53 protein-coding genes and 3 tRNA genes (1 of these 56 cut by a window edge) are annotated in these 56,068 nt (G+C 74.3%); 29 read left to right on the top strand and 27 right to left on the bottom strand.

Annotated features, from left to right (window positions below; all coding sequences use genetic code 11):
- From paaD to idi, 3 genes are all read left to right on the top strand, one after another.
- On the top strand, positions 1-170 hold the 3' portion of the coding sequence (gene paaD / locus AC0IVP_RS11520; protein WP_471756687.1) for a 1,2-phenylacetyl-CoA epoxidase subunit PaaD. 367 nt of this gene lie to the left of the window's left edge; the window shows 170 of its 537 coding nt (coding positions 368-537); its start codon lies beyond the left edge, outside the window; it ends in the stop codon at positions 168-170.
- Positions 170-1,258 carry a 1,2-phenylacetyl-CoA epoxidase subunit PaaE gene (gene paaE / locus AC0IVP_RS11515; protein WP_471756685.1) on the top strand — a complete coding sequence of 363 codons (1,089 nt, stop codon included), beginning with the start codon at positions 170-172 and terminating at the stop codon, positions 1,256-1,258. The genes paaD and paaE overlap by 1 nt, the downstream gene beginning before the upstream one ends.
- A gap of 79 nt (positions 1,259-1,337) precedes the next feature.
- Positions 1,338-1,874, top strand: coding sequence for an isopentenyl-diphosphate Delta-isomerase (idi, locus tag AC0IVP_RS11510; RefSeq protein WP_471756683.1), 537 nt, complete (start codon positions 1,338-1,340; stop codon positions 1,872-1,874).
- Positions 1,875-1,878: 4 nt separating this feature from the next.
- On the opposite strand, the gene AC0IVP_RS11505 is transcribed toward idi, so the two are convergent.
- Positions 1,879-2,844: an ATP-binding protein gene (locus AC0IVP_RS11505; RefSeq protein WP_471756681.1), complete on the bottom strand. Its 966-nt coding sequence runs from the start codon at positions 2,842-2,844 to the stop codon at positions 1,879-1,881.
- A gap of 126 nt (positions 2,845-2,970) precedes the next feature.
- Here AC0IVP_RS11505 and AC0IVP_RS11500 point away from each other — a divergent pair, with 126 nt between their 5' ends.
- The 4 genes from AC0IVP_RS11500 to AC0IVP_RS11485 are packed head-to-tail and all read left to right on the top strand — an operon-like array spanning position 2,971 to position 5,926.
- The gene (locus AC0IVP_RS11500) at positions 2,971-4,074 is read left to right on the top strand and encodes a methylenetetrahydrofolate reductase (protein WP_471756679.1); all 1,104 of its coding nucleotides are present in this window, start codon (positions 2,971-2,973) and stop codon (positions 4,072-4,074) included.
- Entirely contained in the window at positions 4,071-4,439 is a 369-nt protein-coding gene (locus AC0IVP_RS11495) for a hypothetical protein (RefSeq protein WP_471756677.1), read from the top strand. Before AC0IVP_RS11500 ends, AC0IVP_RS11495 begins: the two co-directional genes overlap by 4 nt.
- 9 nt (positions 4,440-4,448) lie before the next feature.
- Positions 4,449-4,838, top strand: a complete 390-nt coding sequence (locus AC0IVP_RS11490) for a hypothetical protein (RefSeq protein WP_471756675.1) — start codon at positions 4,449-4,451, stop codon at positions 4,836-4,838.
- Between the two features lie 41 nt (positions 4,839-4,879).
- Positions 4,880-5,926 (top strand): FAD-dependent oxidoreductase, encoded by a 1,047-nt coding sequence (locus AC0IVP_RS11485; RefSeq protein ID WP_471756673.1) that lies wholly within the window; start codon positions 4,880-4,882, stop codon positions 5,924-5,926.
- Positions 5,927-5,936: 10 nt separating this feature from the next.
- On the opposite strand, the gene AC0IVP_RS11480 is transcribed toward AC0IVP_RS11485, so the two are convergent.
- The 3 genes from AC0IVP_RS11480 to AC0IVP_RS11470 are packed head-to-tail and all read right to left on the bottom strand — an operon-like array spanning position 5,937 to position 10,149.
- Positions 5,937-8,345, bottom strand: a complete 2,409-nt coding sequence (locus tag AC0IVP_RS11480; protein WP_471756671.1) for a SpoIIE family protein phosphatase — start codon at positions 8,343-8,345, stop codon at positions 5,937-5,939.
- Positions 8,342-8,980, bottom strand: a complete 639-nt coding sequence (locus AC0IVP_RS11475; RefSeq protein WP_471756669.1) for a biliverdin-producing heme oxygenase — start codon at positions 8,978-8,980, stop codon at positions 8,342-8,344. Before AC0IVP_RS11475 ends, AC0IVP_RS11480 begins: the two co-directional genes overlap by 4 nt.
- Before the next feature lie 29 nt (positions 8,981-9,009).
- The gene (locus AC0IVP_RS11470) at positions 9,010-10,149 is read right to left on the bottom strand and encodes a PucR family transcriptional regulator (RefSeq protein ID WP_471756667.1); all 1,140 of its coding nucleotides are present in this window, start codon (positions 10,147-10,149) and stop codon (positions 9,010-9,012) included.
- 100 nt (positions 10,150-10,249) lie between these two features.
- Between AC0IVP_RS11470 and AC0IVP_RS11465 the strand changes: the two genes are divergently transcribed.
- Both AC0IVP_RS11465 and pruA read left to right on the top strand, forming a co-directional pair.
- On the top strand, positions 10,250-11,176 hold the full coding sequence (locus AC0IVP_RS11465) for a proline dehydrogenase family protein (protein WP_056297237.1): 927 nt from the start codon (positions 10,250-10,252) through the stop codon (positions 11,174-11,176).
- An 83-nt stretch (positions 11,177-11,259) separates the two neighbouring features.
- Complete coding sequence (gene pruA / locus AC0IVP_RS11460) at positions 11,260-12,885, top strand: L-glutamate gamma-semialdehyde dehydrogenase (protein ID WP_471756665.1); 1,626 nt, start codon at positions 11,260-11,262, stop codon at positions 12,883-12,885.
- A 16-nt stretch (positions 12,886-12,901) separates the two neighbouring features.
- Here pruA and AC0IVP_RS11455 read toward each other — a convergent pair whose 3' ends face one another.
- Positions 12,902-13,450, bottom strand: a complete 549-nt coding sequence (locus tag AC0IVP_RS11455; RefSeq protein WP_056297242.1) for a gluconokinase — start codon at positions 13,448-13,450, stop codon at positions 12,902-12,904.
- A gap of 65 nt (positions 13,451-13,515) precedes the next feature.
- On the opposite strand from AC0IVP_RS11455, the gene AC0IVP_RS11450 reads away from it, so the two are divergent.
- Positions 13,516-14,673 carry an MFS transporter gene (locus AC0IVP_RS11450; RefSeq protein WP_056298174.1) on the top strand — a complete coding sequence of 386 codons (1,158 nt, stop codon included), beginning with the start codon at positions 13,516-13,518 and terminating at the stop codon, positions 14,671-14,673.
- A gap of 18 nt (positions 14,674-14,691) precedes the next feature.
- On the opposite strand, the gene AC0IVP_RS11445 is transcribed toward AC0IVP_RS11450, so the two are convergent.
- Positions 14,692-15,039 (bottom strand): hypothetical protein, encoded by a 348-nt coding sequence (locus tag AC0IVP_RS11445; RefSeq protein WP_471756663.1) that lies wholly within the window; start codon positions 15,037-15,039, stop codon positions 14,692-14,694.
- Between the two features lie 67 nt (positions 15,040-15,106).
- Positions 15,107-15,179, bottom strand: a tRNA-Lys gene (locus tag AC0IVP_RS11440).
- Between the two features lie 187 nt (positions 15,180-15,366).
- On the opposite strand from AC0IVP_RS11440, the gene AC0IVP_RS11435 reads away from it, so the two are divergent.
- Positions 15,367-16,620, top strand: a complete 1,254-nt coding sequence (locus tag AC0IVP_RS11435) for a L,D-transpeptidase (RefSeq protein ID WP_471756661.1) — start codon at positions 15,367-15,369, stop codon at positions 16,618-16,620.
- 56 nt (positions 16,621-16,676) lie between these two features.
- On the opposite strand, the gene AC0IVP_RS11430 is transcribed toward AC0IVP_RS11435, so the two are convergent.
- Positions 16,677-16,752 (bottom strand) — tRNA-His (locus AC0IVP_RS11430).
- 43 nt (positions 16,753-16,795) lie between these two features.
- A complete protein-coding gene (orn, locus tag AC0IVP_RS11425; protein WP_082557070.1) occupies positions 16,796-17,464 on the bottom strand; it encodes an oligoribonuclease in 669 nt (222 codons plus the stop codon).
- A 144-nt stretch (positions 17,465-17,608) separates the two neighbouring features.
- Between orn and AC0IVP_RS11420 the strand changes: the two genes are divergently transcribed.
- The 3 genes from AC0IVP_RS11420 (at position 17,609) to budC (ending at position 21,757) form a co-directional block, all read left to right on the top strand.
- Positions 17,609-18,820, top strand: a complete 1,212-nt coding sequence (locus AC0IVP_RS11420; RefSeq protein ID WP_471756659.1) for a hypothetical protein — start codon at positions 17,609-17,611, stop codon at positions 18,818-18,820.
- A 134-nt stretch (positions 18,821-18,954) separates the two neighbouring features.
- Positions 18,955-20,916 carry a hypothetical protein gene (locus tag AC0IVP_RS11415; RefSeq protein WP_471756657.1) on the top strand — a complete coding sequence of 654 codons (1,962 nt, stop codon included), beginning with the start codon at positions 18,955-18,957 and terminating at the stop codon, positions 20,914-20,916.
- Positions 20,917-20,983: 67 nt separating this feature from the next.
- Positions 20,984-21,757, top strand: a complete 774-nt coding sequence (gene budC / locus AC0IVP_RS11410) for a meso-2,3-butanediol dehydrogenase (protein WP_471756655.1) — start codon at positions 20,984-20,986, stop codon at positions 21,755-21,757.
- Between the two features lie 6 nt (positions 21,758-21,763).
- Here budC and AC0IVP_RS11405 read toward each other — a convergent pair whose 3' ends face one another.
- The gene (locus AC0IVP_RS11405; protein ID WP_056297261.1) at positions 21,764-22,363 is read right to left on the bottom strand and encodes an SACE_7040 family transcriptional regulator; all 600 of its coding nucleotides are present in this window, start codon (positions 22,361-22,363) and stop codon (positions 21,764-21,766) included.
- Positions 22,364-22,431: 68 nt separating this feature from the next.
- Between AC0IVP_RS11405 and AC0IVP_RS11400 the strand changes: the two genes are divergently transcribed.
- Positions 22,432-24,045, top strand: a complete 1,614-nt coding sequence (locus AC0IVP_RS11400) for a carboxyl transferase domain-containing protein (protein WP_471756653.1) — start codon at positions 22,432-22,434, stop codon at positions 24,043-24,045.
- A gap of 1 nt (position 24,046) precedes the next feature.
- On the opposite strand, the gene AC0IVP_RS11395 is transcribed toward AC0IVP_RS11400, so the two are convergent.
- Positions 24,047-24,574 carry a ferritin gene (locus AC0IVP_RS11395; RefSeq protein WP_056297267.1) on the bottom strand — a complete coding sequence of 176 codons (528 nt, stop codon included), beginning with the start codon at positions 24,572-24,574 and terminating at the stop codon, positions 24,047-24,049.
- A gap of 98 nt (positions 24,575-24,672) precedes the next feature.
- On the opposite strand from AC0IVP_RS11395, the gene AC0IVP_RS11390 reads away from it, so the two are divergent.
- From AC0IVP_RS11390 to AC0IVP_RS11380, 3 genes are read left to right on the top strand one after another with little or no spacing between them, the layout of a single operon-like run.
- Entirely contained in the window at positions 24,673-24,849 is a 177-nt protein-coding gene (locus tag AC0IVP_RS11390; protein WP_157519462.1) for a hypothetical protein, read from the top strand.
- Between the two features lie 39 nt (positions 24,850-24,888).
- A complete protein-coding gene (locus AC0IVP_RS11385; protein WP_471756651.1) occupies positions 24,889-26,895 on the top strand; it encodes an acetyl/propionyl/methylcrotonyl-CoA carboxylase subunit alpha in 2,007 nt (668 codons plus the stop codon).
- A 1-nt stretch (position 26,896) separates the two neighbouring features.
- Positions 26,897-28,057, top strand: coding sequence for an acyl-CoA dehydrogenase family protein (locus AC0IVP_RS11380; RefSeq protein WP_471756649.1), 1,161 nt, complete (start codon positions 26,897-26,899; stop codon positions 28,055-28,057).
- Between the two features lie 160 nt (positions 28,058-28,217).
- Here the strand turns inward: AC0IVP_RS11380 and AC0IVP_RS11375 are convergent, their stop codons facing one another.
- From AC0IVP_RS11375 to AC0IVP_RS11350, 6 genes are all read right to left on the bottom strand, one after another.
- Positions 28,218-29,228, bottom strand: a complete 1,011-nt coding sequence (locus AC0IVP_RS11375; RefSeq protein ID WP_471756647.1) for an NADPH:quinone reductase — start codon at positions 29,226-29,228, stop codon at positions 28,218-28,220.
- A 9-nt stretch (positions 29,229-29,237) separates the two neighbouring features.
- The gene (locus tag AC0IVP_RS11370; RefSeq protein ID WP_471756645.1) at positions 29,238-30,938 is read right to left on the bottom strand and encodes a DUF885 domain-containing protein; all 1,701 of its coding nucleotides are present in this window, start codon (positions 30,936-30,938) and stop codon (positions 29,238-29,240) included.
- 121 nt (positions 30,939-31,059) lie between these two features.
- Positions 31,060-32,541: a glycosyltransferase family 2 protein gene (locus AC0IVP_RS11365; RefSeq protein WP_471756643.1), complete on the bottom strand. Its 1,482-nt coding sequence runs from the start codon at positions 32,539-32,541 to the stop codon at positions 31,060-31,062.
- Positions 32,538-33,272 carry a hypothetical protein gene (locus AC0IVP_RS11360; RefSeq protein ID WP_471756641.1) on the bottom strand — a complete coding sequence of 245 codons (735 nt, stop codon included), beginning with the start codon at positions 33,270-33,272 and terminating at the stop codon, positions 32,538-32,540. The genes AC0IVP_RS11365 and AC0IVP_RS11360 overlap by 4 nt, the downstream gene beginning before the upstream one ends.
- Positions 33,273-33,628: 356 nt before the next feature.
- Positions 33,629-36,241, bottom strand: a complete 2,613-nt coding sequence (locus tag AC0IVP_RS11355; RefSeq protein ID WP_471756639.1) for a bifunctional FO biosynthesis protein CofGH — start codon at positions 36,239-36,241, stop codon at positions 33,629-33,631.
- Positions 36,242-36,318: 77 nt separating this feature from the next.
- Positions 36,319-36,831, bottom strand: a complete 513-nt coding sequence (locus tag AC0IVP_RS11350; protein WP_471756637.1) for a flavin reductase family protein — start codon at positions 36,829-36,831, stop codon at positions 36,319-36,321.
- Positions 36,832-36,864: 33 nt separating this feature from the next.
- Here AC0IVP_RS11350 and AC0IVP_RS11345 point away from each other — a divergent pair, with 33 nt between their 5' ends.
- Together AC0IVP_RS11345 and AC0IVP_RS11340 are read left to right on the top strand one after the other, a co-directional pair.
- Entirely contained in the window at positions 36,865-38,298 is a 1,434-nt protein-coding gene (locus AC0IVP_RS11345) for a dihydrolipoyl dehydrogenase family protein (RefSeq protein ID WP_471756635.1), read from the top strand.
- A 58-nt stretch (positions 38,299-38,356) separates the two neighbouring features.
- On the top strand, positions 38,357-39,229 hold the full coding sequence (locus tag AC0IVP_RS11340) for an NAD(+)/NADH kinase (RefSeq protein ID WP_200939013.1): 873 nt from the start codon (positions 38,357-38,359) through the stop codon (positions 39,227-39,229).
- Positions 39,230-39,232: 3 nt separating this feature from the next.
- Here the strand turns inward: AC0IVP_RS11340 and AC0IVP_RS11335 are convergent, their stop codons facing one another.
- Positions 39,233-40,018, bottom strand: a complete 786-nt coding sequence (locus AC0IVP_RS11335) for a transglutaminase-like domain-containing protein (protein ID WP_471756633.1) — start codon at positions 40,016-40,018, stop codon at positions 39,233-39,235.
- Positions 40,019-40,106: 88 nt separating this feature from the next.
- Between AC0IVP_RS11335 and AC0IVP_RS11330 the strand changes: the two genes are divergently transcribed.
- Entirely contained in the window at positions 40,107-40,883 is a 777-nt protein-coding gene (locus tag AC0IVP_RS11330; RefSeq protein ID WP_471756631.1) for an SGNH/GDSL hydrolase family protein, read from the top strand.
- Positions 40,884-40,898: 15 nt separating this feature from the next.
- Here AC0IVP_RS11330 and AC0IVP_RS11325 read toward each other — a convergent pair whose 3' ends face one another.
- Positions 40,899-42,671 carry a putative bifunctional diguanylate cyclase/phosphodiesterase gene (locus tag AC0IVP_RS11325; protein ID WP_082557071.1) on the bottom strand — a complete coding sequence of 591 codons (1,773 nt, stop codon included), beginning with the start codon at positions 42,669-42,671 and terminating at the stop codon, positions 40,899-40,901.
- A 212-nt stretch (positions 42,672-42,883) separates the two neighbouring features.
- On the opposite strand from AC0IVP_RS11325, the gene AC0IVP_RS11320 reads away from it, so the two are divergent.
- Together AC0IVP_RS11320 and AC0IVP_RS11315 are read left to right on the top strand one after the other, a co-directional pair.
- Positions 42,884-43,966 carry an alkene reductase gene (locus AC0IVP_RS11320; RefSeq protein ID WP_471756629.1) on the top strand — a complete coding sequence of 361 codons (1,083 nt, stop codon included), beginning with the start codon at positions 42,884-42,886 and terminating at the stop codon, positions 43,964-43,966.
- 117 nt (positions 43,967-44,083) lie between these two features.
- Positions 44,084-45,103, top strand: a complete 1,020-nt coding sequence (locus tag AC0IVP_RS11315) for an LLM class flavin-dependent oxidoreductase (protein ID WP_471756627.1) — start codon at positions 44,084-44,086, stop codon at positions 45,101-45,103.
- 1,154 nt (positions 45,104-46,257) lie between these two features.
- Here the strand turns inward: AC0IVP_RS11315 and AC0IVP_RS11310 are convergent.
- Positions 46,258-47,496 (bottom strand): peptidoglycan DD-metalloendopeptidase family protein, encoded by a 1,239-nt coding sequence (locus AC0IVP_RS11310; protein WP_471756625.1) that lies wholly within the window; start codon positions 47,494-47,496, stop codon positions 46,258-46,260.
- 473 nt (positions 47,497-47,969) lie between these two features.
- Between AC0IVP_RS11310 and AC0IVP_RS11305 the strand changes: the two genes are divergently transcribed.
- The 3 genes from AC0IVP_RS11305 to AC0IVP_RS11295 all read left to right on the top strand — a co-directional run bounded on the left by AC0IVP_RS11305 (position 47,970) and on the right by AC0IVP_RS11295 (position 49,330).
- On the top strand, positions 47,970-48,254 hold the full coding sequence (locus tag AC0IVP_RS11305; protein ID WP_471756623.1) for a hypothetical protein: 285 nt from the start codon (positions 47,970-47,972) through the stop codon (positions 48,252-48,254).
- A complete protein-coding gene (locus AC0IVP_RS11300; RefSeq protein WP_471756621.1) occupies positions 48,251-48,928 on the top strand; it encodes a hypothetical protein in 678 nt (225 codons plus the stop codon). Before AC0IVP_RS11305 ends, AC0IVP_RS11300 begins: the two co-directional genes overlap by 4 nt.
- Before the next feature lie 114 nt (positions 48,929-49,042).
- Positions 49,043-49,330: a hypothetical protein gene (locus tag AC0IVP_RS11295; RefSeq protein WP_471756619.1), complete on the top strand. Its 288-nt coding sequence runs from the start codon at positions 49,043-49,045 to the stop codon at positions 49,328-49,330.
- Positions 49,331-49,408: 78 nt separating this feature from the next.
- Here AC0IVP_RS11295 and AC0IVP_RS11290 read toward each other — a convergent pair whose 3' ends face one another.
- Entirely contained in the window at positions 49,409-49,558 is a 150-nt protein-coding gene (locus AC0IVP_RS11290) for a hypothetical protein (RefSeq protein WP_471756617.1), read from the bottom strand.
- A gap of 145 nt (positions 49,559-49,703) precedes the next feature.
- Positions 49,704-49,776, bottom strand: a tRNA-Arg gene (locus tag AC0IVP_RS11285).
- A gap of 177 nt (positions 49,777-49,953) precedes the next feature.
- Between AC0IVP_RS11285 and AC0IVP_RS11280 the strand changes: the two genes are divergently transcribed.
- Together AC0IVP_RS11280 and ettA are read left to right on the top strand one after the other, a co-directional pair.
- Entirely contained in the window at positions 49,954-50,424 is a 471-nt protein-coding gene (locus tag AC0IVP_RS11280) for a single-stranded DNA-binding protein (protein WP_471756615.1), read from the top strand.
- A 153-nt stretch (positions 50,425-50,577) separates the two neighbouring features.
- A complete protein-coding gene (ettA, locus tag AC0IVP_RS11275; RefSeq protein ID WP_056297312.1) occupies positions 50,578-52,248 on the top strand; it encodes an energy-dependent translational throttle protein EttA in 1,671 nt (556 codons plus the stop codon).
- Between the two features lie 80 nt (positions 52,249-52,328).
- Here the strand turns inward: ettA and AC0IVP_RS11270 are convergent, their stop codons facing one another.
- A complete protein-coding gene (locus tag AC0IVP_RS11270) occupies positions 52,329-52,727 on the bottom strand; it encodes a protein-tyrosine phosphatase family protein (protein WP_471756727.1) in 399 nt (132 codons plus the stop codon).
- A 51-nt stretch (positions 52,728-52,778) separates the two neighbouring features.
- On the opposite strand from AC0IVP_RS11270, the gene AC0IVP_RS11265 reads away from it, so the two are divergent.
- Positions 52,779-53,201: an acyl-CoA thioesterase gene (locus AC0IVP_RS11265; protein ID WP_056297315.1), complete on the top strand. Its 423-nt coding sequence runs from the start codon at positions 52,779-52,781 to the stop codon at positions 53,199-53,201.
- Position 53,202: 1 nt separating this feature from the next.
- On the opposite strand, the gene AC0IVP_RS11260 is transcribed toward AC0IVP_RS11265, so the two are convergent.
- From AC0IVP_RS11260 to AC0IVP_RS11245, 4 genes are read right to left on the bottom strand one after another with little or no spacing between them, the layout of a single operon-like run.
- Complete coding sequence (locus tag AC0IVP_RS11260; RefSeq protein WP_471756613.1) at positions 53,203-53,724, bottom strand: MOSC domain-containing protein; 522 nt, start codon at positions 53,722-53,724, stop codon at positions 53,203-53,205.
- A complete protein-coding gene (locus AC0IVP_RS11255; protein WP_471756611.1) occupies positions 53,721-54,377 on the bottom strand; it encodes an energy-coupling factor transporter transmembrane component T family protein in 657 nt (218 codons plus the stop codon). Before AC0IVP_RS11255 ends, AC0IVP_RS11260 begins: the two co-directional genes overlap by 4 nt.
- Positions 54,374-55,114, bottom strand: coding sequence for an energy-coupling factor ABC transporter ATP-binding protein (locus tag AC0IVP_RS11250; RefSeq protein WP_082557020.1), 741 nt, complete (start codon positions 55,112-55,114; stop codon positions 54,374-54,376). The genes AC0IVP_RS11255 and AC0IVP_RS11250 overlap by 4 nt, the downstream gene beginning before the upstream one ends.
- The gene (locus AC0IVP_RS11245) at positions 55,111-55,674 is read right to left on the bottom strand and encodes a biotin transporter BioY (protein WP_471756609.1); all 564 of its coding nucleotides are present in this window, start codon (positions 55,672-55,674) and stop codon (positions 55,111-55,113) included. Before AC0IVP_RS11245 ends, AC0IVP_RS11250 begins: the two co-directional genes overlap by 4 nt.
- Positions 55,675-56,068 lie beyond the last annotated feature (394 nt).

Genomic DNA, 56,068 nt, shown 5'->3' with positions numbered 1-56,068 from the left:
CCGCCGGCCCCGTGCCACTGGACCTGGGCCCCACCCGCCGCACCGCGGTCTGCCCGCTCTGCGGGTCGCCCGACACCGAGGAGCTCAGCGAGTTCAGCGGCACCGCCTGCAAGGCGCTGCGCCGCTGCCGCAGCTGCCGCGAGCCCTTCGAGCACGTCAAGGAGATCTGATGAGCGCGCCCACCCGCCGCCGCCCGCAGTTCCACCCGCTCACCGTAGCCCGGGTCGAGCAGCTCACCGACGACTCGGTCGCGGTCACCTTCGACGTGCCGGCCGAGCTGGCCGAGGACTACGCCTTCGCCCCCGGCCAGGCGCTCACCCTGCGCCGGGTCGACGGCGACCGGGACGAGCGCCGGTCGTACTCGATCTGCGCCCCGATGGGCGCGGCCCCCCGGGTCGGGGTCCGCGAGGTGCCCGGTGGCTACTTCTCCGCCTGGCTGGTCAACGAGGTCCGGGCCGGGCAGACCATCGACGTGCTGCCGCCCTCGGGCACCTTCACCGCGGACCTGTCCACCCCGGCCGACCACGTGTTCGTCGTCGCCGGGTCCGGGGTCACCCCGGTGCTCAGCCTGGCCGGCACGGTGCTGCGGGACGGCGAGTCCACGGTGACCGTCTTCTACGGCAACCGCCGGACGAACACCGTCATGTTCGCCGACGAGCTGGCCGACCTCAAGGACCGCTTCGGTGCACGCCTGCAGCTGGTGCACGTGCTCTCCCGGGAACCCCGCGACGCCGAGGTCACCAGCGGCCGGCTCGACGGCGACCGGCTGCGCACCCTGGTCGGCGCACTCGTCGACGTCCCGGACGTGGAGCACTGGTGGCTGTGCGGCCCGCACGGCATGGTCACCGACGCCCAGGAGCTCCTCGAGGAGCTCGGGGTGCCCCGCGAGCGGGTGCACCAGGAGCTGTTCTTCGTCGACGACGGCGAGGGCGGGGAGCCGCCCGCGCCGGTCCGCGGCGAGGACCAGGTCGTCGACGGCCCCTCCAGCCAGGTCACCATCGTGCTCGACGGCCGGTCGACGACGCTGGCCCTGGAGCAGGGCGTACCGGTGCTCGACAGCGCCCAGCGGGTCCGCTCCGACCTGCCCTTCGCCTGCAAGGGCGGTGTCTGCGGCACCTGCCGGGCCAAGGTCACCGCCGGGGAGGTCGAGATGCGCCGCAACTACGCGCTGGACCCCGACGAGGTGGCCAGGGGCTACGTGCTGACCTGCCAGACCGTGCCGCTCTCCGACGAGGTCACCGTCGACTTCGACGCCTGAGGCGGCCCACGTCCCCGGCGCCCCGGTCGCGGGCCCGAGACGCGGCCGGGCGCTCCGGGCACCGTGGGACGATGGCGCCGTGGCCGAAGAACTCATCGTGCTGGTGGACGACGACGGCCGGGAGGTCGGGACGATGCCCAAGCGGCTCGTGCACCACGGCGACACCCCGCTGCACCGGGCGTTCTCCGCCTACCTCTTCGACGACGCCGGCCGGCTGCTGGTCACCCGCCGCGCGCAGGTGAAGCAGACCTTCCCCGGCATGTGGACCAACACCGTGTGCGGCCACCCCGGCCCCGGGGAGGACGACGCCGCTGCGATCGCCCGGCGGGCGTCCGACGAGCTGGGCCTGGGCGTCACCGACCTGGCCCCGGCGCTGCCGGGCTACCGGTACCGCGCCGAGTTCGACGGGGTCGTGGAGAACGAGATCTGCCCGGTCTACGTGGGTCGCTTCGTCGGCGAGCCCCGGCCCGACCCCGCGGAGGCGGGGGAGTGGGAGGTGCTCGACTGGCCGGCGTTCCGCGCGCGCCAGGAGGCCGAGGGCGACGCCTGGTCCCCGTGGTGCCGGGAGCAGGCCCGGTTGATCGAGCAGGCCGGGCTGGTGCCGGCCGCGGGCTGAGCGCTCAGCGCGTCCGCGGGTCGATCGACAGCCGCACGACGCAGCCGCCGCCGTCCTGGGTGCGGGGGCCGGTGGTCATCCGGTCCACCGCCCGGCGGGCCAGCCACAGGCCCATGCCGCCCACCGACAGGTCGGTGCCGTGCGCCGGCCCGTACCCGGCCAGCGGCTCCTCGAAGCCCGGGCCCCGGTCGCTGACGGTGCACAGCACCTGCTCGGGGCCGACCCACAGGCGGACGTCGACGGGGGGCACGCCGTGCTCCCCGGCGTTCGCGGTGACCTCGTCGATCGCGAGCACCAGGTCCTCGGTGTCGTCGGCGGGCAGCGGCCCGCCGCGCAGCGCCTGGTTCAGGCCCCGGCGGAGTGCACGCATGTCGGTGACGTCCTGGAACACCAGGGTCGGGCTGGTCTCCTCGGCCGGGTCGGCACCGGCGTCGCCCAGCTCGCGCAGGATCTCGGCGGGCTCCCGCCAGGCCGGGTTGTCGACCACGCGGTTGTCGCGCAGCAGCAGGCGGTGCGTGGCCCGGGCGAGGGCCGCGTCGTCGCCCAGCGACCCCTCGTCGACCACGCACAGGTGGTCCAGTGCGCGGTCGGCCAGCACGTGGTTGAGCAGCGCCTCGGTCTGCAGCCACGCGGTCATGCCGGCGCAGTGCCGGGTGCTGTCGGTGACCAGCTGCAGGCGGTGTCCGGAGGCGGGGGCGTGCTGGTCGAGCAGCGCGGTGTAGCCCGCCAGGGCCGTCGGGGTGCGCCCGTCGAGCACCTCGTCGCTCACCACCGCCACCGGGGCATCGGCCGGCAGGCCGGCCCGCAGCAGCTGGGCCAGCTCGTCGGAGCAGGCCAGCACCAGGGGGTCACCCCGCTCGAGGCCGGCAGCCAGGACGGGCAGGACCTGCGCCACGGCGCTGGCGTCGGCGCTGGTGACGTGCGCGACGTGCCGGTACCCGACCGACGGCCCACCCAGGGGTGCGGGCACGGCGGGCACGGGGGGCATGAGCGCTGGAGTGCCCGGCCCGGGCGCTGGTAACCGTGTTCACCGGCACTCATTCCCCACAGCCCCTCGACGGGGTTGCCCGACGGCGGTTCGGGGCAGCGTGCAGGGGTGACGACGACGGCCGGGTCCCCGGCCCCGGAGCTCCCGGTGCGGCCCGGGTGCCCCAAGCGGATGGTCTTCGGCCCCTGTGGCGGGCCCACGGACGCGGGCGGGTGCGAGGTCGCCGACCACCGGTGCGTCTTCCTGGACGACCCGGCCCCGCCGTGGCCGCACCCGGTGGACGTGCCACCGCCGCGTCCCGGGGGACTGCTGGAGCTGGCGGCCCGCCGCCCGGTGGTGCTGACCGACCTGACGGTGACGCCCTTCGACCCGGCGTCGGTCCGCGCCGTGGTGTCCGCGCTGGCCCCCGACAGCGACGCCGTCCTGGTGGGCGAGCACCAGAACCGGCCCGACCTGCCACCCACCCAGCTGGCGGGTGAGGTGCTGGCCGCCGGCGGTCGGCCCTGGACGACGCTGGCCTGCCGGGACCGCAACCGGCTGGTGCTGGAGCAGGAGCTGGCCGGACTGGCCCTGGTCGGGGTCGACGGTGTGCTCTGCGTGACCGGGGACGCCCGCGGACCCGGCGTCCGGCCCGGCATCACCCAGGTGTTCGACGTCGACGGGCCACGCCTCACCGCGATGGCCGCCCGGGCCGGTCTGTCCGCCGCGGTCCCCGAGTCCCCGGACGCACCCCCGGTGGACGCCCGCCCCGGGCGGCTGCTCACCAAGCAGCGGGCCGGGGCGGCGCTCTGCGTGCTCAACCACGTGCACAGCCCGGCCCGGCTGCGTGCCTTCGTGCCCGCCGCCCGTGCCGTCGGGGTGCGGCTGCCCTTCATCGCCGGCGTCGCCGTGTTCACCGACGAGCGGTCCGCACGCGTGCTGCAGGCCTTCCCCGGGCTGCACCTGGACGACGCCGTGGTCCGCGCCGTGCTCGGTGCCTCGGACCCGGTGGAGGCCGGCATCGCCGCGGCCGTCGAGGCCGCACGGACGGCGCTGGCCGTCGAGGGGGTCGTCGGGGTGGACCTGTCGGGGCTGGGCAGCGACCGCGGCGTGCTGGAGGGGGCCCGGGTCAAGGCCGAGGTCGCCCGCCGGATCAAGGAGGACACCGTGCACGACCCCGTGCACGACACCGTGCACGACACCGTGCGACACCCGGGGGAGGACACCGCATGAGCCGGTTGGACAGCGACGCGATGGACGACGAGTTCGGCGTCGCCGCGGCGTGGACGGAGGAGGCCGCCCGCGCCCTGGGCCCCGGGCACGCCGTCCCGGCCGGGTGCCGGGGGTCGGGCAGCGTGGGAGCACTGCGGTGGCTGGCCGACCGGATGGGGCTCGGGGCGGGGGAGCTGCTGGTCGACGCCGGCGCCGGGGTCGGGGGACCTGCGGCCTGGGCGGCCGGCGAGCTGCAGGTGGTCCCGGTGTGCCTGGAGCCGATGCTGCCGGCCGTGCACGCCTCCCGGCACCTGGGCGGGCTGGCCTCCGCGGTCGCCCTGGGCCAGGCCCTCCCGTTGCGGGACGGCGTCACCCGGGCCGCGTGAAGCCTGGGGGTGCTGTGCACCACGGCGGACAAGGCCGGGGCGCTGGCCGAGCTGCGCCGCGTGCTGCGGCCCGGCGGGCGGCTGGGCCTGCTGGTCTTCGTCCAGGTGGTCGACGACCTGCCGGCGCCCGCGCCCGAGGGGAACGAGTTCCCCACGGAGGAGCAGCTGGGCCGGTTGCTGTCCGAGGCGGGCTTCCGGGTCGAGGAGCAGGGTGCCGCCGACCTGCACGACAACCCGCCCGGCTGGGACGAGGCCGCCGACGCCGTCGACGCCGAGGTCGAACGGCGCCACGGTGACGACCCCCGCTTCGCCCGCTCGAAGGCCCAGGCCGGCGCGATGGGCACCCTCATCGGTGCCGGCGCGCTGCGGCCCACGCTCCTGGTGGCCACCGCCGTCTGACCTGCCGGGCATGCCCGGGAGAGGGCGCGGGTTGACCGCACGTGCACGCAGAGGTGGTCGTCCTGGGGGCCGGACAGGCCGGGCTGTCCGCGGCGTACGCGCTGCACCGGGCGGGGACCGACTTCGTCGTCCTGGACGCCGACGAGGGACCCGGCGGTGCCTGGCAGCACCGCTGGGCCTCGCTGCGGCTGGAGCGGGCCAACGGCATCGCCGACCTCCCGGGGATGCCGTTGACGGGCGACCCGGACGAGCGGGCCTCGGTCGCCATGGCCCGCTACTTCGGCGCCTACGAGCGGGAGTTCGCGCTGCCGGTGCGCCGGCCGGTCGTCGTCCGCCGGGTCACCCGCACCGACGACGGCTTCGCCTTGGCCACCAGTGCCGGGGACTGGACCGCGCGCGGGCTGGTCAACGCCACCGGCACCTGGACCCGGCCGTTCTGGCCGGCCTACCCCGGGCGGGCCGACTTCACCGGCCAGCAGCTGCACGCCGCGGACTTCCGGGACGCCGCTGCGTTCGCCGGGCGGCACGTGCTGGTCGTCGGCGGGGGCATCTCCGCCCTGCAGCTGCTGCTCGAGGTCGCCGAGGTGACGACGACGAGCTGGGTCACCCGCAGGCCACCGGTCTGGCGCACCGACGACTTCACCCCCGACGCCGGCCGCGCCGCGGTGGCGCTGGTGGAGGAGCGGGTCCGGGCCGGGCTGCCGCCCGGGAGCGTCGTCAGCGTCACCGGGCTGCCGGTCACCGCGGAGGTCGAGGCGGCCCGGGCGCGGGGGCTGCTCGACCCGCTGCCGGTGTTCGACCGGATGACCCCGACCGGTGTGGCCTGGGACGCCGTCGCGGGGACGCCGGCCCGCACCCTGGACGTGGACGTCGTGCTGTGGGCCACCGGCTTCCGGGCGGCACTGGACCACCTGGCACCCCTGCACCTGCGGGCCCCCGGTGGCGGCATCGCCGTCGAGGGGACCCGGGTGGTCGCCGAGCCCCGGCTGCACCTGGTCGGCTACGGACCCTCGGCCAGCACGATCGGCGCCAACCGGGCCGGCCGCTCCGCCGTCCGCGAGCTCCTGGCGACGCTGGCGGCCGGCTGACCGGACGGGCTCAGCGGTCGGGGCGGGGCCGGTCCTGCTCGTGCAGCCGGACGGCGACCAGGGCGACGTCGTCCTCGGCGCGCTCGGGCAGCAGTCGGGCCAGCAGGGTGTCGGCCAGCTCGGGCACCGGCGTCTCGGCCATCCCGGTCAGCAGTCCCTGCAGTGCGGTGATGCCGTCGTCGAACACCTGGTCCCGGCGCTCGACCAGCCCGTCGGTGTACAGCAGCACCGTCGAGCCGCGCTCGACCGTGGCCTCGTGCTCGCGACGGGGTGCGCCGGGGCTGACCCCCAGCAGCAGGTCGGCCCGGACGTCGCCGCCCAGCAGCCGGGTGCTGCCGTCCACGGCCAGGGCCACCGGGGGCAGGTGGCCGGCGTTGGACCAGCGCACCCGGGTGACCCCGCGCTCCAGCTCCTCGGGCGTCTGCTCCAGTCGGGCGACCAGGACCGAGGCGATGGCGTCTACGTGGAGTCCGGCGATGGCCGCGTCCAGCCGGGACAGCACCGCGGCGGGGCCGTCCTGGCTGGCGTAGGCGATGCCGCGCAGCAGACCGCGCAGCTGGCCCATCACCGCGGCGGCCTCGGTGTCGTGCCCGACGACGTCGCCGATCACCAGCACCGTCGCGCCGTCGGGCTGCTGGAAGACGTCGTACCAGTCACCACCGACCTGGGCCTCCCGCGCGGCGGGCACGTAGCGCACCGCGATCTGCAGGTGGTCGGGCTGCGGCGGCTCCGACAGCAGGCTGCGCTGCAGCGTCTCGGCGGCGCGGGCGACCCGCCGGGTCCGGGCGTACAGCGCCTCCAGCAGGTTGGTGCGCAGCTCGGTCGCCTCGCCGACCTCGGCCGGCGTCCACGGTTCGGACCGGCCGTGCACCGTCTCCTGCCAGCGCGCGAAGGACTTCCGCGGGCTGATCCGGACGTCGTCCCCCTCGGGGACGGCGAGCACCTTGTGGTGCGGGTCGCCGCCCCAGTCGACCGAGCGGACCTTCTCCTGGCGCACCCAGACGACCGACTGGCCCTCGGGCAGCGGCACGCACAGCACGCCGCAGGCGACCTCGACCGGCACGCCCAGCTCGGGGGCGTCGGTCAGCAGCGACTCCGAGGAGACGACGTCGGCCCGTCGTCCGGCCGCCCAGTCCGCGACCACGGCTGCGACGGCGGGGTCCAGCGGCAGACCGCGCACGGCGGTGTGCCCCTCGAGCTGGACGGCGACGCTGTCGGCGGGCACCAGGTCCAGCAGGTCCGGGGTGCCCAGCAGCGACTCGGCCAGCGGACGGTCCTCGTCCAGGGTGGCGGCGGTCAGCCAGGCCAGCGTGGACCGGGCCCGCAGCGCGCGGCGGACCTCCTCCTCGGCGGCCCGGTCGACCAGCCGCAGGGACAGCGTCGAGGCCAGGAACTCCGCGGCGGCGCGGGTGGCGTAGGGCGGGGCGTGCGGGCCGGAGTAGTGGTGGCAGGCGATGAGCCCCCACAGCTTCTCCTCGCGCAGCAGCGAGATGGACATGGAGGACCGCACGCCCATGTTGTGCAGGTACTCCACGTGCAGCGGGGACACGCTGCGCAGCGTCGAGTAGGTCAGGTCCAGCGGCTGTCCGGTGGCCGGGTGGTCGACCGGGTGCAGCACCGCGGGGGTGTAGCCGACGTCGGAGATCAGCCGGATCCAGTTCTTCTCGTACAGCGCCCGGGCCTGCGCCGGGATGTCCGAGGCCGGGTAGTGCAGGCCCAGGAAGGTGTCCAGGTCGCCGTGCTGGGCCTCGGCGACCACCTCGCCGTTGTAGGCCTCGTCGTAGCGGTAGAGCATCACCCGGTCGAAGCCGGTGAGGCTGCGGACGGCCTCCACGGTGATGTCGTAGAGCGCCTGCAGGTCGCTGGCCCGGTTGAGCTCGGCGATCGTGCCGCGGACGGCCTGGTAGGTGTTCGGGAAGCTGAAGGGGCGCGGGCCGAAGGCGGGCTCCAGCTCGACGACCAGGGTGCTGCCCAGGCCCCGCTCGGGCCCCGGGGTCACCGGTGCGCCCTCGCCGCCGGGCAGCAGCCGGGCGACCGGGCCGGCGGTGGGCGTGCCGTGCACGGCCCGGTGCAGGATCGCGTCGACCGGGACCGGGGTGCCGTCACGGTCCAGCGTCAGCTCGACCGGGTTGCGCTCGCGCAGGTCCCCGAAGGCCGCTGCCGAGCGGGCCACCGCCTGTGCCGGGACGGTGCCCAGCACGTCGGCCAGCGGCCGCCCGAGTGCGTCGGCCCACTCGATGCCGACGACGTCGACCAGGTTGGCCGAGGCCTGCTCGACGACGAGGTCGGGCTCGCTGACGGCGATCAGCACGCCGCGGGGCTGGATGCTGCCCGGGACGTGGATCGGCTCGCGCTCGCAGTTGGTGACGTCGACGGGGGTGCCGGGGGTGAGCCACTGGACGGGCTGGACGCCGGTCATGCGGGAGCACCTCCGGGGGAGGACGGGGGGACGGGACCCTGGCTCGGCGCAGACTGCTCGACGCCGGCGCACCACTGCGCCAGTGCACGGAAGGTACGGCGTGCCCCGTCGACGACCGCGTCCGGATCGCCGCCACCGGCCACGTGGTCCCGGGTGGCCCGGCGCAGACCGGCCCACATGGCGCCGGTCCGCTCGCCGTAGGGGCTGAACGAGCGCAGCCGGACGTCGGCCAGGGCCGGCAGCGTCGCCAGGTGCCGGTCGATGAACACCCCGCCCAGGGTGGACCCCTCCAGCACGTAGAGGGTGCCCAGCGCCCCGTCGGTGCCGGCGGGGGCGGGCAGGTCCGGGCCGGCGTCGAGCGGGCGGGCACCGAGCGTCGCCAGGTCGCCGGCGAAGACCCCGGCCCGCCGGCGACCGGCCCAGTCCACCGCACCGGCATCGGCCGGCTCGGCGGTGGCCCACGCGTCCAGGCCGGCCTCCACGGCGGTCCAGAAGGCGTGCATCCGCTGCAGCACGTCGGTCAGCCGGGCGGGGGTCAGGTCGGGGTCCAGCAGGGCCAGGGTGTCCTCGACCTGCTGGTGCTCGGGCGCCGTCGCGGTGCGCAGCTGCAGCATGACGTCGGACCGCTCGGTCACCGCGTCCGTCCCCGTCCCTCGTGCCTCCATCAACTCTCAGACACTAGGCCACGGCCGGGGGTCGCCAGCCGGTGCGTGCGGACCGCGAGGTGCAGCGCGAGCCGGTCCGCGCCGTCGGCCAGGTCGAGCCCGGTGAGCTCGGCGACCCGGCCCAGCCGGTAGTACAGCGTCTGCCGGTGGACGCGCAGCTCGGCCGCGGCCCGCTGCGGGGAGGCGGCGCAGTCCAGCCACACCTCGGCCGTGCGGGTGAGCACCGGGTCGGCCAGCAGCGGGGCGAGCGCGGGGTCCGGGCCGTCGAGGCGGACCACCTGGCGCCACGCACCGAGCTCGCCCCAGGACGCGACCGGGGCCAGTCGCGGCTCGACCGCGGCCACCCGGGCGGCGTCCCGGGCCTCCTGCCACTGGGTGGTCAGCGACGCGCAGCCGGTGCGCGCGGTGGCCACCCCGGCCGTGCTGCCCGCGGGCAGGCCGCGCAGGGCTGCAGCGGTCAGCGCGCCCGCGGGCCGGCCGTCCCGGGTGCCGGGCAGCGGGAGCAGCACCGCCACCCAGCGCCCCAGCACGGTCGCCACCGCGCCGGCCGCCGGCGCGGCCCAGCCCGGCGGCAGGGCCCCGGCCGGGCGCAGGGCCACCAGGGTGAGCGGGGTGTCGGCGCCCAGCGCGGTGACCAGGCCGCGCACGGCGGGGCCGTCGTCCTCGCCGGTGAGCACCGACCGCAGGTCCGCGGCCAGGTCCCGGGTGCCCGGCCGGGTCGCGGCGAGCAGCTCGCCGGCCCGGGCGGCCAGCTCCGTGGCGGCGGCGAGGCCGGGGGCGGCGGGGTCGGCGACGTCGGTGCGGCCCTCGTCGAGGAGCCAGAGCCAGCCGTGCAGCCGACCGCGGTGCCGGACCGGCAGGCACAGCCGGGTGAGGATCCCGGCGGCCGGGTCGGCCGGGGTGCGCAGCGGCGCGGTCGCCGCGGCGATGCCCAGGTCGGTGAACCACCGCCGGGTCTGCACCGGTGAGCCGCGGGTCAGGATCGACCGCGTCCGGACGGCGTCCAGCGCGGTGCCGGAGCCGGCGTCCTCGCCCTGGGCGCAGAACGCCAGCAGGGTGAAGTCGGGGTCCTCCAGGGTGGCCGGCGCCGCCAGCAACCGGGACACCTCGTCCACGAGGTCCTGGAGGTCGTCCCGCATCAGACGATCGTACGAAGGAGTCCGGACACCTGTCGCTGGTGCGCCGCGTCCCGGTCTCCCTAGCGTCGTCGGCACACCCGCTGCCGCCCCGGAGGTCCCCGTGCTCGGTCAGGCCCTGCTCGCCGCGTCCCGCCGTCCCGGCCTGCGCAAGGTCGTCGTCGGCACGCCGGTGACCCGCCGCGTCGTGGACCGGTTCGTGGCGGGGGAGACCCTGCCCGACGCGCTGGACGCCGTCCGGGCGCTGTCCGGGCAGGGCGTGGCCGTCACCCTGGACCACCTCGGTGAGGACGTCACCGACCGCACCGAGGCCACCCGCTCCCGGGACGCCTACCTCGCCCTGCTGGACGGGCTGGTCCCGTTGGGGCTGGGCCGGGCCGCGGAGGTGTCGGTGAAGCTGTCCGCGTTCGGTCAGGCGCTGCCCGGTGGGCACGACGTCGCCCTGGAGCTGGTCCGCCCGGTGGTGGAGGCGGCCACCGCCGCGGGCACCACGGTCACCCTGGACATGGAGGACCACCGCACCGTCGACTCCACGCTGGCGGTGCTCGCCGAGCTGCGCCGGGACCACCCGGCCACCGGGGCGGTCCTGCAGGCCGCCCTCTTCCGCTCCGAGGACGACGCCCGCGACCTCGCCGTCGCCGGCTCCCGGGTGCGGCTGGTCAAGGGCGCCTACGCCGAGCCCGGCACCGTCGCGCACACCGAGAAGGCCGACGTGGACGCCGCCTACCGCCGCTGCCTGACCACGCTGTTCCGGGGCGACGGGTACCCGATGGCCGGCACGCACGACCCGGCGATGATCGCCCTCGCCCTGGACCTGGCCGCCGAGACCGGGCGGGCCCCCGACGGCCACGAGTTCCAGCTGCTCTACGGGATCCGCACCGGTGAGCAGCAGCGGCTGGCCCGCGCGGGGCACACCGTGCGGGCCTACGTGCCCTACGGCGCCGACTGGTACGGCTACTTCGTGCGCCGGCTGGCCGAGCGGCCCGCCAACCTGCAGTTCTTCCTGCGCTCCCTGATCACGACTTCCTGAGGGGGAGCCCCCCCACGACTCGCACGCTCGCCGCGGGCCCCTGACGGGCGGCCGCACCACCACTCGACCGAAGGAGTCCTCCTGTGGACGGCATCACCCAGGTCCCTGCACCGCGCAACGAGACCGTGCTGGAGTACGCCCCCGGCTCCCCGGAGCGGGCGGCGCTGCAGGCCGAGCTCGCCCGGCTCGCCGCCGCCCCCCAGGAGCTGACCGCCACCATCGGCGGCGTCCAGCGGATGGCCGGCGGGGCGGCGTTCGACGTCGTCGCGCCGCACGCGCACGCCCAGGTCCTCGGCACGTCGGCGCACTCCACCGCCGCCGACGCCACGGACGCGGTGGCCGCCGCCAAGGCCGCCGCCCCGGGCTGGGCCGAGCTGTCCCAGGACGACCGCGCCGCGGTGTTCCTCAAGGCCGCCGACCTGCTCGCCGGGCCGTGGCGGCAGACGCTGAACGCCGCCACGGTGCTCGGGCAGTCCAAGACCGCGCACCAAGCCGAGATCGACAGCGCCTGCGAGCTGGCCGACTTCTGGCGCTTCAACGTGCACTTCGCCCGCCAGGTGCACGCCGAGCAGCCGGTGTCCTCACCCGGCGTCTGGAACCGGGTCGACCACCGCCCGCTGGAGGGCGTCGTCTACGCCGTCACCCCGTTCAACTTCACCGCCATCGCCGGCAACCTGCCCACCGCCCCGGCGCTGATGGGCAACACCGTCGTCTGGAAGCCCGCGCCCACCCAGCAGTTCGCCGCCCACCAGCTGATGCGGCTGCTCGAGGCCGCCGGGCTCCCCGACGGCGTGGTCAACATGCTGCCCGGGGACGGCGTCGCGGTCTCCGACGTGGTGCTCGCCGACCGCGACCTGGCCGGCATCCACTTCACCGGCTCGACGGCGGTCTTCCAGCACCTGTGGCGCACCGTGGGCGAGCGCATCGCCGACTACCGGACCTACCCGCGGATCGTCGGGGAGACCGGCGGCAAGGACTTCATCGTCGCCCACCCCTCCGCCGACCTCGAGGTGCTGCGCACCGCGATGGTCCGTGGCGCCTTCGAGTACCAGGGCCAGAAGTGCTCGGCCGCCTCCCGCGCCTACGTCCCGCGCTCGCTGTGGACCCGGCTGCGCGACGACCTGGCCGGCCTGGTCGACGCGCTGCCGATGGGCGACGTCACCGACTTCTCGAACTTCATGGGCGCGGTCATCGACCGGCGGTCCTACGACCGGCTCTCCGCGGTGCTGGACCGGGCCCGCTCGGACGACGCGCTGTCCGTGGTTGCCGGGGGCACCTGCGACGACGCCGAGGGGTTCTTCGTCCGGCCCACCGTCATCGAGGGCAGCGACCCCGAGCACGACGTCTTCCGCACGGAGTACTTCGGCCCGGTGCTCGTCGTGCACGTCTACGACGACGCCGACTGGGACACCGTGCTGCGCCAGATGGAGTCGGTGGCGCCCTACGCGCTCACCGGCGCCGTCATCGCCCAGGACCGGGCCGCCGTCGCGCACGCCTCCCGGGTGCTGCGCCACGCCGCCGGCAACTTCTACGTCAACGACAAGCCCACCGGTGCCGTCGTCGGCCAGCAGCCCTTCGGTGGCGCCCGCGCCTCGGGCACCAACGACAAGGCCGGTGCGGCGCAGAACCTGCAGCGCTGGACGTCGACCCGGGTGGTCAAGGAGACCTTCGCCCCGGCCCGGGACCACCGCTACCCGCACATGGGCTGAGCACCCTGGAGCCCGCTCAGGCCGTGGGGACGACGACCCCGCACTCCTCGGCGAGCTCGCGGAGCAGCACCTGCACGGTCTCCTCGATCGAGCCCTCCCCGGAGTAGCGGTGGCCGGGCTCGTCGTCGGTGAGCGGCTCCAGGGTGTCGAGCTGGCTGCGCAGCAGCGACCCGGGCATGTAGTGCCCGGTCCGCTTGCGCAGCCGCTCGACCAGGACGGACTCGCTGGTGTCCACGTGGGCGAACCAGACCGAGTCGTGCCCCTCGCGCAGCAGGTCGCGGTACTCGTGCTTGAGCGCCGAGCAGGTGACGACCAGGCCGCGGCCGGCCGCCTCCCGCTCGCCGATCGCCGCGGCGACCGCGCGCAGCCACGGCCAGCGGTCCTCGTCGGTCAGCGGGGTGCCGGCGCGCATCTTGGCCACGTTCGCCTCGGGGTGCAGGTCGTCGCCCTCGACGAACTCCCACCCCAGCCGCTGCGCGATCCGCTCGCCGACCGAGGACTTGCCGGTGCCTGACACCCCCATGACGACGACGGACGTGCTGCGGGGCTCGGTCGACTCGGGCATCCCCTGACCGTAGGGGACCCCCGCGGGGTGCGTCGGGTCGGCCGCCGGTCATGCTCGGTGCGCTGATGGACGGGGGAGCGGTGCAGGAGACGGGCCCGGTGTGGCGGGTGCCCGCCGTCCGGGCGCTGCTGGCCGCCTCGCTGCTGGGGTTCACCAGCTACGCGATCACGCTGTCCGCGCTGCCCTCCCAGGCCGTCCGCGGCGGTGCCGACGTCGGCGCCGCCGGCCTGGTGACGACGGTCTTCCTCGCCGCCACCGTGGCCACCCAGCTCGCCGTCCCGCGGCTGGTGGCCCGCTTCGGGCTGGGCGCGGTGTTCACCGCCGGGCTCCTCGCCCTGGGTGCGCCGTCCCCGCTGTACCTGCTCGATGACGGCCTGACCTGGCTGTGCGTGGTGTCCGGGCTGCGCGGCACCGGGTTCGGCGTGCTGACCGTGCTGGGCGCGACCATCGCCGCCCGCGCGGTGCCGCTGTCGCGCCGGGGCGAGGCGCTGGGTCTCTACGGGCTGGCGCTGGGCCTGCCGACGCTGGCCGCCACCCCCGGCGGGGTGGCCCTGGTGCTGTCCGGTCAGCTGGGCTGGCTGGTCGCGCTGGCCACCCTGCCGGTGCTGGGCGTGCTGGCCGTGCCGGCGCTGGTGCGCGCGGTACCGGACACCGTGGCGGCGGCCACGGGGGCACCGACCGGGCCCGCGGTGCGGGCCGCGCTCCCGCCGTCCCTGGTGCTGCTGGTGGTCACCCTGGCCGGGGCCGGCCTGGTCACCTTCCTGCCCATCGCGCGCCCGGACGGACTCGTCGCGACCCTGGGCCTGCTGGCCTTCGGCGTCACCGGGGCGCTGTCGCGTTGGGGTGGCGGGGTGCTGGCCGACCGGGTGGGCACCCGGGTGCTGCTGCCCGCGGCGTTGCTGCTGGGCGCGGCCGGGCTGGTGCTGCTGGCGACCGGGCTGCAGGTGGACGCGCTGGTGCTGGTCGGGTCCGCGGTGCTGGGGCTGTCCTACGGCGGGGTGCAGAACACCTCGCTGGTGGTGGCCATGGCCCGCGCGGGCGACGCCGGGACGACGACGGCCAGCTCGGTGTGGAACGCCAGCTTCGACGCCGGCACCGGGCTGGGTGCCCTCGCCGTCGGCGTGCTCGCGGCGGCGCTGGGCCTGGACCTGGCCTACGCGGTGCTGGCCGGCCTGCTGGTGCTGGTCCTGCCGGTGGCCCTGCGCGTCACCCGCGGGCTCTGAGGCCAGGCGCGGTCGCGGTCAGGCGGTCTCGGCGGCCCGCCGCGCGGCGATCGCCTGCATCTCGCGCACGAAGGCGGCCTCGCCGGCGATCGCCGTCAGCCAGGCCCGCAGCGCCACGGGGTCGCGGCGGGCGGCGTCGCGCAGCGCGGTGATCCGCATGTGCCGGCCGGTGGCCTGCGCGCGCTGGGCGGGGGACAGCTCGCGCGCACCGCTGCGGGAGATCGCGGTGAAGGCCGCCCCGAGGTAGGTCAGCGCCGGGAGGTCGGTGGCCCGCGCCAGGACCTGCTCGGCGGCGGCGGCGTCCCCGGCGGCGGCCAGGGCCAGGTGCTCCTCGGCTCGGGCGAAGCCCCCGTCGGCGGTGCTCATGTCGTCTCCTGTCGGCGGGCCGGAACGCAGAACGGCCCCGCCGAGGGCGGGGCCGGACTGGTGTGGGTGCGCCATCAGGGACTTGAACCCCGAACCCGCTGATTAAGAGTCAGCTGCTCTGCCAATTGAGCTAATGGCGCGGCGTCGCCCGCGTGCGGCGACTCCGAGAACAGTACACGGGGCGGGGACGGGGCGCGCCACGGGGTCGGTGTCGACCTCGTGACAGTGACCTGACAGCCGGAGCGTGGACACTGGGGACAGGCGTGTGGGTCCGGCCGGGAGTGTCCCGGTGTCCGTGACCCCGCTGGTCAGGGGGACTCAGTGCGGATGAGGCAGAGGGTGGCCGCGATCGCGGTCGCCGGCGGGTTGATGCTGGTGACGGGGTGCCAGGGCGGTGACGACTCGTCCGGGCAGGCCGACGGCGGCCCGACGCCGACGACCGAGGCGCCGGCCGCGCAGCTGGCGCTGTCGCCGACCGACGGCACCGCGGACGTGTCGCCGACCACGCCGGTGCAGCTGTCGGTCACCGACGGCACGCTGGGGGAGGTCAGCGTCACCGACGCGGCCGGCACGGTCGTCGAGGGCACGGTCGCCGAGGCCGCGCCCGCCGCCGCCCCGGCCGCCGCCACCTCCGGCGCCCCGGAGAGCAGCCCGGCACCGGCCGCCGCCGACGCCACCTCCGTGTGGACGCCGGCCGCCCCGCTGGCCTACGGCACGACGTACACGCTCACCGCCGAGGCGACCAACGCCGAGGACGACGCCACCTCGGCGACCACGACGTTCACCACCGTGGCCCCCGGCACCCTGAGCACCCCCTCGATCGGGCCGCTGGACGGCACGACCGTCGGTGTGGGGATGCCGATCCGGGTCTACTTCGACCAGCCGGTCACCGACCGGGCCGCTGTCGAGAGCCACCTCGCGGTGACCAGCTCGACGCCGACCGACGGGCGCTGGAGCTGGATGAACGACTCCGAGGTGCACTTCCGGCCCTCCACCTACTGGCCGGCGAACAGCGAGGTGACCCTGGACGCCGACCTGTACGGCGTCGACATGGGCGGCGGCGTGTGGGGGGAGAAGGACCGCAGCGTCTCCTTCGCCGTCGGGTCCAAGCACGTCTCGGTCGCCGACGCCGGCACGCACACCCTCACCGTCTACGCCGACGACCAGGTCGTGCAGACCTACCCGATGAGCGCCGGGGGCCCGGAGAACCCGACCCGCAACGGCCCGCACGTGGTGCTGGAGAAGCGCGCCGACATCACCATGGACTCCTCGACCTTCGGCCTGGCCGTGGACGCCCCCGGCGGCTACCGGACCGACGTGCAGTTCGCCACCCGCATCTCCAACAACGGTGAGTTCGTGCACGCCGCCCCGTGGTCGGTGGGCCAGCAGGGCTCCAGCAACGTCTCGCACGGCTGCATCAACCTGTCCACCGACCGGGCCCAGTGGTTCTTCGACTTCAGCCAGCCCGGCGACGTCGTCGAGGTGGTCAACTCGGCCGGGCCGACGCTGTCCTCGGTCGACGGGGACATCTACGACTGGGCCATCCCGTGGGACCAGTGGGTGGCCGGCAGCGCGCTGTGAGCTGACCGCCCCGACGACGAGAGGCCGTGACCCGGTGGGTCACGGCCTCTCGTGCGTGGGGTGAGTGACGGGACTTGAACCCGCGACATCCAGGATCACAACCTGGCGCTCTACCAGCTGAGCTACACCCACCATCGCAGCCCGCGAACGGGCCTCGATGAGAGTACCGGAGCGGTCAGGCCCCCGGCGCGGGGGCCTGCTGGCCGGCGAGCAGTGCGGCGTAGGACTCGACGACGGCGGCCGACGCGGCCTGGGTCTGCTCGCTGGTCGGGCCGGGGGCGGCGACGAAGAGGGTCTGCCGGTAGTAGGCCAGTTCCCGGATGGACTCCAGGATGTCGGCCAGTGCCCGGTGGGCCAGGCCCTTGGGCGGCTGGCTGAAGTAGACCCGCGGGAACCAGCGGCGGGCCAGCTCCTTGACCGAGGAGACGTCGACCATCCGGTAGTGCAGGTGGTCGTCGAGCTCGGGCATGTCCCGGGCGATGAAGCCGCGGTCGGTGCCGATGGAGTTGCCGCACAGCGGCGCCGTCCGGCGGTCGGGGACGAAGCGCTTCACGTAGGCCAGCACCTGCTGCTCGGCGTCGGCCAGGCTCACCGCCGAGGCCCGCACGGCCTCGGTCAGCCCGGACTTGGCGTGCATCTGGGTGACGACGTCCCCCATCGCGGCGAGCTCGTCGTCCGTCGCGTGCACGATGACGTCCAGGCCCTCGTCCAGGACGTTGAGCTCGGAGTCGGTGACGACCACCGCGATCTCGATGAGCTTGTCCGTGGTGAGGTCCAGCCCGGTCATCTCGCAGTCGATCCAGACCAGGTGGTGCGCCCCGTTGTTCTTACCGCTGTCGGCCACGACCGGCGACAGTACGCACCAGCCGGCCCCGGCGCCCCACTCGACCCGCGGGTACCGCAACCCGCCGGGACCCGCCAGTCGAGAGGGCTGACCGGGACGCCCTGCACCGATACGCTGCTGGCTCGGCCACCTCGAGGAGCACCCGTGCCCCCCACCAGCACCGCGCCCGCCCTCCCGGCGGCGCCCGCCTCCGTGCGTCAGGCGGCTCGGCACCCCGTCGCCGCCCTGCGCTGGCTCTGGGCCTACGCGATGACGCCCGGCGCGCCCGGCCGGCCCACGACGCCTGCGGAGATGCGCTGGCTGTACGGCGGCTGGCTGCTGGCCTTCGCGCTGAAGATGCTCGGCAGCTCGTGGGACGTGTCCTGGCACTTCAAGTGGCTGCGCGACGACCTCGCGCCCCCGCACCTGCTCAACTCCGCGGGCACCGTGCTCGTCGTGGCCCTCGTCGTGGTGCACAGCTACAGCGGCCGCGGGGTCGACGTCCGGGCGCTGCGCTGGATGCAGGTCGGCACCGCCGTGTTCCTGGCCGCCGTCCCGATCGACATCGTGAACCACCGGGTGAACGGGCTGGACATCACCAGCTGGAGCCCCAGCCACATGCTGCTCTACGTCGGGACGGCGATCATGCTGGCCGGCGCCATCCGCGGCTGGTGGCTCTACGCCGAGGCCGGCCGGGCACGCACCCTGGTCAGCCTGGGCCTGTGGCTGTTCTTCCTGGAGAACGTGCTCTTCCCCAACCAGCACCAGGAGTACGGCGTGCTGTCCCTGGCCGCCTACCGCGCCGGGCACACCACCGCCGAGCCGCAGCTGCTGGACTTCGCCGCCTCCCAGGGCAAGGACGCCGCGGCGTTCATGCTCCCCGTGCCGGACTGGGTGCACCCGGCCTGGCTGATCGGGGCCGGCCTGCTCAGCCTCGTCGTGGCCCGCAAGGTCGTCGGCCTGCGCTGGACGGCGACGGTCCTCACCGCCACCTACCTGGGCTACCGGGCCGTCGTCTGGGGCCTGCTGGCCGCGACCGGCTTCCCGCCCTCCGTGCTGCCGGTGATGCTGCTGGTCGGCGCCGTCCTGGTCGACCTGGCCGTGACCTGGCGGGTCCCGGGCGCGATCGCCGGCATCCCGGTGGCCGGGGCGGTCTTCGCGGTCGCCTTCGCCCAGGAGTTCCTCGCCGTCATCCCGCCGTGGGAGTGGCGCGCCACGCCGTTCGTCTGCATCGGGTTCGCCCTGCTGTGGGCGGTGGTGGACCGGACCGGGCGCAGCGGTCGCTGGCAGCGCTGGCTGGTCGCCGTCGACCCCGGTGTGCACCCGGCCGCCACGGTGGTCCTCCCGTCGGCCAGCGGCGGCGCGTCCCGGCGGTGACGCCCGGGTCGGGCGCGCGGATGTCGTAACGTCGGGAGGACGACGGCGGCCGTTCCGGGCTGCCTGCCGACCGGCTGCGCCCGACCCCGCGGTGCCCGAGTCGCCCACCCCGACCGCAGACCCTGGGAGGTCCGGTGCTCACGCTCACCCCCTCCGGTCTGGAGACGTCGGCGGAGCGCGCGTTCTTCTCCGAGCTCACCAGCTGGGACAGCGGCGGCGCCGTCCGCGGTGCCGTGGTGGCCGGCCTCCCGCTGTCGGACGGGCCGATGGACCGCCGGGTCTCCGACGCGGTCGTCTTCGTGCCCGAGGGCCTGGCCGTGGTCCGGATCGTCGAGGTCGTCCGTCAGTCCGGTGTGGTCACCGTGCTGCCCGAGGGTGCCTGGACCATCGGCCCGGGCGCCGGGCCCGGCGACGTGCTGCGGCTCGCCGGTGGTGGCTCGACCACGCTGGACGGGCTCATGCGGGCCGGCATGGAGGCAGCCGTGCGGCTGCGCCGGGTCGGCCTGGAGCCCGGCCGGATCGCGCGGCTGACCGTGCTGTCCGGGGAGCTGACCGGGCTGGTGCCGGCCGACGGCGACCTCGGTGAGGGCGACCAGGTCGCGCTGCTGGAGCCGCGCTCGCTGCTGCTGGGCATCGCCCGGGCCAGCCGCTACGCCGGCACCGACAACCCCCGGCTGTGGACCACCGCCGACGTGCGGGCCGCCCTCGACGCCCTGGGCGTGGGTGGCCGCAGCCCCTCGGTCGAGGAGCTCAACGGCGAGGGCTTCCCGTACTCGCCCTACGTGCTGCGTCGCCGGGAGCTGCTGGCGCCCGCGACCCTGGCCAACCAGCCCGCCGTCCGCACCGCCGCCCCGACCGCGGCGCCGGTCACGCAGTCCCCGGTGCCCCCGCCGGACTTCCCGGCCACCGGCCCCGGCTCCTCGGGTGCCCCGGTCGGCGGTCCCGGCGGCCCGCTCGTCGACCCCGCCGCCGCGGGCGCCCTGGCCGCCGCGGCCGTCGCCGCGCAGGACGCCGAGGTCCGGCGCCGGGAGCAGCCCTCCTCGGCGCAGGGACCGCTGCCGGAGGTCCTGACGACGCCGACGCGGGACACCGTCGCGCTGCTGGGGCACACCGAGCAGGCCGGTGCCACGCAGCAGCCGACCACGCAGCAGCCGACCGCGCCCCGCCCGGCCGACCCGCAGCACACCCAGCAGATCCGGCCTGCCGCACCGCTGCGGCAGGAGCCGCCCACCCAGACCCCGCCGGCCTGGGCCCCCGCGCAGGCCTGGAGCGACCCGTCACCCCCGGCCTGGGAGGACGCTGCACCGCCCGCGCGGCAGCCGGACCAGACCGGGGGACTGGGCGGGTTCTTCGCCGAGACCGGCCCCGGCCCGGCCACGTCCACGGGTTCCGGCCCCACCCCGCCGACCGCCTGGACACCCACCGCCGCGGCAACGCCGGCCGAGGGCGCGGTCGCGCCGGCCGCCCCGCGGCGCCGTGGCCTGCTGGTCGTGCTCGCGGCGCTGGCACTGGTCGTCGTCCTCGGGCTGGGCGGCTGGCTGCTCACCCGCGACGGCGAGGACCCCGCCGGTGGCGGGACCGACACCGCGGCGCAGACCACCAGCGCCGCCCCCACGACCAGCGAGCCGGCGGTCCCGACCGGGCAGGCCATCGGCACGACGCAGGTCGTCGCCGGCACCACCTACACGCTGCAGGCCTTCCAGTACGACGCGTCCTGTGCCGGGCGTGCCTACGGGGCGGCACGCGGGTTCTTCGAGACCACCGACTGCGGTGGGCTGGTCCGCTCGCTGTGGTCCGCGGAGGCCGACGGGTTGCCGGCGGTCGTGTCGGTGGCCGAGGTGACCATGCCCGACGCGGCCCGCGCGCAGGCGCTGCTGTCACTGACCGACACCGCGGGCACCGGCAACGTCAACGACCTGCTGCGCGAGGGCGTCCGCTTCGACGGCGGCCCCGAGGCGCTGTCCGACGCCGAGTACGCCAGTGCCGCCACCGGTGAGGTCGCCACCATCGTGGAGACCGACTGGGTCGACGGCGAGGGCAGCGCGGCAGCCCTGCTGGCCCTGGCCGAGAACGCCCTCGAGCTCAGCGCCGAGTGAGCCGGGGGCGGTTGACCCGCCCCCGGTGCAGGTACTCCCCGGGCGACCCCTCGAGGAAGGCCCCACCGTGCAGCACGCGAGCTACGACTTCACCGACTCCGTCGTCCTGGTGACCGGGGGAGGCACCGGCATCGGGCGCGCGATCACCGACGCGTTCCTGGACGCCGGCGCTACCGTCGTCGTCACCGGTCGGCGCCGGGAGCGCCTGGAGCAGGCGCTGGAGGGCCGGCCCGCCGAGCGGGCGGTAGCGGTGCCCGCCGACGTCTCCGACGGCGGGCAGGTCCGGGACCTGGTGGCCGGGGTCCTGGAGCGGTTCGGCCGGCTCGACGTGGTGGTGTCCAACGCCGCCGGCTACGAGTCCGGGCCGTTGACCGAGCTCTCCGACGACGCCTGGGCCGCGCTGCGGGCGACCAACGTGGACGGCTTCTTCCACCTGGCCAAGGCGACGCTGCCGCACCTGGCCACCTCCGGGGGCTCGTTCGTCGCCGTCTCCAGCGTGTCCGGTGACCGGGGCGACTGGGGGCAGGCCGCCTACAACGCCACCAAGGCCGCGATCAGCAACTTCGTCCGCTCCCTGGCCCTGGACTGGGGGCCGCAGGGTGTCCGGGTCAACGCGGTCGCCCCGGCGTTCACCCTCACCGAGCTGACCGAGGGCATGGGCCGGGACGAGGAGGCGCTCGCGCCCTTCGTGGACCGGATCGCGCTGGGCCGGCCCGGCCTGCCCGCCGACGTCGCCCCGGCCGTGCTGTTCCTGGCCAGCGACGCCGCCCGGTACGTCACCGGGGCGGTGCTGCCGGTCGACGGCGGGACCAGCGCCTCGACCGGCCAGCCGCACCTCTAGGTCCGGTCAGACGGCGGTGGCGGCGGCTCGGGCCATCCGGGCCAGCAGCGCCGCCATCGCCGGGCGGGACAGCCGCCCGGCGCTGTGCGGGGTGGAGTTGATCAGCCCGAAGACGGCATGCGCCCGCGCCCGGCACTCCGAGGTCGACGCGTCGGGGTCCAGGCGGCCCAGCACCTCGACCCACTCCTCGACGTAGCGGCGCTGCAGCCGTCGGACCTGCTTGGCCTCGTCCTCGGCGAGCACGCCCAGGTCGCGGTCCTGCACGGTGATAAGCGCCGGGTTGTCCAGCGCGAAGTCCACCTGGAAGGCGATCAGGGCGTCCAGCTGGGCGTCCGGGTCGTCCCCGGCGCCGGCCACCACGGCCGCCCCGCCGGCCTGCAGTCGCTCGGAGATGCGGACCAGCATCTCGGCGAGCATCGCGTCCTTGGAGGCGAAGTGCCGGTAGATGGCCGGGCCGGTGACGCCGACCGCGGCGCCCACGTCGTCGACGCCCACGCTGCGCGAGCCGCGCTCGGCGAACAGCTGCGCGGCCGCCCGCAGGATCTGCTCCCGGCGGGAGGGTCGGGCGGCGTCGACGTGCAGCGCGGTGTCCGGCTCCGACGACATGGGACACAGGTTAACCGACGTTCACCCCGCACTGGACCCTGACGTGAACGACGGTTAACCTCCGGGGCGTGGATGCACCGGTGCTCGTCAGCGCCCCGCCCGCCGACCCCGAGGCGCCGGCGCGCAACGCCGCGGCGCACCGGGCGCTGTCCGCCGACCTCGCCGCGGAGCTCGCCCGGGTCGCCGAGGGCGGCGGTGAGCGCGCCCGGGCCAAGCACGTCGCCCGCGGCAAGCTGCTGCCCCGCGAGCGGGTCGACGCCCTGCTGGACCCCGGATCACCGTTCCTGGAGCTCTCCCCGCTGGCCGCGCACGGTCTCTACGACGGCGACGCGCCGGCCGCCGGGATCATCACCGGTGTCGGGCGGGTGGCCGGCCGGGAGGTCGTCGTCGTCGCCAACGACGCCACCGTCAAGGGCGGCACCTACTACCCGATGACGGTCAAGAAGCACCTGCGTGCGCAGGAGGTGGCGCTGCAGAACGAGCTGCCCTGCCTCTACCTGGTCGACTCCGGCGGGGCGTTCCTGCCCCGGCAGGACGAGGTGTTCCCCGACCGCGAGCACTTCGGCCGGATCTTCTACAACCAGGCCCAGATGTCCCGCCGCGGCATCCCGCAGCTGGCCGCCGTGCTGGGCTCCTGCACCGCCGGCGGCGCCTACGTCCCGGCGATGAGCGACGAGGCGGTCATCGTCCGCGAGCAGGGCACGATCTTCCTGGGCGGCCCGCCGCTGGTGAAGGCCGCGACCGGTGAGGTCGTCACCGCCGAGGACCTGGGCGGGGGAGACCTGCACAGCCGGGTCTCCGGCGTCACCGACCACCTCGCCGACGACGACGCGCACGCCCTGCAGATCCTGCGCCAGATCGTGGGCACGCTGGGCCCGGTCGCCCCGGCGCCCTGGGACGTCGTCCCCACCGAGGAGCCGCTGCACGCACCCGAGACGCTGTACGACGTCGTCCCCCCGGACAGCCGGACGCCCTACGACGTCCGCGAGGTCATCGCCCGGCTCGTCGACGGCAGCCGGTTCCACGAGTTCAAGGCCCTCTACGGGCAGACCCTGGTCACCGGGTTCGCCCGCATCCACGGCCACCCGGTCGGCATCGTGGCCAACAACGGCATCCTGTTCGGGGAGTCCGCGGTCAAGGGCGCGCACTTCGTCGAGCTGTGCGACAAGCGCAAGGTGCCGCTGCTCTTCCTGCAGAACATCAGCGGCTTCATGGTCGGGCGGGACTACGAGGCCGGCGGCATCGCCAAGCACGGCGCCAAGATGGTCACCGCGGTGGCCTGTGCCCGGGTGCCCAAGCTGACCGTGGTGATCGGCGGCTCGTTCGGCGCGGGCAACTACTCGATGTGCGGGCGGGCCTACTCGCCCCGGTTCCTGTGGACCTGGCCCAACGCGCGCATCTCGGTGATGGGCGGCGAGCAGGCCGCCAGCGTGCTGGCCACCGTCCGCCGGGACGGCCTGGAGGCCCGCGGCGAGGAGTGGTCGGCGCAGGACGAGGAGGCCTTCAAGGCCCCGGTCCGCGAGCAGTACGAGGCCCAGGGCCACCCGTACTACGCCACCGCCCGGCTCTGGGACGACGGGGTCGTCGACCCCGCCGACACCAGGACCGTGCTGGGTCTCGCGCTCTCCGCCGTCTCCCACGCCCCTCTGGAGGAGGTGGGTTATGGCGTCTTCCGGATGTGAGTCAGACGCCCGCGATGCGCGGCGCGGTGGGGTCGACGCCCTCACCGGCGGCGGACTCGCGCTGGACGTAGTCCTCGATCTGCTCGACGTCGTGCGCCGACCGCTTGGCGACGGCCAGCAGGTCGCTCATCTTGCTGACCTCCTCGACCTGCTCCTTGATGAACCACTGCATGAACTGGTCGGAGGCGAAGTCGTTCTCCCGGCGGGCGATCGCGGTGAGCTGGTTGACCTGCTCGGTGACCCGCTTCTCCTGCTCCAGGGCCAGGGCGATCGGGGCGACGACGTCGCTGAAGTCGTTGATCGGCGCGGGCAGCGCGGGGATGCGCACCTCGGCGTCGGCGTCGAGCAGGTAGCGCACCATCATCATCGCGTGGCTGCGCTCCTCGGCGGCCTGGTCGAAGAAGAGCTGCGCCGTCTGCTGCATGGTCTGCTGGTCGTAGTAGACCGCGCAGGCCACGTACTGCTGGTGCGCGGCGAACTCGTTGCCGATCTGCTCGTTGAGCTGGGTGATGAAGGCTTCGGCGGCCACGGTGGCTCCTGTTCTGCGAGGTCAGGCGACGTCCAGACGGTACCGGTCCCCGGGGCGCCCCCCTTCACAGTCGAGGTAGGCATGGCTAACCTCAGCACGTGGCCAAGCAGCGCATGCCGAAGAAGAAGTGCTGCGTGGACAAGCCGCGGTGCGGCCGCTGCCCGTTGCGGGCGCTCGCCGAGGGCACGCTCCCGCCCGGGTACACGGTCAAGAAGCGCCAGTTGGTCAAGGTCGGCAAGGACGCCGCTGGGTCGAAGGCGGCCCGAGCGGCCTGACCTCACCGCGTCGTCCTGCCCCGAGCAGGGAGACGCCTGATGTTCCAGACCGTGCTCGTCGCCAACCGGGGCGAGATCGCCGTCCGGGTCATCCGGACGCTGCGCTCGATGGGCATCCGGTCGGTCGCCGTCTACAGCGAGGCCGACGCCGGGGCGCTGCACACCCGGCTCGCCGACGTCGCCGTGCCGATCGGGCCGGCCCCGGCGACCCAGAGCTACCTGTCGGTGGAGCGGGTGCTCGACGCCTGCCGCCGCACGGGCGCGCAGGCCGTGCACCCCGGCTACGGGTTCCTGTCGGAGAACGTGGGGTTCGCCCGCGCCCTGGAGGCCGCCGGGATCACCTTCATCGGCCCGCCCGTCGCCGCGATCGAGGCGATGGGCGACAAGATCCGGGCCAAGGCGACCGTCAAGGCCGCCGGCGTGCCCGTCGTCCCCGGCTCCAGCGAGCCCGGCATGGACGACGCCGCCGTGGCCGCGGCCGCGGTCGCGGCCGGGTTCCCGGTGCTGCTCAAGCCCTCGGCCGGCGGCGGTGGCAAGGGCATGCGGGTGGTGCGCGAGGAGTCCCAGCTGGCCGAGGAGATCGCCGGCGCCCGCCGCGAGGCCCGCTCCTCCTTCGGCGACGACACGCTGCTGGTCGAGCGCTACGTGGGCAACAGCCGGCACGTCGAGGTCCAGGTCATGGGCGACACGCACGGCACCGTCGTCCACCTGGGCGAGCGGGAGTGCTCGCTGCAGCGCCGACACCAGAAGGTCGTGGAGGAGGCGCCCTCCCCGCTGCTGACCCCGCGGATGCGCGCGGCGATGGGCAAGGCCGCCGTCGACGCCGCGGCCGCCGTCGGCTACACCGGCGCCGGCACCGTCGAGTTCATCGTGGACGCCGACAACCCGCGGGACTTCTTCTTCCTGGAGATGAACACCCGGCTGCAGGTCGAGCACCCGGTCACCGAGCTGGTCACCGGCCTGGACCTGGTCGAGCTGCAGGTCCGCGTGGCCGCCGGGGAGCAGCTGCCCTTCGAGCAGGCCGACGTCTCCCTGGACGGGCACGCCATCGAGGCCCGGGTGTACGCCGAGGACCCCTCCCGCGGCTTCCTGCCGCAGACCGGCACCGTGCTCTCGCTGACCGAGCCGACCGGCGAGGGCATCCGGGTGGACAGCTCGCTGGTCGAGGGCGGCGTCGTGGGCACCGACTACGACCCGATGCTGGCCAAGGTCATCGCCTGGGGCCCCACCCGGGAGACCGCCCGGGCCCGGCTGGTCGCGGCACTCGGCCGCACCTCGGTGCTCGGCCTCACCACCAACGTCACGTTCCTGCGCACCCTGCTCGCCGACCCCGACGTGGTCGCCGGCGACCTGGACACCGGGCTCATCGAACGCCGCGGCGAGGAGCTGACCCGGGCCGACGCCCCGCCGGCGTCGGCCTACGCCGCGGCGGCGCTGGGCCTGCTGGCCGACGCCGAGCCCACCGGCCCGGTCGTCGACCCGTGGACCGTGCCCGGGGGCTGGCGGCTGGGTGAGCACGCCTGGACCCCGCGGACGCTGCAGGTGCCCGGCGGGGAGCCGGTCGTCGTCCGCACCCGCGGGCGGGCTGCCGCCGGCGAGGTCCGGGTCGGGGACGGCGAGGCCCAGCGGGCCCGGGTCTGGCGCGAGGACGGGCAGCTCGCCGTGGCCCTGGGCGACGTCACGACCCGGTACGTGACCGCGCGGGACGGCGGGACGGTCTGGCTCGGCGTGGAGGGGTACGCGCTGCCCTTCCGGGAGGCACCCCGGCTGGCGCCGGCGGGGGCGGCCGCGGCGAGCAGCGGCACGGTGACCGCCCCGATGCCCGGGACGGTGACCGTGGTGCGCGCAGCAGTCGGTGACGAGGTGACGGCGGGGACCCCGCTGCTCGTCGTCGAGGCGATGAAGATGGAGCACGTGCTGACCGCGCCGATCGACGGCACGGTCACCGAGCTCGCGGTGACGGCCGGCCACCAGGTCCGGCTGGACGAGACGCTGGCCGTGGTGACCCCACCGGCGGCGGACGACGAGCAGGCACAGGAGAGCTGAGATGACGCTGGACTACCGGCTGGACACCGAGACCGAGGCGCTGCGGACGATGGTCCGCGAGTTCGCCCACGAGGTGGTGCGCCCGCAGATCGGCGCGTTCTACGAGGCCGACGAGTTCCCGGTCGCGATCGTGCGGCAGATGGGCGAGCTGGGCCTGTTCGGGCTGCCGTTCCCCGAGGAGTACGGCGGCTCGGGCGGGGACTACTTCACCCTGTGCGTCGCGCTGGAGGAGCTGGCCCGGGTCGACTCCTCGGTGGCGATCACCCTGGAGGCCGGGGTGTCCCTCGGCGCGATGCCGCTGTTCCGCTTCGGCACCGAGGAGCAGAAGAAGGAGTGGCTGCCCCGGCTCTGCGCCGGTGAGGCCCTGGGTGCCTTCGGGCTCACCGAGGCCGGCGGCGGCTCCGACGCCGGGTCCACCCGCACGACCGCGAGGCTCGAGGACGGGCAGTGGGTCGTCAACGGATCCAAGTCCTTCATCACCAACTCCGGCACCGAGCTCACCGAGCTGGTCACCGTCACCGCCGTCACCGGCACCCGGCCCGACGGCGGCAAGGAGATCTCGGCGATCCTCATCCCCTCCGGGACGCCGGGCTTCGCCGTCGGCCAGCGCTACTCCAAGGTCGGCTGGAACGCCTCGGACACCCGCGAGCTGTCCTTCACCGACGTCCGGGTGCCGGAGGAGAACCTGGTCGGCGAGCGCGGCCGCGGCTACGCCCAGTTCCTGTCGATCCTGGACGAGGGCCGGATCGCCATCGCCGCACTGGCCGTGGGCCTGTGCCAGGGCTGCGTGGACGAGAGCGTCAGGTACGCCGCCGAGCGCGAGGCGTTCGGGCAGGCCATCGGCAAGAACCAGGCTGTCGCGTTCATGATCGCCGACATGGAGGTCCGCGCCTCGACCGCGCGGCTGGCCTACTACCGGGCCGCGGAGAAGATGCTGCGCGGCGAGCCGTTCAAGCGCGAGGCCGCCATCGCCAAGCTCTACAGCTCGGAGATGGCCATGGAGAACGCCCGCTACGCCACCCAGGTGCACGGCGGGTACGGGTTCATGAACGAGTTCCCGGTCGGCCGGTTCTACCGGGACGCCAAGATCCTGGAGATCGGCGAGGGGACGTCGGAGGTGCAGCGGATGCTCATCGCCCGCTCCCTCGGCGTCGGCTCCTGACCCCTGCACCCCCAGCCCCCCAGCGCGGGTGGGCGCGCACCCGCGCCACGGGTGCGCGCCCGCACCACTCCTGCGGCCAGGTGACCGGAGTGGGCGCGCAGCGGCGTCCTGGCTGCGCCCGGACGCCGCCCACCCCGGGTGTCACAGCGGCGCGGGGGGCTCAGGCGGTGACGTCGACCAGCACCTTGCCGACGACGGCGTCCTGCACCGCCTGGTGCGCAGCACCGGTCTCGGCCAGCGGGTAGGTGTGCAGCGGCAGCCCGGCGTCCTCACCGACCCGGATCGCCCCGACGGCCAGTGCGGCGGTGATGTCGTCGACCGCGTGGCCCTTGGCCCTGGCCGGGGCGGTGTAGACGAGCACGAACTGGAAACGGGCGTTGGGGGCCATCAGGGCGCGCACCGGCAGGGTGAACTCGGTGCCGCCGTCGTCGGCGTAGACGGCGACCGAGGCGTGGGGGGCCAGCACCTGCACGTCGGACGCCGCGTTCGCCACGATGGACACCTCGACGACGGCGTCGACACCGCGCGGGCTGATCCTCCCGATCTCGGCGACGACGTCCTGGGTCGTGTAGTCGATGACGTGGTCGGCCCCCGCCGCGGCGGCCAGCTGGGCCTTGCGCGGGGAGCTGATCGTGGCGATGACGGTCGCACCGGCCCAGTGCGCCAGCTGGATCGCCGCGTTGCCGACGGCGCCCGCGCCGCCCTGCACCAGCACGACCCGGCCCTCCAGGGTGCCGGGGCCGATCCGGTCGGGCAGCTCCTCGGCCACGGTGAGACAGCGGTGCGCCGTCATGAACGGGATGCCCAGCGCGGCGCCGAGCTCGAAGGGGTGCTCGCCCAGGGGCACCGCCTGGTGCGTGGGGACGACGGTGTGCTCGGCGGCCGTCCCGGTGGACCGCTGCCAGGCGGCCTCCCAGACCCACACCCGCTCGCCCACGCGCGCGGCGTCGACGCCCTCGCCGACCGCGTCGATCGTGCCGCTGCCGTCCTGGTCGGGGGTCTTCCCGGCGTCGCCGGGGTCGGTGGTGCTGCGGGACTTCCAGTCGGTCGGGTTGACCCCGGAGAAGGCCAGCCGCACGCGGACCTCACCGGGTCCGGGCTCGGGGGTGGGCAGCTCGGTGAGCTGCAGGACGTCGGGGCCGCCGGGCTGGGTGTGGGTGATGGCTCGCACCGTCCCTGCCTACCCCTCCCGGCGGCGTCCCGCGACTACAGCCGGTCCAGCTCGGCGGCGAAGGGGTCCAGGCCGAACGAGCCCAGGTCCAGGACGGCGCGGTGCCACGCCTTGAGGTCGAAGGTCGCCGTGCCGGGCGCGGGCCCGCTCCCGGGCGTCCAGGAAGACCCGCTCGCCGACCTTGTAGGACGGCGCCTGGCCGGGCCAGCCCAGGTAGCGGTGCAGCTCGTCGACCAGCATCTCGTCGACCATGGACACGTGGTCGCGCAGGAACGCCAGGGCCACGTCGTAGCTCCACCGGTCGGCGTCGACGCCCTGCCCGGGCGGGATGGGCAGGTCCAGGTGGACGCCGATGTCGAGCACCACCCGGGCCGCGCGCAGCTCCTGCGCGTCGAGCATGCCCAGCCGGTCGCCCGGGTCCTCGAGGAAGCCCAGCTCGCCCATCAGCCGCTCGGCGTACAGCGCCCAGCCCTCGCCGTGCGCGGAGACGAAGCACAGCAGCCGCTGCCAGCGGTTGAGCAGCGCGGCGTTGTAGACCGTCTGGCCGATCTGCAGGTGGTGCCCGGGCACGCCCTCGTGGAAGACCGTCGTGGTCTCCCGCCAGGTCGTCATGTCCTCGACGCCGTCGGGCAGCGACCACCACATCCGGCCGGGGCGGCTGAAGTCCTCGGTGGGGCCGCCGTAGTAGACGCCGCCTCCGGAGGTCGGGGTCAGCCGGCCCTCGATGGTCCGCACCGGCTCGGGGACGTCGAAGTGCACGCCGTCCAGGGCGGCGATGGCGGCGTCCGCGGTGTCCTGCAGCCACTGCTGCAGCGCCGGCCGACCCCGTACGACGCGGGCGGGGTCGGCGTCCAGCACCTCGACGGCGCCGGCGAACCCGCGGCCGGGGGCGATGACCTCGGCCACCGCGGCCTTCTCGGCGACGACGCGGGCCAGTTCCTGCCAGCCCCAGGCGTAGGTCTCCTCCAGGTCGAGGTCGGCGCCGGTGAAGTAGCGGGACTCCCGGGCGTAGCGCTCCCGGCCGACCCCGTCGGTCTCCGGGGCCCGGGGGAGCAGCTCGCGCTCGACGTGGTCGGCGAAGTGCAGGAAGGCGTCGTGTGCGCCCTCGGCGGCCCGGTCCAGCCGCGGGCGCAGCGCGGCGGGCGCGGGCTCGACGAAGGTGGTGAAGAAGCCGGGCAGGTGCGGGGTGCCGGCCCAGCGGCGGGCCAGCGCGGCGGTGAGCCGGACCTGCCGGGCGGCGGCCACCCGCCCCTGCGCGGCGGCGTCGTCCAGGCCGGCGAGGTAGCCCTCGACCCCGCTGGGGAGGGCCTCCAGCCGCCGGGCGATCGTGGCCCAGTCCTCGTCGGTCTCCGTGGGCATCACGTCGAACGTCTCGCGGAAGACCTGCAGCGGGCACTCGATGCTGTTGAGGTCCGCGGCCGCCCAGCCGGAGTCCAGCCGGGCCAGCTCGGCCTCCAGCCGCTCGACCATCGCCGCCCGGGCCACCTCGTCGCGGTGGTCGACCGGGGTGCAGGCGAGGGCCGCGGCGACCGTCGTGCGCAGCAGGTCCGCGTGCGCGGCCCGGCCGGCGGGGGACAGGTCGGGCCACCGGTCGTCGTGCCCGGGGACGCCGATGTGGGTGGCGGTCACCGGGTCGATCGCGGCGTAGGCGTCGACGAAGGCGTCGGCCAGGCGGTCGAGGTCCGAGGGCTGTCGGGGGGAGTCGCTCACCGCCCCGACGCTAGTGCGCCCGGTCGGACGACGGGGGTCGTCCGGCCGGGCGCACGGCACTGCGGTGGTGCGGTGGTGCTGGTGGTGCTGGTGCTGGTGCTGGTGCTGGTGGCCAGGTGGCTCAGACCTGGAAGCCGCGCTGGCGGCGGACCAGCTTCTTGAGCATGAAGACCGTCTGCAGCACGGTGAGCAGGTAGAGCACCGGCCAGCCGATGGACAGGATGGCCGACTGCAGCTGCACGCTCTGCTGGCTCCAGGCGAAGATCAGCACCGCGAAGGTGGCGACCGCGCACACCAGCGGCATCACGTACGCCGACCCGCGACCGCGCTCTGCGGCGGCCTGGGCGGCCCAGTTGTCCTTGTCCGAGCGGGCGAAGAACTGGGTCCAGGCGGTGAGGAAGTGGCCCATGCGCAGCCACATGTAGATCTCCGCCGGCGCCACGAGGAGCGCGTAGAAGATGTCCGACCCGCTCTTGTCGTGCATCGAGGCCGCGATGCGCAGGTTCAGGCAGGTCGCCACGACCGGCGGGATCAGCCACACGGGGTTGAACACGAAGGCGTCGATGCTCAGGGCCGCGGCCAGCAGCAGCAGGAACGCCATCCGGCTGAAGATGTTGAAGACCATCGCGATGTTCTCGTACCAGCGCAGGCGCAGGTTCGGGTGCGTCGGCTGGCCCTTGGTGTCCCCGCGCTGACCGGGCCACAGCAGGTCGATGCCGCCGTAGTTCCACTTGACCTGCTGGCCGTGCAGCGACCGGAGGGTCTCCATCGGGCCCACGTTGGCGCGCGCCCGGGCGCTGATCTTGGTGCTGTAGCCGGCGTCCTTGATCTGCAGGGAGAGCTTGGAGTCCTCGACCTCGGAGTCGCGCACCCAGGGCGCGGCCTGGTGGTTGAGGTACATGACCTGCTCCAGCGCGCGGACGCTGAACAGGCTGCACTGACCACCCAGGACGGCCATGTTCCGGCCACGGACCAGGTTGTCCATGTTGAACCCGGCGAACTGGGCGCGCTGGCCGGCGACCAGGAACTTGGCCATCGGGCCGTGGACGGTGGACTTGTCGAAGGAGTAGATCGCCGACAGACCGCCGATGCGCTGGTCGGTGACCATCTCCTTCTCCATCCACTCGACGCAGAAGCGGTCGAGGGTGGTGTCGCCGTCGACACCGAGGATGTAGTCGTGCGCCCGGCTGACGTAGTAGCCGTAGTTGAGCGCGCCGACCTTCTTGTCCGGGTTCACGCCGATGTCGTGCACGTGCACGGTGGTCGTGTACTTCTGGCCCTTGACCGTGCGCTCGTGCTCGCCGACGAACTCCCCGGCGATCTCGCCGGTGTCGTCGTCGGTGTTGTTGATGACGACGTGCACCGTGTCCGGGGGCCGGGTCTGGGACAGGATCGAGGTCAGCACCGCCCGGATCGTCCCCTCCTCGTTGTAGGCGGGGATGACGCAGGCGATGGTGGCGTGCCGCCGGGTGGAGGTGGTGCGCCGGTCGGTGAACTGCTCGGGGACCAGGGTGCTGACGTCGGGGACCTCGCCCCCGCTCCGGGCGAGGAGGGTGACGCGGTCGGTGGCCCGACGCATGCCCTGGACGGCGATCTCGGTCATGGGTTCTCCTGGGCTGCGACGGGCGCGGTGGCGGCGGGGGTGGCGGGCAGCGCGAGGGGCAGCACCAGGCTGTCCAGCACGGTCTGGCGGAAGTAGCGCTCGGAGCCGGGTTCGGTCTCGATGAGCAGGTCGAACTGCACGTCGACGGTCAGTGCCGTCGCCTCCCCGGCCGACGGCGGCAGGGTGAGCACGGTGCCGTAGGTGTACGGCGCCTGGATGACGAACTCACCGGAGTCCTCGTCGACCTGGGTCCGGGTGGTGCCGTCGTCGAGCACGGCGGTGAACCGGGTGACCAGCACGAGCAGCTCGTCGTCGGGGTCACCGCCCTCGAGGTGGGCGGACAGCTGCAGCGTCTTGGACCCCGACGCCGTCCAGGCCGCGGCCTGCTCGGTGGTCCACCAGTCGATGACCAGCTGACGCTCACCGGCGGCCAGCACGTGGGTCACCGACCCGACGTCGAGCTCGCCGGGGGCGCGGACCGGGGCGGCGGGCTCCGGGGTGACGACGGCCTGGACGGCCTCCTCGGCGGGCGCCGACGAGGAGGTCGGGGTCGCGCTGGGGGAGGCGGAGGTGGTGCGGGCTGCCGCGGAGCTGGAGCCGGCGTCCAGCGACGGGCTCATGCTCACGTCGGGCAGCTGGCAGGAGCTGAGCGCGGCGACGCTGAGCAGCACGACACCGGCGCGGCGGACGGCGGGGCCCAGTCGCCGGGTGGGGGCCCTGTGGGCTGGCATCTCGGGTGTGTCTCCTGGTGCGACCGGCTGGGTCGCGGGGCGGCGGTGGCTGGCACCGGGTCCGACGGTGGGGGGTCGGTGCCGCGGGCGTCGGACCGGGGCTCCGGGTCGACGCGGCACCACCGGGTCGACGTCGTCCCGGGCCTGTCGGTGATCACCATGTGACTCAGCGTGAAGGGGCGTCAAGAGGTCGAGCCGCAGGTCAAACCCCAACGGGTCACCTGGTTCCGCTTTTCATCCCAGGGGGTGACCGGAACGGATCCGGACTCGAGCGGTGTCACCGTGGGTGAGGGGCCGGGACGCCGAGGGGCCCACGGTCGACGACCGTGGGCCCCCCGGGGTGGTTGTGGCGGGCCTCAGACGGGGGTGACCTGCAGGGTCAGTGCCCGTCGCCCGGCGTCGGAACGGGCGGTGGCCAGCCGCTCGTCGGTCGGCGTGCCGTACTCGGTGGTGCGCTGGCGGGCGGGCCGGCCGATCGCCGCGGCCATCGCCTCCAGCTGGGCGACGGTCTTCAGCGAGCCGTTCTCGCTGCCGGCCATCCGGCTGATCGTCTCCTCCATCAGCGTCCCGCCCAGGTCGTTGGCGCCGCCCTGCAGCACCACCTGGGTGCCGGCGTCGCCGAGCTTGACCCAGGAGGTCTGGATGTTGTCGATCCGACCGTGCAGCAGCAGCCGGGACACCGCGTGCACGGCCCGGTTCTCCCGGTTGGTCGGCCCCGGGCGGGCCACGCCGGCCAGGTAGATGGGGGAGTTGTGGTGCACGAAGGGCAGCAGCACGAACTCCCGGAACCCGCCGGTGCGGTCCTGCAGCGCCGCCAGCGTCCGCAGGTGGTTGACCCAGTGCGCGGGGGTGTCGACGTGGCCGTACATCATCGTCGAGGTCGAGGGCAGCCCCACGCGGTGCGCGGCCTCCACCACCTCCAGCCAGGTGGCGGTGGGCAGCTTGCCCTTGGTCAGCACCCAGCGGACGTCGTCGTCGAGGATCTCCGCGGCCGTGCCCGGGATCGAGTCCAGCCCGGCCTCCTTGGCCGCGAGCAGGAACTCGGTGAACGACAGCCCGGTGCGGGCGGCACCGTTCACGACCTCCATCGGTGAGTAGGCGTGCAGGTGGATGCCCGGCTGCCGGCGCTTCACCTCGCGGGCCAGGTCCAGGTAGGCGGTGCCGGGCAGGTCGGGGTGGATGCCGCCCTGCATGCAGATCTCGGTCGCCCCGCCGGCCCAGGCCTCGTCCACCCGGTCGCCGACCTGCTCCAGGGACAGCGTGTAGGCGTCGGCGTCGGTGCGCCGCTGGGCGAACGCGCAGAACCGGCATCCGGTGTAGCAGACGTTGGTGAAGTTGATGTTCCGGTTCACCACGTAGGTGACGTCGTCGCCGTTGACGTCCCAGCGCACCGCGTCGGCCAGCGCGGCGAGGGCGTCCAGGTCGCCGCCATCGGCACCCAGCAGCGTCAGGTACTCGGCGTCGGTCAGCCCGGCCGGGTCGAGCTCCGCCCGGCCGAGTGCCGCGTGCACCTCGGGGTCACCGACCCGCAGCGCCGTGGTCGAGCCGTCCCGGGCGGCGGTGGTGCGCTCGCGCAGCTCGGACCAGTCGCCGTAGACGGCGTCGAAGTCGCTGCGCCGGTCGTCGGTGCGGCCCTCGGTGTCGATGGCGGTGTGCAGGTCGACCCGGCCGGTCCCGGTGTGCGAGGCGCCCCAGGACTCGTCGGGCTCCTGCCAGGGGCGGCCGACCGGCCGCCGGCCCTCGACGGCCAGTCCGTCCGGGCCGGCCAGCGCGGCGACGTGCGGTCGCACCCGGGGGTCCAGCCACGGCTCGGGGGACTGCACGTACGGCGGCTGGGCGGCCAGCCGCTCGCGCAGCGTGAAGCCGGCGTCGGCGGTCAGCTGCGTGAGGGTGTCGATGTGCGGCCAGGGCCGCTCGGGGTTGACGTGGTCCGGGGTCAGCGGCGAGACCCCGCCCCAGTCGTCGACGCCGGCCCGCACCAGCAGGCCCAGCTCGGCCGGGTCGGTCAGGTTCGGCGGCGCCTGCACCCGCGCGGCGGGCCCCAGCAGCAGCCGGGTGACGGCGACCGCGGCCACGTACTCCTGCAGCGCGAGGTCCTCGGTCGCGGCCATCGCCGTGCGCCGCTTGGCCCGGAAGTTCTGCACGATCACCTCCTGCACGTGACCGTGGCGCTGCGCCGAGGCCCGGATCTGCAGGACCGCGTCCACCCGCTCGGCGGCGTCCTCCCCGATGCCCAGCAGCACCCCGGTGGTGAAGGGCACCGCGGAGCGGCCGGCGTCCTCCAGCACCCGCAGCCGGACGGCGGGGTCCTTGTCCGGGGAACCGAAGTGCGGGCCCCCGGGCTCGGTGAACAGTCGGGTCGCCGTCGTCTCCAGCATCATCCCCATCGACGCCGAGACCGGCTTGAGCCGCTGGATCTCCTCCCAGCTGAGCACCCCCGGGTTCAGGTGCGGGAGCAGGCCGGTCTCCTCCAGCACCCGCACCGCCATGGCCCGCAGGTAGCCCAGGGTGGAGTCGAAGCCGTGCGCCTCCAGCCACTCCGCGGCCACCGGCCAGCGGTCCTGTGGACGGTCGCCCAGGGTGAACAGCGCCTCCTTGCAGCCCAGCTCGGCGCCGGCGCGGGCGACCGCGAGCACCTCGTCGGGTGACAGGAACGGGGCCTTGCCCTCCGCGCGCAGCTGCCCCGGCGTCGTGACGAACGTGCAGTAGTGGCAGCGGTCCCGGCACAGGTGGGTCAGCGGGATGAAGACCTTGCGGCTGTAGGTGAGCACCCCGGGCCGCCCGGCCGAGGCCAGCCCGGCGTCGCGCACCCGGGAGGCCGCGGTGAGCAGCCGGTCCAGCGGCTCGCCCGGGGCCAGCCCGCGGGCGTGCAGCAGGGTCTCCGCCTCGAGGGCGTCCAGCCGGACCCCGCGCTCGGCCCGGACGACGGCGCGGCGGACGGCGGACTCGGAGAAGGGTGCAGCAGTCATCGTCCGATCGACGGTAGTCGCCCGCACCCGGCCCGCCACCCGCGGCGGAGGGCCCGTCACCCGCGGCAGAGGGCCGGTCACCCGCGGCGGAGGGCCTGCCCCCGGCCGTCGGCCCAGCGCCCGCGCAGCCGCAGCAGCGGGTCCCCGGTCTCCCGCAGCACCGGGACGTCGACCACCTCGAGCACGGCCAGGGTGTGGTCCCCGGCCGCGACCAGCTCGTGCACCCGGCAGTCCAGGGCGGCCAGGCCCTGCTCCAGCACGATGCCGCCGCTGTGCCCGGCCCGCCGCCACGGCACGGTCTCCAGCAGGTGCCGGGCGCTGGGTCGCCCGGCGGAGGCGAACCGGCTGGCCACGATCTCGTGCTCGGTGCCCAGCACGGTCAGCGCACACGACCCGACCGACTCCAGCACCTCCAGCGGGTACCCGGCGGTGGTCAGCGCGACCGCCACCAGGGGCGGGTCGGCCGAGACGCTCATCAGCGAGGTGACGGTCGTGCCGACGTCGTCGATGTCGTCCTGGACGCACATCAGCACCACACCGGCCGCGTACTGCCGGAGGGCGTCGGAGAACTGGGCACGATCGACCGGCATGCGGGCAGTCGACCACACCGTGAGGATGGGTCGGTGAGCACTGCACAGACCCCTGCGGACCAGACCTTCGACGTGATCGTGCTCGGCGCCGGCTCCACCGGAGAGAACGTCGCCGACACCGTGGTGCGCGGCGGGCTGTCGGCCGCGCTCGTGGAGAGCGAGCTCGTCGGCGGCGAGTGCTCCTACTGGGCCTGCATGCCCAGCAAGGCGCTGCTGCGGGGCACCGAGGTGCTCGAGGAGGCCCGCGCGGTCTCCGGCGCGGCCGCCGCCGTCACCGGCGAGCAGGACGTCGCGGCCACCCTGGCCCGCCGCACCTCCTTCACCAGCGGGTGGGACGACTCCAGCCAGGTCCAGTGGGTGCAGGGCGCCGGCATCACGCTGCTGCGCGGCACCGGGCGCCTGGACGGGGAGAAGACCGTCGTCGTCACCGCCGCCGACGGCAGCACCACCCGGCTCACCGCGACGCACGCCGTCGTCGTCGCCACCGGGTCCGAGGCCGCCGTCCCGCCGCTGGAGGGCATCGAGGACGTCGGCGTCTGGACCGCCCGCGAGGCCACCAGCGCCACCGCCGCCCCCGGCCGGCTGGTCGTGCTGGGCGGCGGGGTCGTCGGGGTCGAGATGGCCACCGCCTGGTCGGCGCTGGGCTCGCACGTCACCCTGCTGCAGCGCGGGGACCGGCTGCTCGCCGGGCAGGAGCCCGAGGCCGGTGACGCGGTCGCCGAGTCGCTGCGCGGACGCGGGGTCGACGTGCGGCTGAACACGTCGGTGACGGCGGTCCGCAGGGAGGGTGCCGAGGTCGTCGTCACCACCGCGGACGGCGAGGTGCGCGGGGACGAGTTCCTGGTCGCCGCCGGCCGCCGGGCCCGGACCTCCGACATCGGCCTGGACACCGTCGGCCTCACCCCGGGGGAGTACCTCGACGTCGACGACACGTTGAGGGTCCGTGGCGTCGACTGGCTGTACGGCATCGGCGACGCGAACGGCCGCCGGCTGCTGACCCACATGGGCAAGTACCAGGCTCGCCAGGGCGGCGCGGCGATCATCGCCCGGGCCACCGGCGAGCAGGTCTCGATGGCCGCCTGGTCCCCGTTCGTCGCCACCGCCGACGACGCCGCGACCCCGCAGGTCACGTTCTCCGTCCCGCAGGTGGCCTCCGTCGGGCTGACCGCCGCGCAGGCGCAGGAGCGGGGCCTCGCGCACACCGTCGTCCGCTACGAGCTGGGGAACGTGGCCGGGTCCGCGCTGTTCGCCGACGGCTACACGGGCAAGGCCGTCGCCGTGGTGGACACCGACCGCGACGTGCTGGTCGGCGTCACCTTCGTCGGGCCCGGGGTGTCGGAGATGCTGCAGGCGGCCACCATCGCCGTCGTCGGCGAGGTGCCGGTCTCCCGGCTCTGGCACGCCGTGCCGGCCTACCCGACGATGAACGAGGTCTGGCTGCGCCTGCTCGAGACGCTCCGGGGCTGACCGCGTGCACCCGTCGGGCCGCATCGGCCTGGTGCTCCACCCCCGTCGGGACTGCTCCGTGGCCGCGGCCCAGGTCGCGGCCTGGACGTCCACCCACGACGTGGACCTGGTCGCGGCCGCCCCGGACGTCGAGCGCCTGCAGGTGCCCGGCGTCCGGCCGGTCGACGTCGCCGAGCTGGCCGGCGCCTGCGACGGGGTGATCGCGCTGGGCGGGGACGGCACGCTGCTGGGGGCCATGCGGCTGCTCGCCCACCGCCCGGTGCCGGTCCTCGGGGTCAACCTGGGCCGCCTCGGGTTCCTCGCCGAGGTGGAGGGCCAGGAGCTCGACGAGGCCCTCGCCGCGATGGCCGAGGGCCGGTCCACCACCGAGTCCCGGAGCTGTCTGGTCGTCCGCGGGCCGGGGTGGGAGACCGTCGCGTTCAACGACGTCGTGCTGGCCCGCGTCCCCGGCGAGGGGATGGTGGAGGGCGCGCTGTCGGTGAGCGGGCGCCGCTACGGCCACTACCGCTGCGACGGGCTCATCATCGCCACCCCGATGGGCTCCACGGCCTACAACTACGCCGCCGGCGGCCCGGTGATGAGCCCCGGCGCCGAGGGCATCCTGGTCACGCCCTCGGCCCCGATGAACGGCATCAGCCGCTCGCTGGTGCTCGGGCCGGGCGAGCCGCTGCGCCTGGAGCTCACCGCCGGCGGCCCCGCGGTGGAGGTCGACGGCCTGCTCACCGGACGGGTGCGCGCCGGCGACGTGCTGGAGGTGTCCGCGCGCGCCGAGGCCGGGCTGCTGGTGCGCATCGAGGACTCCCTCGCCGCGGACCGCAGCCGGGTCAAGCTGTCCCTGCTGGACCTCCCGCTGCTGCCCGAGGAGCTGCTGGAGCTGGTGCCCGACGAGCTCCGCCGCCGGCACCCCGGTGGAGCCTCGACCCCGGGTTGAGGGTCAGGCCAGCGCGAACGGGGTGTCGTCGGGGACCGGGAGGTCGCCGTCCACGGTGGCGGTGACGGTCATCCGGCCCAGCGTCGCGCGACCCCCGAACAGCGAGAGGAAGGCGGTGTCCGCGGCGTCCCGGCCGTGGCAGATCCGCACCAGGGACGACGTCGGTGCCAGCCGGGTCGGGTCCACGGTCTTCCACACCCCGTCGACGTCGGCCTCGACGACGGCGTGGAAGTCCATCGGCGACAGCCCGGGGGCGTAGACGGCGACCAGGCGGGCGGGCACCTCCAGCGCACGCAGCAGCATCACGGTCAGGTGGGTGTAGTCACGGCACACCCCGGAACCGGCGAGCAGCGTGTCGATAGCGGTGTCCACCGGGCGGCTCGCGCCGGCCACGTAGACCAGCCGGTCGGTGACCCACTGCGCGACCTGGCGGACCAGCTCGCCGCGCTCGACCGTCTGGTCGAACTCGCGGGAGGCGAAGCCCTCGACCTGGTCCGACGGGCAGTAGCGGGAGGGGCGCAGGTAGGTGGCCCAGTCGGCGGCGGTCACCTCGCGGGCGGCGCCGCCGGACTCGACCGAGGCCGAGTAGGCGATCGTCGTCTCCCCGGCGCCCAGCTCCAGCCGGTGCACCCGGGCGCCGTCGACGTCGGTCTCCTCGGCCGTGCGGGCCTGGCCGGCGGACACGACCGTGAGCTCCTCGCGGGTCGGGCCCGCGACGGCCACCTGGAGCAGTGCGGTCGCCGGGACGGGGGAGGAGACGGTGAGGCTGCAGGCGACGTCGGTGCGCATGCCCGCATGATCCCGGCCCGGAGGGCCCACAGCCCCCCCTCGGGAGGTGTGTGTCGGCTCACCGGTGCGCAGCCGTGATGATGGCCGGGTGCGCAGTGAGTGGCAGCGGTACGTGGCGGTCGGCGACAGCTTCACCGAGGGGATGTCGGACCCCGCCGACGGGACGCCGGGGGAGTACCGCGGCTGGGCCGACCGGCTGGCCGCACACCTGGCGGCGGCCCAGGGCACGGTGGACTACGCCAACCTCGCCGTGCCGGGACGCCTGCTGGGACAGGTGCTCGAGGACCAGCTGCCCGCCGCCCTGGCCGTCGGGCCGGACCTGGTGAGCATCGTGGCCGGCGGGAACGACCTGCTGCGCCCGGGCGCCGACCCCGACGCGCTGGCAGCCCAGATGGAGGAGGCCGTCGCCGAGGTCCGCTCCACCGGCGCCGACGTGCTGCTGGCCACCGGCGTGGACCCGCGGCAGACCCCGCTCATCGGGCGCACACGGGGCCGTTCGGCGGTGTACAACGCCCACCTGTGGTCCATCGCCCGCCGGCACGGCGCCGTCGTGCTGGACCAGTGGGGCGCCACCTGGGTGCAGGACCGGCGGATGTGGGACGCCGACCGGCTGCATCTCAACGCCGAGGGCCACCGCCGCACGGCACTCGCTGCAGCCGCTGTACTGGGTGTGCCCGTCGAGGGCGACTGGTCCACCCCGCTGGCCGCAGAGCCGCCGCTGGCCCGGCGGGTCCGGGTGGCGGCGGAGGCGGCCTGGGTGCGCTCGTTCGTCGTCCCCTGGGTGGGACGGCGGCTGCGCGGCCGCTCGTCGGGGGACGGCCGCTCGGCCAAGCGCCCCGAGCTGACCACCCTCACCGCCGGCTGAGCGACGCGCGGAGGGTCAGGCCGGGGCGGGCGCCGTCCGGGCGGGGAGCGGGGCCGGGCGGCCGAAGGCGTAGCCCTGGGCCATCAGGCACCCGTGCTCGCGCAGCCAGTCCGCCTGGTCCTGGTCCTCGATGCCCTCCGCGATGACCTCCAGGCCCATGCCCTGGCCCAGCTGCAGCAGGCCCTGCACGAGTGCCGCCGTCGAGGGCTCGGTGACGACGTCGGCGACGAAGGACCGGTCGATCTTGACCGTGTGGATCGGCAGCCGGTGCAGCGCGGTGATCGCCGAGTAGCCGGTGCCGAAGTCGTCCAGGGCGAGCGTGACGCCGGCCGCGGTGACCTCGGAGACCGACCGCAGGGTGGCCTCGGCGGCGAACAGCGCAGTCGACTCGGTGATCTCCAGCTCCAGCCGGCCGGCCTCCAGGCCGGACTCGACCAGCGCGGCGGCGACCAGCTCGGGGAAGCCGGGCTCGGCGAGGTGGCGGGCGGAGATGTTCACGTGCACGCGCAGGCTGGACTCCCAGCCCGCGGCGTCGGTGCAGGCCTGGCGCAGCACCCAGGCGCCCAGCTTGGAGGTCAGCCGGTTGTTCTCCGCGGCGTCCAGGAACGCGCCGGGGGGCAGCAGCCCGCGGGTCGGGTGCTGCCAGCGGATCAGCGCCTCGTAGCCCAGCAGCCGCTCGTCGGCGAGTGCCACGATCGGTTGGTAGAACAACCGCAGCTCACCGGCGTCGACGGCATGCCGCAGGTCGCTCTCCAGCTGCAGCTGGTCGACGTCGCCGTCGGACAGTGCCTCGTCGTGCACCTCGACCCGGCCGCGGCCGCCGTTGGCCTTGGCCCGGGTGAGGGCGCCGTGCGCCTGCTTGAGCAGCGCGTCGGGGGCGGCGTCGACGCCGAGGGTCAGGCCCATGCTCGCCGACAGCACGATCTCGCGGTCGTTGACGGTGAACGGGTCGTCCAGCACCCGCATCAGGCGCTCGGCCAGCGTGCGCAGGCCGTCGATGTCGTCGACCTCCTCGGCCAGCACCAGGAACTCGTCGGCGCCCAGCCGGACGGCGGTGTCCTCGACCCGGGTCGACCAGCGGAGCCGGTCGGCGACCTGGCACAGCAGCTGGTCCCCGGCCTCGTGGCCCAGGGAGTCGTTGACGGCCTTGAAGCGGTCCAGGTCCAGGTACACCAGACCGACGGGGGCGCCGCGGCGGCGGGAGAGGTTGAGCGCGTGCTGCAGCCGGTCGGTGAGCGAGCGGCGGTTGGGCAGCCCGGTCAGCGGGTCGGTGAGGGCCCGGCGGACCAGGTCCTCCTCCGCGCGGCGGCGGTCGGTGACGTCGACGAGGGAGAGCACGACGAAGTGCGGGTCGCCGTTGGTGCGGCGGACCAGCTCGCGGGCCTGCTGCACCCACAGCGTGCTGCCGTCCGCGCGCTGCAGGCGGCGCTCGCCGACGACCTCCAGGTGCGGGTCCAGCACGGGGGAGCCGGCGACCGGCTCGGGGGCCAGGTCCTCGGCGGGGAGGTCGTCGGGGTGGGCGAGCAGGTCCAGGTGCCGCCCGACGAGCTCGTCGGCGGAGCGGCCGGTCAGCGTGCACATCGCCGGGTTGACCACCAGCAGGCGACCGTCGAGGCCGACGACGGCCTTCCCGATGGGCGCGGCCAGGAACAGCGCGCGGAACAGCTGGCCGCGGTCGGCCAGCAGGGTGTCGACGGCGCGCGGCCCGCTGGGACCCGGGGCGTCGCGCCCCGGCCCGCTGGGACCACCGGGGGACCCCGGTGGGGTCGGCGGGGCAGAGAGGCTCACCGGGACAGCCTCACCCATGCACCCGCTGTAACGGCGCAAGCCGGGCGGGAGCGTCGTGGTCGCGTCGTCACATTCCGTCACCCCCGTCAGCGTGGCGCGACGCGTGGGACGGACGGGTCGCGCGGGGTCCCCGCCTCCGCCGCCTCCGGGGTGTGACCCGTCGCGCACCACCGGACCGGAATGGTCCGCCGGACGCCACGGCTGCTGTGCACATGGACCTGTTCTCTCCCGTGCGGCTCGGAGACCTCGAGCTCGCCAACCGCATCGCCATGGCCCCCCTGACCCGGATGCGCTCCAGCGCCGACGGCGTGCCCGGCGACCTGAACGTCGAGCACTACGCCCAGCGCGCGAGCGTGGGCCTCATCGTCACCGAGGGCACCTACCCGAGCGCCGAGTCCCGCGGGTACCCCGGCCAGCCCGGCATCGTCACCGACGAGCAGGCCGCCGGCTGGGCCCGCGTGGCCGACGCCGTGCACGCCCGCGGCGGTCGCCTCTTCATGCAGGTCATGAACGCCGGCCGGGTGTCGCACACCGACATCACCGGCACCGACCGGATCGTCGCGCCGTCGGCCATCGCCATCGACGGCGAGGTGCACACCCCCACGGGCAAGGCGCCCTACCCGGTGCCGCACGCGCTGACCACCGAGGAGGCCGTCGCGGTGAAGGCCGAGTTCGTGGCCGCGGCCCGCCGGGCCGTCGACGCCGGCCTGGACGGCGTCGAGGTGCACGGTGCCAACGGCTACCTGCTGCACGAGTTCCTCGCCGCGGGCTCCAACACCCGCACCGACGTGTACGGCGGCAGCGCCGAGGCCCGTGCCCGGTTCGTCGTGGAGGTCGTCACCGAGGTGGCCGCCGAGATCGGCGCCGGCCGCGTGGGTCTTCGCATCTCGCCCGCGCACGGCGTGCAGGGGGTCGTCGAGGACGACGCCGCCGACGTCCGCGCCACCTACGGCGTGCTGGTCGACGCCCTCGCCCCGCTGGGCCTGGCCTACCTGTCCGTGCTGCACGCCGACCCCGCCGGCGAGCTGGTGCAGGACCTGCGCCGTCGCTTCGGTGGGCCGCTGATGGCCAACACCGGCTTCGCCTCCCCGACCGAGCGGCAGGAGGCCCTCGCCCTCGTCGAGCAGGGTCACGCCGAGTGCGTCGCCGTCGGCCGCGCCGTCATCGCCAACCCCGACCTGGTCGAGCGCTGGGTCGGCGGCCACGAGGAGAACGAGCCCGACGGCTCGACCTTCTACGGCGGCGGCGCCGAGGGCTACACCGACTACCCCGCGCTGAGCTCCGCAGGCGTCTGACCCTCCCGCACCACCCCCGATCGGGCCCGGCCACGCACCCTGTGGCCGGGCCCGCTCTGGTGTCGGAACACCCATAGGTGGTTGAGTGTTCAAGTGAGTGACCGAGGAGGTCTCGACATGGACAAGAAGATCGGTTTCCTGAGCTTCGGCAACTGGAACCCCGGGCGCGGTTCGCAGGTGCGCACCGGCCGTGACGCGCTCGTGCAGAGCGTCGAGCTCGCCGTCGCCGCGGAGGAGCTGGGCCTGGACGGCGCGTACTACCGGGTGCACCACTTCGCCCGCCAGCTCGCCGCGCCGTTCCCGCTGCTGGCCGCCGTCGCCGCCCGCACCAGCCGGATCGAGATCGGCACCGGCGTCATCGACATGCGCTACGAGAACCCGCTGTACATGGCCGAGGAGGCCGCGATCAGCGACCTGCTCAGCGACGGCCGGCTCCAGCTCGGCATCAGCCGGGGATCACCGGAGACCGCGCTGCGCGGCGCCACCGCCTTCGGCTACCGCTTCGACGACGACGGCGGGGACCTCGCGCGGTCCCACACCGAGCTCTTCCGGGCCGCCATCGCCGGCGCCGGGGTGGCCGACGCCGACCCGCGGATGACCGGTGGCGTCACCGGCCGGCTGGGCGTCCAGCCGCAGTCCGCGGGTCTGTCCGAGCGCATCTGGTGGGGCTCGGGCACCCGCGGCACCGCCGTGTGGGCCGGCGAGCAGGGCATGAACCTGATGAGCTCCACGCTGCTCACCGAGGACACCGGCATCCCCTTCGACGAGCTGCAGGCCGAGCAGATCGAACGGTTCCGGGCCGCCTGGGCCGATGCCGGCTGGGCGCACGAGCCCCGGGTGTCGGTCAGCCGCAGCGTCATGCCGGTCACCACCGACGAGGACCGGATGTACTTCGGTGACCGCAGCGGCGAGGACCAGGTCGGCATCCTGGACGGGATGCGCTCGCGGTTCGGCAAGACCTACGCCGGTCCGCCGGACCAGCTGGCCGAGGAGCTCGCCAAGGACGCCGCCGTCCGCGAGGCCGACACCCTGCTGCTCACGGTGCCCAACATGCTCGGGGTGGACTACAACACCCGGCTGCTGGAGACCGTCGTCCGCGAGGTCGCCCCGGCGATCGGGTGGACCCGCAAGGGCTGAGCCACACGGCCACGAGGGCCCCGCACCCCACCGGGTGCGGGGCCCTCGGTGTGTCCTGGTGGTGCGCCCGGCAGGAATCGAACCTGCGACCAAGGGATTAGAAGTCAGCTGGATAGGTGTGTCGACGCGTGCAGGGGTGTATGAACTTGCAGGTCAGAGCCGCTGCTTCATGGTTGCGACGTGTCAGGACATGCAGGGGCGTGCGAGCGTGGTGCTGCCAGTGGTGCTGCCAGTGGTGCTGCCGCCGTAGCACCGGCAGGCTGCAACCCATGCCGCCCAGTAAGGACCAGTGCATCCAGGCCGCCGCGAGTGTGTGGGCCGCGGCTTGCGTCGCCGATCACGCGCGGACCGCCACAGAGGCGGCAACGGTCGCCTACCAACCGGGAGGCCCGCCAGTGCTGGAGCTGGAGCGCCGGATCCGCCGCTGGCGCGGCGAGCCGATGTAGCGTTTCGCCACCACACGAACACGGGGGACCGATGCGCCGCGCGGCCATGCTGTACCTATCCGCCCTGCTGCTGTCAGCGTGCGGCGCGTCCGATGGCGGCGGTGGGGGCCCGGCAGCTTCCTCACCCGCCGTTCCCCCAGATCTGGTTGCCCCGCCAAGCAGCGCACCCGAACCTGCAGATCCGTACGAGGCCTACGTCGGCGCTGTGGGGGAACTGGGCATCGCACCGAGCGTCACCGAGGAGGAGGCAGTCAGTGTCGCCGGCAACACGTGCGACAACACCGTCGCGGACATGGCGGGCCTCGTCTCAGGGCTGTAGATGCTCTACACCGGAACTGAGTTCCAGGAAGCCATCGTTGATCGGGCCTACTTCATCGACGCCTTCTGCCCCGACGCCCGTGTCGTCTACGACGCAGGCACACAGGACGCTGCAGGAGTCGTTGTACCCGCCAATGTCTGAGCAGTAGAACGACGAAAAGCCCCCTCCCGCCAGTGGCGAGAGGGGGCTCTGTCGTGCTGGGTGCCGCGCGCCAGGCGAGATATGCCGCAGCTGGGTGCGCCGGTGGGCGGGCCTAGGGGTCAGCTCGGCGCCTCGGGATCGCCCGCGACGCTGGTCCCTAGAGCCAAGCGCCGCCCGGCCCGAGCCGAAGCCCGGGCCGAAGCCCGGGCCGGACAGCGTGTCGTGCAGGTGTCGCTACGTCCCCAAGATCAGCTGACCAGGCCAAGCTGCTTGAGCACGACCCGGTTCAGGATGAGGCTGGACACCGGGACGTCACCGGTGCCACCGAACTGCACTGGCTGCCTGGTGGGGATGAACCACTGCCCGGTCTCGGCGCGGAAGACGGCAGCGTCGGCCTTGCCGTCACCGTTCCAGTCCGCAGGGACTGGGATGTCATTCCCGCCGCCGTAGGGGCCCGCGGATGGGAGGCCCGGGATCAGCCACTCACCGGTGGTGCCGCGCCAGATCGCAATGTCGGTCGCACCGTCACCATTCCAGTCCGCGGGAACCGGGATGTCCCCAGCCAGACCACCCCACTGGGCCGGCTGCTCCCACCCGGCGATCATCCATTGGCCGTTGGAGGGGCGATAGACAGCGAAGTCCGTCTTGCCGTCGCCGTTGTAGTCCCCGGGCACCGGGATGTCGCCCCGGCCGCCCCAGTTGGCCGTCAAGCCGGGCACGAGCCACTGGCCCGAGACAGGCCGGAAGACCGCGGGCTCCGTCTTGCCGTCGCCGTTGTAGTCGCCGGGCACGGGGATGTCGCTGACGCCCTGGAAGAAGCCACCCCAGTAGGTGTCCAGGTAGCCGGGCACCACCCAGTGCCCGTCGGAGGGACGGAAGGTCGCGGCGTCGAGCTTGCCGTCGCCGTTCCAGTCGGCGTGGACCGGTATGTCCCCAGATCCACCGAGAAGCCCAGTGGGGGCGCCAGCGATCGACCACTCGCCGGTGCTGGGACGCCAGATGGCGAAGTCAGCTGTCTGGTCGCCGTTCCATGACGGCTTCGCCCTCGGGGCTGCCGGCGACGGAGCGGCCGAGTTCGCCGGCAGGTCTGGGCTCCAGCTGATCGGGGTCAGCGCGCTGTGGGACGTGCCGCAGGGGAACTGCCCGTTGAGCACGTTCTGCGAGACGCCGCCGCGACGGACCTCGAAGTGCAAGTGGTTGCCGGACGAGTCTCCAGTGGAGCCGACGTAGCCGATGACCTGGCCGCGAGACGCGGACTGACCGTCCCCGACTGCCCAGTTGCTGAGGTGCCCGTAGAGGGTTGAGTAGCCATTGGGGTGCGCCATGACCACGTAGGTGCCGTAGCCGCTGTTGTCGCGGATGTTGTCCACGACACCCGAGTAGGCGGCGTAGACCGGCCTGCCGGCGGGGGCAGCAAAGTCGGTTCCCCTGTGGGTGTCGTTGAATCCACAGTGATGGCCGTAGATGCCTGTGATCTGGCCGGACACCGGAGTCACCATCGCCCCCGATTCGGCCTGAGCGGCCGAGGTGGTGGCGAGCACTGGCGCCATGAGCGGCAGGACCAGCGCCAGTCGGGCAAGCCGCCGAGGCCGTAGCTGTTGGCGCTCGTCGCTTCGGCGTCGTACTAGGAACCGTCCGAAACGTGCTCGTGACATGAGACCTCGTCCGTCGCAGGGGTGTGTCGCCTGGCCGGCCTAGGACCCGAGCCCGGCCAGGCAATGCGGGGAGACTGGCAGTGACTGAGAGTGCCGTCAAGGACACGTTACGTAGACTTAAAGGATTCACCAGCTGGTAACCGAGTTGTTCCTGCGCTTTCGCGCGTGCAGGACTGGTTTTGGCCGGTGGGTCCGCTGGCGCGGCCGGGAGGTTCCACCCCTCAACAACACCGCTCAGACGTGGGCGCTCGGCTCGCCCGCTGCGCGTTAGCCTGCGCCGAAGACACGACCACGGGGAGTCCGTCATGCGCATTGCCCTACTTTGGCTCGGGGCCGCGGCCGTCACCCTTGGTCTGGCCTTCACTCTGTTCCCGCTCGGTAGCGCCACCGGCGGATGTGGCAACGCGTTTAGCAACGGTGACGCCGTCACGATCATCGACAGCGCCGAACGGCAGGGTTCCTGCACAGGGGCCCGCGGAGACCGCTGGATGGCCATCAGCACGATGGTCGGGCTGGGCGCCGCGGCGATGGCCGCCAGCTCGGATCTGCGTACCCGCGAGAGGGTCGCCGGAGTGAAGCCCGCAGCGTGACGTCGATCCTCCTACTGGCGGCCGAGACGGCCACCACTGCAGACACCACTGACTGGTGGGCGCGCGGTGTCGGCGGTCTCGGCCTCGCCCTCGCGGCCCTCTCTGCCTACCTCGGCGTGAGGAACTTTCAACGACAGAAGGACGCGGACGAGCGAGCCCTGCTCGCTGAGCAGCGACGCCAGGAACAGGACTCGCTGGCTGGCTACCGTCTCCGACTCAGGTGGGCGAGGCTCTCGCTCAGCGATTATGGGCAGACGTGGAATATGTCCATGCGCGAGGACGCGACGGCTGGCGCCACGCTGGCGTTCGGTCTGGCGCCGCTGCGGCACCCGGACGACATGCCCTCAGCCCTGATTCGGTCGGCCGTCGGTCTGAACGTCCACAACGAAGGGCGTTCCAGCGTTGAGGTTCGCGAGGTCTGGTTCTGGGTCCGCGCGGACGACGCTTCTCAGTTTGGCATGGTCAGCACCAGCGCCGGGCCATCCCTCCCCTACACCCTGGCTGGCAATCACACCCAGAGCTGGGGGTGGGCGGAGACCGAGCTCCGAAGGCATGTGGAGTCTGTGCCCACCCAGCAGCAGTACCAGTGCTACATCGAGGTCCACCTAGGGGACGGGACGGTGCAGCGCAGCGCCGAGGCGACCGTGACCCTGGGCTTTTGCACGGGGAGCTAGCTGACGCAGCTCAACTGATCGTCACGACGCGTCGTGCCCGCTGGCCGGCACGACGCGTCGTGGTGCGCCGGCCCGCGATAGCGTCCCGCCACCACACGACCACGGGGGGACCACATGACCGAGCCGGTGAGCCGACGCCAGCAGAACCGCGCTGACCGGGATGCCGACCTGGCGAGGCGACGGGCGGAGTACCGGACCGAGCAGGGCCTGGGCGACCCTCCGCGGGAGGGTGAGCCGTTCGAGCAGTTTCACGCCCGACAGCTCCAGGCGCAGACCCGCGCGGCCCAGCAGGCCACAGCCCACTTGGCGACGATCAAGCTGGTCCTGCAGGTCTTCTTCTGGCTCACCGTCCTGGGCGTCGTCGTGCTGTTCATCCCGATCGGGCAGGCCAGCCGGTACTGACCCCGGGCACGACGACAGCGCCCCCCACCGGCCCGGAGGCTGGTGGGGGGGCGCTGTCGCGTGGAGCAGGTGGCCCGGTCAGGTGATCCGGGCGAAGGCTGGGCGGTTGGGCACCTGGTAGACGGCCAGGGCGCCGACGACGGACACCAGCATGGCGACCGCCGAGACCCCGGAGGTGCCGTCGGCGAGCAGCTGGGTGAGGGCGGCCAGCACGGTCAGGACTCGCACGTCGCTCCCGAGCTGTCCCAGGCTGCGGCCGACGCGATGTCTGCGGCGCTCTGGGGTGCCGGGGAGAGCGGGTGATGCTGCCAGTGGTGCTGCCGGCCCCCCACGCCGTGACGAGGCTGCCGCGCTGGTGCGCTGGTCAGAAGGGTGCGCCCGGGTGGACTCGAACCACCGACCAAGGGATTAGAAGGCCCCTGCTCTATCCGCTGAGCTACGGGCGCTCGGCTGGCGCCGATCATCCCACCCGCCCGTAGCGGGTCCGGCGCCCTCCCGCGCGCCGTCGTCCACACCGGCGGGCCGATCCACAGATGTCCGCCGGCGCACCCGGCGGGGTGCCCGCGGGCCGAGGGTCGGGGTGTCCGGCGGCAGCCGTCGGCACCGACCTCCCGAGGAGCACCATGAGCCAGAACACGATCACCCTCGTCGGCAACGTCGTCGACTCACCCACCCGCCGACGGGCCGGGGCCGGTGAGGTCACCAAGTTCCGGTTGGCCGCCACCGAGCGCCGCCTGGACGGCGGCAGCGGCGAGTGGGTCGACGGCGACACCTTCTACGTCGACGTCGACGCCTGGAACGGCCTGGGCGGCAGCGTCTCGGCCTGCGTGGTCAAGGGCGACCCGGTCGTCGTCGTCGGCCGGATCACGACCTCGGAGTACGAGGTGGACGGCGGCCGCCGCAGCCGACCGGTCGTCCGTGCCCAGGTGGTGGGCCACGACCTCAGCCGGGGGAGTGCGGTCTTCAAGCGCACCGCCCGGGCGGCCGGGTCCACCGACGCCGTCGGCGAGGGCACGTCGGACGTCGTCACCGAGGCCGGCGAGCCGGTCGACGTGGCCGCCGGGGAGGTGCAGTCCCAGCCGGCCCCGTTCTGACCGCGGGGACGTCGGGGCCGGCCCGCGGGCCGGTCCCGGCGCCACCGGGGTTGCCCGGGGCTGGGAGAATGGACGACGGCGTGGAGCAGGACCCCGGCACGGGGCGCCCCGCCGCACAGACCAGCACGATCCCGCAGACGACGGAAGGCTCCCGTGGCCCAGTACATCTACTCCATGGTCCGCGCCCGCAAGGCGCACGGCGACAAGGTCATCCTCGACGACGTGACCCTGGCGTTCCTGCCGGGCGCGAAGATCGGCGTCGTCGGCCCCAACGGCGCCGGCAAGTCCACGGTCCTCAAGATCATGGCCGGGCTCGAGCACGCCTCCAACGGCGACACCACCCTGGCCCCGGACGCCACCGTCGGGATGCTGCAGCAGGAGCCCCCGCTCAACGAGGACCTCGACGTGCGCGGCAACGTCGAGGAGGCCGTGCGCGAGCTGCGCGGTGCACTGACCCGCTTCGAGGAGGTCAGCGCGGCGATGGGCGAGCCCGACGCCGACTTCGACTCGCTGCTCACCGAGCAGGGCGAGCTCATGGAGGTCATCGAGAACGGTGACGGCTGGGAGCTCGACAACCGCATCGAGCAGGCCATGGACGCGCTGCGCTGCCCGCCCGGTGACGCCGACGTGAAGGTCCTCTCCGGTGGTGAGCGCCGCCGCGTCGCGCTGTGCAAGCTGCTGCTGGAGGCGCCGGACCTGCTGCTGCTCGACGAGCCCACCAACCACCTGGACGCCGAGTCCGTGGCCTGGCTGGAGGCGCACCTGGAGAAGTACGCCGGCACCGTCGTCGCCGTCACCCACGACCGGTACTTCCTGGACAACGTCGCGCAGTGGATCCTCGAGCTCGACCGCGGCCGGGCCTACCCCTACGAGGGCAACTACTCCACCTACCTGGAGACCAAGGCCAACCGCCTCAAGGTCGAGGGCGCCAAGGACGCCAAGCGCGCCAAGCGCCTCAAGGACGAGCTGGAGTGGGTGCGCTCGGGCGCCAAGGCCCGCCAGGCCAAGTCCAAGGCCCGCCTGGCCCGCTACGAGGAGATGGCCGCGGAGGCCGACAAGTTCCGCAAGCTGGACTTCGAGGAGATCCAGATCCCGCCGGGCCCGCGGCTGGGCAGTGTGGTCATCGAGACCGACAAGCTGGTCAAGGGCTTCGGCGACCGGGTGCTCATCGACGGGCTGTCGTTCTCCCTGCCCCGCAACGGCATCGTCGGCATCGTCGGCCCCAACGGCGTCGGCAAGACCACCCTGTTCAAGATGCTGGTCGACCAGGAGACCCCCGACGGGGGCTCCATCAAGGTCGGCGAGACGGTCAAGATCAGCTACGTCGAGCAGAACCGCAGCGGCATCGACCCGGCCAAGAGCCTGTGGGAGGTCGTCTCCGACGGCCTGGACCACATCAAGGTCGGCAACGTCGAGGTGCCCTCCCGCGCCTACGTCTCCGCCTTCGGGTTCAAGGGCCACGACCAGCAGAAGAAGGCCGGCGTGCTCTCCGGCGGTGAGCGCAACCGGCTGAACCTGGCGCTGACGCTCAAGCAGGGCGGCAACCTGCTGCTGCTCGACGAGCCCACCAACGACCTGGACACCGAGACCCTCACCAGCCTGGAGGGTGCGCTGCTCGAGTTCCCGGGCTGCGCCGTCGTGGTCAGCCACGACCGCTGGTTCCTGGACCGCGTCGCGACGCACATCCTCGCCTACGAGGGCGACAGCAAGTGGTTCTGGTTCGAGGGCAACTTCGACGACTACGAGAAGAACAAGGTCGAGCGCCTCGGCGCCGACGCGGCCCGCCCGCACCGGGCGACCTACCGCAAACTGTCGCGCGACTAGCAGCTGCAGCGGGTCACCGGGCAGTCATCGGGTCGCGTCACGACGCGACCCGATGACCGTGGGGCGACCCGCTGCGGTGGTCACCGGCACCAGGCGCTGACGAACCGGCGCTGGGCGGGGGTCTCCACCGCCCGGCGCCGGTAGTGCGTGCGCACCCACTCCACCGCGTCGGCGGCCGGCACCCCGTCCAGGACGGCGAGGCAGGCCAGCGCTGTCCCCGTCCGCCCGGTGCCCCCGCCGCAGGCCAGCTCCACCCGCTCGGCGCCGGCCCGCACCAGCAGGTCGTCCAGCGCCGCCCGGAGGTCACCGCGCGGCAGGCGGAAGTCCGGCCGAGCCACCCAGCGGTGCGGCCACGCCGTTGGCCGGTCGCGGCCCAGGAGGAGCAGGCCGAAGTCCGGGTCGGGCAGCTCCTGGCGCAGCCCGCGGCCGCGCACGAGCCGGCCCGAGGGGAGCTCGACCACACCGGGTTCGCCCGCCATCCAGGTCACCGCCTCACCGTAGGACGCCCCCGTACGGCAGTGTGTCCCCCCGTGAGGTTCTCGGTGCAGGTCCCCATGCGCTGGTCGGACATGGACGCCTACCAGCACGTCAACAACGTCGCCTTCCTCGGCTACTTCGAGACCGCCCGGGTGGCGCTGTTCTTCGACCAGCCCACGCACGACGAGATCACCGGCCTGCGCCGCGGCATCGTCGTCGCCAAGCACGAGATCGCCTACAAGCGACCGGTGGTCTACGACAAGGACCCCCTCGACGTGCAGATCTGGTGCTCCGACGCCCGGGCCGCGTCGTTCGTGTGCCACTACGAGCTCTTCGACCACGGCCGCCTGGCCGTCACCGGCAGCACCCTGCTGGTGCCGGTCGACTTCGCCCTGGACCGCCCCCGCCGGCTCACGCCCGGGGAGAAGGAGTTCCTCGCCGCCCACCAGGACGAGGGTCCGCTGCCCATCGGCTGAGTCAGGCGCCGACCACGCGCGGCACCGGCCGCACGGCGGGTGCCCCCAGGGTCGCGGCCTCGGCGTCCTCGACCTGCCGCACGGGCGCGCCGACGGCGATCGTGCCGGTGGTGAAGAGCGCCGCGTTGATCCCGCCGCGCAGCGCCATCGGCTTCACCAGCGGCAGCCCGGTCAGCGTGGCCAGGTGCCGGCACGGCGGGCAGCGCTTCATCCCGAACGCCAGCACGTCACCGACCAGGAAGAACCGGCCGACCAGCGCAGGCAGGTCGACCCCGCGGGTGGCGACGTTGCGGCGGGTGTCGGCCGGGGTGAACGGCGCACCCAGCAGGTCGGCCACCTCGGCGACCGCGTCCACGTCGATGAGCGTCAGCTGCTTCTCCGCGTCCGGCCAGTCCGCCCAGGTGCCACCGCCGAGCGCGTAGCGGTCCCCGGCCAGACCCAGACCCGGCAGCGCCTGCACCTGGTCCACCGCCTGCATCGGGGCGGCGGCGTGCGGGGTCACGTACAGGCCGACGACGGTCACGACTCGGAGTCTGCCCCGCGGGCAGACTCGGAGTCTGCCCCGCGGGCGTCCAGCGCCTCGGCCAGGGTGTGCGCCAGCACCAGCACCTGCACCAGCAGCGGCACCACGGTCACCGCCAGGGCCCGCGGGCCGCGCACGGCACCCCCGCGGGCGGCCTGGGCCTCCCGGATCCGGGTGGCCCGCTCGCTGACCACCGGGATGAAGCGCAGCGTCATCGCCACCAGCAACCCGATCCGGGCCGGACGGACCCCGACCAGCCGCAGCGGCCCGCACACCCGCTCGACCACGGCCACCATCGCGCTCACCCGGCTGGTGGCGGTCACCACCGCGGCGGCGAGCACCAGGGTCAGCAGCCGGACGACGGCCAGCCCGCCGGTGTCCAGGCCCTCACGCCACCCGTCGACGACCACGTGCACCACCAGCAGAGCCAGCAGGAACCACAGCACCGCGCGGGCCTGCCGCCACAGCGCCGCCGCCGGCAGCCGGGCGGTGAGCAGCCCGACCACCAGCACGCCGGCCAGTGCCCCGAGCACCACGGGCCAGGAGCTGAGCACGAAGAGCAGCACGCTGCCCACGGCCAGTGCGAGCAGCTTGGCCCCGGCCGGCAGCCGGTGCACCGGTGAGGCCCGCGGCACGTAGAGCGCGAGGGTCACCGGCGGGCGTCCATCAGCGCGCGGTAGGCGGCCAGCGCCGGGGCGGGGACGTCGTCGGCGACCACCCGGCCACGGTCGACGACCAGCACCCGGTCGAAGTCGGTGAGCAGGTCCAGGTCGTGGGTGACGACGACGACCTGCTCGGCCAGCCCGCCGATGAGCTCGGCGACCCGCCGGGTGTTGAGCAGGTCCAGCAGCGTCGTCGGCTCGTCGAACACCACCCGGGCCGGGCGCATCACCAGCACCCCGGCGATGGCCAGCAGCTGCTTCTGCCCGCCGGACAGCAGGTGGGCGGGGTGGTCGGCGTGCCCGTCCAGGCCGAACCGGACCAGCGCGTCGGCGACGCGGGCGTCCCGCTCGGCGGCCGGCACGCCCTGGTTCTGCAGTCCGTAGGCGACGTCCTCGGCGACGGTGGGGTGCACGATCTGGGCGTCGGGGTCCTGGAAGACGAACCCGACCCGGCGGCGGACGGCGCGCAGCTGGGTCGCCGTGGACAGCCCGTCGACCAGCACCTCGCCGTCGGTGGGGACGACGAGGCCGTTGAGCAGTCGGGCGAAGGTGGACTTGCCCGACCCGTTCGCACCGACGACGCCGACCCGCTGCTCGTGCAGGGTGAGCGTCAGGTCGGTGAGCACGGTCCGCTCGCCGTAGGCGTGTCCGACGCCGTGCAGCTCGATCCCGCGGGCGGGGTCGGCGACGGCGGCCGGGTCCGCGGACCCGGACCGCCGGCGTCTCACGAGGCGGTGGCCGCCCGGCGCGGCCGCTCGATCACCGGGTAGGCCCGGCGCACCTGGACGGCGACGACCGAGGCGATGGCGACCTTGACCGCGTCCCCGATCAGGAACGGCAGCGCACCGGAGGCCAGCGCCGCCCCCGGTCCCAGGTCGAGCACGAGGGCCAGCACGGTGACCCCGACGGCGTAGACGACGACGATCCCGCCGACGGCGTTGGCGACGACGGCCCAACCCAGGTCGTACCGCGACCAGACGCGTTCGGTGATCGCCCCGATGACGCCGGCGGCGATCGGCCAGGACAGCAGGTAGCCGGCGGTGGGCCCGGCGAACACGGCCAGTCCGCCACCGCCGCCGGGCAGCACGGGCAGGCCGACGGCCACGAGCACCAGGAAGAGCAGCAGCGCCAGGAACCCGCGGCGGGCTCCGAGCACGGACCCGGCGAGCATCACGCCCAGGGTCTGTGCGGTGATCGGCACCGGACCGACGGTGATGGCCGGCACGAGACCGAGCACCGCGGTGATGGCGGCGAAGAGCGCGATGTAGGCCAGGTCCCTGGTCTTCACGGGGCGGTACCTCCGGGTGCGATCGGGCGTCCGACCGGCGCGTATCCGGTCCGCGGGAAGGTACCCGACCCGGTGTCGCGGGCAGCGCGTCGGCCGCCGACGCCGTGGGGCACGGGTGATGCGGAACAGGATTTGCCTCCGGAGCCGGATCGCAGTTGGGTGGTCACGGACAGCACTGGCGACGAAGGGCGACGGTGATGGCACCCGGGTGGCGGGCGGCGTGGAGGTCTTGGTGGGACCCCGACCCGCAGCCGGTGACGCCCCCGACCCGGCGGCCCGCACCCGCACCCGCACCCGCATCGCAGCCCGTACCGCAGCGCGTGTCCGGGCCCGGCGCCGAGCCGGTCCCGGACCCGCCGCCGTCCGTCCCCCCAGCTCCCGCGGCACCCCTGAC

Source organism: Klenkia sp. AC732 (assembly GCF_979256525.1).
Note: the sequence above shows the minus strand (reverse complement) of the source record. Positions and strands in the feature narration are given on the sequence as shown.

Excerpts from the sequence above, each read along its gene's own strand:
- paaE (WP_471756685.1), top strand. The coding sequence starts at position 170 with ATGAGCGCGCCCACCCGCCGCCGCCCGCAGTTCCACCCGCTCACCGTA.
- AC0IVP_RS11495 (WP_471756677.1), top strand. The coding sequence starts at position 4,071 with ATGAGCCGGTTGGACAGCGACGCGATGGACGACGAGTTCGGCGTCGCC.
- AC0IVP_RS11480 (WP_471756671.1), bottom strand. The coding sequence starts at position 8,345 with ATGACCGGCGTCCAGCCCGTCCAGTGGCTCACCCCCGGCACCCCCGTC.
- AC0IVP_RS11470 (WP_471756667.1), bottom strand. The coding sequence starts at position 10,149 with ATGCGGGACGACCTCCAGGACCTCGTGGACGAGGTGTCCCGGTTGCTG.
- AC0IVP_RS11455 (WP_056297242.1), bottom strand. The coding sequence starts at position 13,450 with ATGCCCGAGTCGACCGAGCCCCGCAGCACGTCCGTCGTCGTCATGGGG.
- AC0IVP_RS11450 (WP_056298174.1), top strand. The coding sequence starts at position 13,516 with ATGGACGGGGGAGCGGTGCAGGAGACGGGCCCGGTGTGGCGGGTGCCC.
- AC0IVP_RS11445 (WP_471756663.1), bottom strand. The coding sequence starts at position 15,039 with ATGAGCACCGCCGACGGGGGCTTCGCCCGAGCCGAGGAGCACCTGGCC.
- AC0IVP_RS11435 (WP_471756661.1), top strand. The coding sequence starts at position 15,367 with ATGAGGCAGAGGGTGGCCGCGATCGCGGTCGCCGGCGGGTTGATGCTG.
- AC0IVP_RS11405 (WP_056297261.1), bottom strand. The coding sequence starts at position 22,363 with ATGTCGTCGGAGCCGGACACCGCGCTGCACGTCGACGCCGCCCGACCC.
- AC0IVP_RS11385 (WP_471756651.1), top strand. The coding sequence starts at position 24,889 with ATGTTCCAGACCGTGCTCGTCGCCAACCGGGGCGAGATCGCCGTCCGG.
- AC0IVP_RS11380 (WP_471756649.1), top strand. The coding sequence starts at position 26,897 with ATGACGCTGGACTACCGGCTGGACACCGAGACCGAGGCGCTGCGGACG.
- AC0IVP_RS11365 (WP_471756643.1), bottom strand. The coding sequence starts at position 32,541 with ATGACCGAGATCGCCGTCCAGGGCATGCGTCGGGCCACCGACCGCGTC.
- AC0IVP_RS11360 (WP_471756641.1), bottom strand. The coding sequence starts at position 33,272 with ATGCCAGCCCACAGGGCCCCCACCCGGCGACTGGGCCCCGCCGTCCGC.
- AC0IVP_RS11355 (WP_471756639.1), bottom strand. The coding sequence starts at position 36,241 with ATGACTGCTGCACCCTTCTCCGAGTCCGCCGTCCGCCGCGCCGTCGTC.
- AC0IVP_RS11350 (WP_471756637.1), bottom strand. The coding sequence starts at position 36,831 with ATGCCGGTCGATCGTGCCCAGTTCTCCGACGCCCTCCGGCAGTACGCG.
- AC0IVP_RS11335 (WP_471756633.1), bottom strand. The coding sequence starts at position 40,018 with ATGCGCACCGACGTCGCCTGCAGCCTCACCGTCTCCTCCCCCGTCCCG.
- AC0IVP_RS11320 (WP_471756629.1), top strand. The coding sequence starts at position 42,884 with ATGGACCTGTTCTCTCCCGTGCGGCTCGGAGACCTCGAGCTCGCCAAC.
- AC0IVP_RS11315 (WP_471756627.1), top strand. The coding sequence starts at position 44,084 with ATGGACAAGAAGATCGGTTTCCTGAGCTTCGGCAACTGGAACCCCGGG.
- AC0IVP_RS11305 (WP_471756623.1), top strand. The coding sequence starts at position 47,970 with ATGCGCATTGCCCTACTTTGGCTCGGGGCCGCGGCCGTCACCCTTGGT.
- AC0IVP_RS11295 (WP_471756619.1), top strand. The coding sequence starts at position 49,043 with ATGACCGAGCCGGTGAGCCGACGCCAGCAGAACCGCGCTGACCGGGAT.
- AC0IVP_RS11280 (WP_471756615.1), top strand. The coding sequence starts at position 49,954 with ATGAGCCAGAACACGATCACCCTCGTCGGCAACGTCGTCGACTCACCC.
- AC0IVP_RS11270 (WP_471756727.1), bottom strand. The coding sequence starts at position 52,727 with ATGGCGGGCGAACCCGGTGTGGTCGAGCTCCCCTCGGGCCGGCTCGTG.